Here is a 57671-nt window from a genome sequence, read left to right on the forward strand (position 1 = left end):
CGAGTTCGCCGAAGGCCTGCCGCTGCTGGCCGAGTCCTTCTCCCGCAACCCCGGCCAGTCCACCTTCTATCGCCTCGGCTTCTTTGTCGCCTACTACATGGATCGGCGCTATCGGGACGCGCTGGACGAGGCCCTGAAGATCGACCTGCCGGACAACCGGTTCACCCAGATCGCCCGCGCGGCCGCCTACGCCCAGCTCGGCCGGAGCGACGACGCCGCCGCCGCGATCAGACTGCTGCTCAAGGCCGACCCGGACTACGGCGACCGCGTCGTCGCCGACCTGCAGGCCCGCAACGTCGCGCCCGACATCATCCGCGCCCTCGTCGACGGCCTCCGCAAAGCCGGACTCCACATACCTAAGGCGGGTACCTAACGGACATTCACAGCGCTGCGCCAACCATCCTGCTCGTGTGTTCACCGCCGCGATCGGGTGCTTTTCGATCCGAATCCCGGTCATTTTCGATCTGCTAACGCAACAGTAAATTACCGGTGGATACCTGTCGCGGCACCACGGCTGGCCGCCCTAATCGCTAAAATTGAAAAGTGTGGCTCGACTGGCCGTCGATAGCGATCGGCGACGCTCGCAGCTCAGGCCTCGTTCGACCCGCACTGTCTGAACCAACTGCGCCCAGCAAAATCGCGCGTCCAACAGATATCGACTGCGCTTCAACGAAGGGATTCGACATGGTGAAGCATACAGGGAGTTTCGCCTCATTATTGGCGGTTGTGTCGCTGGGCTTTCTCGCAGCATGCGCCCAATCCCAGTCGGGGTCATCTTCGACGGCTCCGGCGCAACGTCCGGACGGCCTTGTCGAGATGCGGCAGGTCCAAGCCGCCTTCATCGGCAGCGGCAGCACCGGCGATGGCACCTTGACCTATCGCGGCGGCACTTATCCCTTCACGGTCAGCGGCCTCGGCGTGGGAGGCATCGGCGTCTCCACCGTCGATGCACGGGGGGAGGTCTATGATCTGCAGGCGCTGCGGGATTTTCCCGGCACCTATGTCCAGGGGCGCTATGGCTTCGCCGTCGGCGAAGCCAGCGGCGGCGACCTCTGGCTCAAGAACGGAAACGGCGTGGTCCTGCACCTGAAGGCGAAGCGGACCGGGTTGATGCTGAGCCTGGGCGGCGATGCGGTCGTCATCACCATGCAGCGCTAGCACTCAGTGCTTGGCGGCGGACAGAAGAGAGAGCGAGCGGGATGGGTCGCCACGAAATGGGGAGGTGCCGAGATGGAGAGCACCAGGGAGGAATATTCTCGAGGCATGTTTGATGTCGGCCTGATCGCCGCGGAGGCCGGAGCAGCTGACCCGGCGAGAACGGCGGTGTTCTGTCGCGAGACAACGGCGCATGTGGGAACCGAGGCACGGCCGACCGGACCGGCCATGTCGAAGATTCCGAGTGGCCTGGCCGACCTCGGCACCGTGGTCTCGCTCGCGCGCGGCACAGCCGCCTTTCATGAGGGTGATCCCGCTTCGCACTGGTACCAGGTGGTTTCCGGAACCGGTTGCACCAGCAAGTTTCTCTCCGATGGGCGCCGACAGATCGGCCGCTTTCTGCATGCCGAGGATTTCTTCGGCTTGGAGGCGGTCGAGGCCTATGGGTTCGGCGCAGAAGCCCTGACCGATATGGTCGTCATTCGCTATCCGAGGCGCTGCACCGAAGCCCTTGCCCGGGCCGATGGCGCCGTCGACCGCTGTTTCCACGAAATCGCCTATCGATCCCTCGCCATCGCCTATGACCGTCTTGTGACCCTCGGCCGCAAGACCGCGAGCGAGCGTGTCGCCACCTTCCTGCTGGAGTTGGCCGACGCGGCCCCGGACGGAAGAGCGGTCAGCGTGGAAATGTCTCGGGTCGACATCGCCGACTATCTGGGCCTCACCCTCGGGACCATCAGCCGAACCCTTGCCGATCTCAAGCAGGCCGGCCTCATCGACATGGCCGGACCCCGCCATCTCATCCTGCTGGACCGATCGCGCCTCGGGAAGTTGGCCGAAGGCGATGAACCGGCCACCCGGATCGAACGAGCCCACATGCCGATGGAATCCTCGCTTCGCTGCGCACTGCATCTTTGACCATCACAAGTGGAGCGGCCACGCCTCAGCGATCGCGATGCGCGGTCAGGAAGCGGCGGCCCTCGGCGAGGATCGCGTCGACCCCGGGCGACCGGTGCGGCCGGTGTTCCAGTTCCTCGACCAGTGTCCGGATGTCTTCCATGAAGGGATTGTGCCAACGGAGATGGCGGTGCAGTTCCAGCGCGAGAATTTCGGTGTGGGTCAGGGCATAGCCCTTGCGCTCATCCACGGCGGCCCCAGCCGGCATCCGTCGGCCGGCCTCCTCCACCCTTCATCGCGGCAGGACGATAGCCCCGGCCCGATGTGCCAGTCCCGCGCCAGCCTGCCGAGAACCGGTTCCGCGGGACCGAAGGCATGTCACAGTCCATCCCGCTGCTGCTCGAATGCGGCCGCTGCCTCTTCCGCCGAATGAAAGAACATGCCGGCGCCGATCCGGTCGGCGAGGCCGGATCGCTCCATCGTCGCACGCGGCAAGCGGTGCAGATCCGCGACCGCGAAGGAGATGCCGCGCCGCCTCAGCTCGCCGTAGACATCCTCCAGCGCCTCGATCGCGCTGCTGTCGAGGTGATTCATCGCACTTCCATCCAGGACGAACCAGTCGCCGGCCTGAGCGCCATCCGCAAGCTCCAGCATCCGTCCCTTCACATAGTCGGCGTTGAAAAACACGAGCGGGCCTTGGAGCAGATAGACGAGAAGCCCCGGAACAGGCTCGGCATCGGCGTGATGATGCAGCTTGTACAACTCCGATTTGCCCGGGCGCCGCCCGAGCACGGCGTCGCGAGGCCGGGAGCCGAGCCAGAGCAGATGGACGAGGCTGGCACCGACCGCCAAGGCGGTGCCCTGCAGCACGCCGAAGACAACGACACCCACCAGGGCCGTGATGGCGAGACAGAACTCGACGCGACTGATACGCCACAGCAGGGCGAATCGCGGCGCGTCGACGAGATCCACGGCCGCCGATGCCAGGACCGCCCCCAGGGCCGCGACCGGCAGATAGGCCAGGATCCCCCCGGCGAACAGGGTGATCACGATCAGCGCGGCGGCGGCGAGCAGCCCTGCGACCTGCGTCTTCCCGCCGACGATGTAGTTTACGGCCGTGCGGGAATCCGAGCTGGTGATCGGGAAAGCGCCGAACAGGCCGGATGCGATGTTCGCGGCGCCGAACCCGAAAAGTTCGCGGTTAGCGTCGACGGGAACATGGTATCGGGCGCCGAAGCTCCGTGCCGTAATGATGCCGGCGCCGAAGCTCACCAGTAGAACGCTGAAGGATGCGAGCAGCAGGTCCCCCGGCTCCACGTCTTGCGGAACCGGAAGGGCCAAGGTCGGCACTGCCCCCGAGATCCCACCTACCATGCGGACGCCATGGCGCTGGAGGTCGAACACGACACCCAGGCCGATGCCGATCACGACGGCCAGGAGCGGCGCCGGGAAACGGGGCGCCAGCCGTCGCAGTACCCGGAGCAACACGAGGAGGCCGAGCCCGACCACCGTCGTGATGACATGCAGGCCACCGATCTCGGACAGGGCTTCGACAATCGGCCGGATCAGCCCCTTGGCCTCGATGGCGAGGCCGGAGAGCCTACCGATCTGCCCGATGATCAGGTCGACGGCGATGCCGGCCAGAAAGCCCGTGAGCACCGGCCGCGAGAGGAAATCGGCGATGAAGCCGAGGCGCGCTGTGCCCGCCAGGACGCAAAACACGCCGGTGATGACGGCCAGCGCCGCCACCACCGCAACCCGCTGATCCGGCGCCGTGACGCCGAGATAGAGCAGCGCGCTGGCGAGCACGAGGCAGGTCGCGCTGTCGGGCCCGACCATCAGCTGCCGCGACGAGCCGAAGATCGCATAAGCGATCGTCGGGAAGATCGCTGCGTAGAGGCCGACCTCGGGCGGTACGCCGACGATCGCGGGATAGGCGATCGCGGTCGGCAGCGCCACGGCGGCCACCGACAGGCCGGCCAGCAGATCCGATTGAAGCCATTCGGGCCGATAGCCGCGCAGCTGTTGCAGGATCGGCGGGATCCATCCGAGGGGCTCTCCTCTCCCCGCGTGAGCAGCGGCGCGCCTCGCCATCAGACGGCACCGCCGGTATTGCGGCATCGCGCCTCCGGCTCAAGCAAGCTTCGAGCAAGGGTTACGCCTGACATGGCAATTCCGATTCACCGATCAAGGATCGTGACGATGGGGGTTACGGCCCGTCATTGCCCTACGCCGACTTCGGAACCGTGACCTTGCTCTATCGCAAATTATGACTTTGTTCTTGAAGACATCGATGTCCGACAGGGAGGTCTACGCAGCTGGGCCGTCGAACACATCCGGCACCAGTTTCCGCGGCGTGCTGTCCTCGACATAGTCCTTCGGCCGCTTCTGGCGCTTGCCGAGGTCCGGAGTGTCGAAGCCCAGATGCTCATAGGGGATCGAACCCAACATGTGCGTGATGCAGTTGACGTGCGCCCGCTTCTTGTCGTTCGACGGCACGATCCACCAAGGCGCATGCGGCGTGTCGGTCATCCGCAGCATCTCGTCATAGGCGCGCGTGTAGTCCCACCATCGCCGGTACGATTCGAGGTCCATCGGGCTCAGCTTCCAGTGACGGACAGGGTCGTCGATGCGACGCTGGAAGCGCCGCTCCTGCTCGTCCTCGCTGACGGTGAGGAAATACTTGAGAAGAATGATGCCCTGCTGGACGAACACCGCCTCGGCCCTTGGCACCATCTGCAGGAACCGCTCCGCCTGGGCCTCCGAGCAGAAGCCCATCACGCGCTCGACTCCGGCGCGGTTGTACCAGCTGCGGTCGAAGATCACGACCTCGCCGGCCGCCGGGAAGTGTGGGATGTAGCGCTGAATATAGATCTGGGACTTCTCCCGCTCCGTGGGTGCAGGCAGGGCCACCACCCGGAAGACGCGTGGACTGACGCGCTCGGTGATCCGTTTGATCATTCCACCCTTGCCCGCCGCGTCGCGCCCTTCGAAGACGATGACGATGCGCGCCCCGGTCTCGCGCACCCAGGTTTGGAGATGCGACAGCTCGATCTGCAGCCGGGCCATCTCCTTCTCGTAGTACTTGTTGCGGGCGGCCTTGTCGCCGTCGTGAGCTTTTCTGTTGTGGTTCATCCGATCCTCCCGGTAATCCGACCGGTGCCGTTCCCAGGGTCTCCTACTCCGCCGCGGCCTGGTATCGCTGCGGCGCGGCATCGATCGCCGCCAGCAGTTGGCTTCTCAGATCGTCCCGCTGCTGCGATCCCTCGGCGGCGTAGTTGAGGTTCTTGAACATCCCGGTGAGCCGGATGAAGAAGTCGCGCGCCGCTGCCTTGTCGGCAAAGTCGAAGTCGCGCCTAGCCACCAGCAGCACGATGTCGAAGGTCTCCTGCTGCCGCTTGAGCGGCGCGGAGGCGTCGACATCGTCGAACGCGTCCTGCTGCAGATAGACCATGTCGAGGAACAGGGCCTTCTGCTGGGTCACGAAGTCGTCGATCGAGACGCCCTCCTCGCCCGTGACCTGCATCATGCGGGCGATCTCGTCGCCGCGGCGCAGCAGCCTCACCATCTCCTCGACCCGGCCGGTCCAGCCGGCGTCGATATGGTCCCGATACCAATCCCCCAGCTGCGGGTGGTAGCGCGACCAGGACAGCAGCGGATCGACCGCCGGGTAGAAGCGCTTGTAGGCCCGGTCGTAGGACAGCCCGAGGAAGGTCTTGACCGTCCCCAGCGTCGCCTGGGTCACCGGCTCCTCGAAGTTCCCGCCGGCGGGCGAGACGGTGCCGATCATCGTCAGGCTGCCGAGCGAACCGTCCGCCAGCCGGATGACGCCGGCGCGCTCGTAGATGCCCTTGATCGCGGAGTCGAGATAGGCCGGGAAGGCCTCCTCGCCCGGGATCTCCTCCAGGCGTCCGGACGTCTCCCGCATCGCCTGGGCCCAGCGCGAGGTGGAATCGGCGATGAGCAGGACGTCGTAGCCCATCTGCCGGTAGTACTCGCCCAGCGTGATGCCCGTGTAGATCGAGGCTTCGCGCGCAGCCACCGGCATGGAGGAGGTGTTGCAGATGATCACGGTCCGCTCCATCAGCGTGCCCTGGCCGGACGGGTCGGGCTGGCTGGGGAACTCGGTGATCGTCTCGACCACCTCGCCGGCCCGCTCGCCGCAGGCGACGACGATGACGATGTCGACCGCCGAGAAGCGGGAGATCAGCGACTGCAGCACCGTCTTTCCGGCGCCGAAGGGACCCGGGATGCAGCCCATGCCGCCGCGGGCGATCGGGAAGAACGTGTCGATCAGCCGGATCGTCGTGATCAGCGGTTCGGACGGGTATAGCCGCTCGGCCTGGCCGAGCGCGACGAGCGCCTCGGGGATGGGCCGCCGGACCGGCCAGCGCTGGACCAGGGCGAGGTCGTGCGTCTGCCCCCGTTCGTCGCGGACCGTCGCGACGACCTCCTCGATCGTGAACGAACCCTCTCGAATGCGCTCGACCGTCACCTCGCCCGGCATGGCGAAGGGCACCATGATGCGGTGCTCGAACCGCCCCTCCGGCACGGTGCCGATCGCGTCGCCCGCCCTCAAGATGTCGCCGGCCTTGGCCTTCGGCGTGAAGGCCCATTTCCGCGCCGTGTCGAGTGGGTTGACGAGGACCCCGCGAGGCAGGAAGAAGCCGTGCTGCGAGGCGATCTCGGCCAGCGGGTTCTGCAGCCCGTCGAAGACACCGCTCAGCAGCCCCGGCCCGAGGGCGGCGGACAGCATCTCGCCGGTCTGGATGACCTTGTCGCCGATGCGGACCCCGCTCGTGCTCTCATAGACCTGGGCTTCGGCCGCGGGGCCGCGGACGCGCAGGACCTCGGCCTTGAGATATTCCCGCCGCCCCCCTTCCCGCTCCGGCCCGTGCGGAATGATGTAGATCACCTCGTTCTTCACCAGGGGCGTGTCGCCGGTCGGCGCGATCGTCACCAGGTCGTCCTGCACGGCGACGATCTCGGCCGTCGGCTCGGGAAGGTTTGACGGGCTGGTCATGGACGGGCCTCCTGGCTTGCGGCTCGATCGGCAGGCGGGACAGCGGTGCGGGGCGCCGTGCTCAGCGCCTCGTCCAGCAGCTTGCGCAGCCTCTCGGCCGCCTTGGCGGTGCTGTACAGGCTCCAGCGCTCGACGATGATCCAGCGCAGCACGTAGATGACCACCGCCTCGAAGTCGAAGTCGTGGCCGCTGGCCAGCCGGTCGATCTGGGTGAAGGCCTGGGTCAGGACCAGGCGCTCCAGCGCGATGTGGTTGCCCGACCGCAGATGCTGGTCGGCTTCGGCCACCCAGGGCATGAAACGCGAGAGGCCGAAGCCGGGATCGCTCCAGTTCTCCTGGATGCGGCGGCACCATCGGCCGACCCCCCAGGACGCGACGTCCCCGGGATCCGCCGTGCCGTCGCGCCGGCGCCGGAGCGCGGCGATGATGGTCCGGGTCTCCATCCGGCTCTGCACCAGGGCCTGCAGCGTCGGATGATCGCCGAGCTCGGCCGTGACGCTGCGGGCCAGTGCGATGATCTCGGCGTCGGTTTTGTACTGTCCGACCCCGGTCCAGGCGGTCACGCCGATCACCCGGTCCAGCAGCTTGCGATGGTCCGGGTGGAGCAGCTTCAGCCGCTCCTCCAGCCGGAACCTCGAGATCCCGGTGCCGTGCTCGGTGAAGATCCTGCCGATATGCGGCAGGCTCGACATCAGCGTGATGTATTGCAGCCGGTCGCTCATCGGTTCAGCGCGCCACCCCTTCCATCAGCGCCCGGAAGCGCGGCTGCAGATGCTTGCCCAGCAGGGTCGCGACCGCCTCCTCGGTGACGTCGATCGACAGGTCGCGGTCGACCAGCCTGACCCGGATGCCCTGCAGGCCCGGGGCGACAGAGAAGGTGACGCCCTTCCTGAGCACGCTGGCGGCGACGGCGACGACGAAATGGGTCAGGGTTCCTTCGCGCGCGTTTTCGGGCGATTGCTGCAGGTCCTCGAAGCTGACGACGCGATCGGGAAGCAGGATCTCCAGCCGGTCATCGGCGGTGACGCCCGCATCCTTCGTCGCCTTGGCGGCCATCGCCAGGATCAGGCGCTTCAGGAACTCCTCATCCATCAGCGTTTCGCCAAGCAGACGCTTGGTCTCCTCGCTGATCCGGTGCCCGAGCTCGTTCCTGAGCTTGAGGACCAGGTCGCGCGCCGCGACCTTCAGGGCATCCCGCCCGGCCGCCGTCTCGGCCGCGGCCTCCTGCCTCGCGCGATCCAGCGTCTCCCGCGCCCTGGCTTCGGCCTCGGCGACGAGCCTGTCGGCCTTGGCCTTGGCGAAGGCGACGATCTCTTCGGCCTGGACCTGCCCGGCGGTGACGCCCTCGGCCCGAAGCCGATCGATCAGTGCCTGCACCCCAGCCCCGGCCGGGGACACATCCGTCTGCGGTTTCGCCATGGTCTCCTCCTAGCCGGGAATGGCGCCGCTCAGCACGAGGGCGAAGACCAGCGCAAAGACCGAAAAGCCCTCCAGCACGGCGGCGGGCGTCAGCGAAATGCCGAAGACCTCCGGCTTCGCCTTGGACGCGTTGATGGCGGCGGCCACCGCCTCGCCCTGGCGGATGCCGGCGTAGAGCAGGGCCAGGCCGGACATGATGCCGATGCCGAAGATCCCAGCCGCCGCCTCCGCCGTCATCGGATCGCGCTGCAGCGAGAACATGATGACGATGCCGTAGATGACCTGGGACGACGGCATCAGCGACACGCCGATGTTGCGGCCATGGCCGCTCTCGGTGTCGAGCATGGCTCCGATGGCGGCGCTGCCGCCGAGGGCACAACCGATGCAGCTCCCGATCGCCCCGAGCGCCACCGGCGCGAAGAGGCCGAACCATCCAAGCGCCAGAACGATCTCAGTCACGGGTTTGTCTCCTGCGTTCGAAGGGGCGGAACGGCGAGCCCTCTTCCTTCAACCCCCAGTTGAAGAACTCGATCACGTTCAGCCGCAGCCCGTGGACGAAGCCGGCAATGAGGCCGAGGCCGATGTTGATGACGTGGCCGATCACCAGCACCACGAGGGCGATGAGCACGCCGATCCCGGGCGCCGCGTGGACCAGCTGGCCCGACAGCGTGTTGATCGTCTCGGCCAGCGAGGCGGCCGCGAGCCCCAGCGCGAACAGCCGCATGTAGCTGAGGACGTCGCTGAAGATGTTCGTCAGGCGGAACGTCGCGCCGAGCCCGTCGACAATGCGGAGGAGCAGGGTCTTGGCAGAGGTGACCGGCCGGTCGCTGGCGAAGATGCCGACGACCAGGATGCCGAGGACGATCAGGACGATGCCCATGGTCGCCAATGGAGGAATTGCCGAAGCGAAATAGGCCGTCAGCCCGCCGGTCGCGATCAGGCACCAGCCCAGCGGCTGGATGCGCGCGTTGCGCGTCTTCGCGTGCCGGGCGCTCATCAGATTGGCGATGACGATGTGCAGGCCGCCGATCGCCAGCGTGATCCGCATCATCGCGTCGACGTTCTTCAGATCCATCAGCTTGAGGCGGCCGAGCAGGCTGTCGGGCGGCGGCGCGACACCGAAATAGCTGCCGGTGATGACGCCGAAGAACGCCGTCGACGCCATCAGCCAATAGCCCATGACGAGCATGCGCCGGCCAGTCTCCGAGCCGGCGAAGCGTTTGCGCATCAGGTACAGAATGGCCAGCAGGACCAGCCCGTACCCCGCATCCGTCATGATCATGCCGAAGAAAATGATGAAGGAGACGTAGACGATCGCCGACGGGTCCCAGTCGCGATAGGAGGGCGTTTGGTAGAACTCGACGAGGCTCTCGCCGCCCGCCAGCCCCGGCCTGTTCGCCAGCAGGGTCGGGGGGCGCTCGCCGTCGAGCGGTTCCTCAACGGTCATCGCCAGCCCGAATTCCTCTGCGATGCGCTCGACCCGCGGAAGCCGATCGACCGGAACCCAGCCCTGCGCGACGAAGACGCGGTCGACGTCGTCGGTTTCCAGCGAGACGCGCTTCAGCGCCGCGAGGTCCTGGACCTGGGCCAGGTTTCGGTCGAGCACGACCCGCCACTTCGTCAGCTTCCGGCGCTCGGCCCAGAGCTCCTCGAGCTCGGCCTCGATCTCCTCGAGATGCCGATCGAGCGTGGACAGCGAATGGGCGCCGATGTGCGTGCGAGGCACGGGCATGGCATCCACCGGCGGCTCGCTGGGCGAGAGCAGCACCACATAGGCGTTGTGGCGATCGCGATGGACGATCTCGATGATCCGGTCGCCCGCCTCGATCAGCTTTTCCTTGGAGCGGGGCACGACATAGAACCACAGGCGATGGCCCCCCAGCTGGTCGAGATCCGGGAAGGAGAACTCTCCCCAGCTCTTCACATCCTCGATCCGCTTGAGCAGAGCCGTCTTCCGGTCCTCGGCATCGAGCAGCGCCTGCTTGTTGGCGTTGATCGCTTCGACGAGCGCCGCCATGTCGAGATCCTGGTCGGACAGCGCGGGCCGGCGCGGTGCAGGGCAATCCGTCAGCCAGCGAAGCGCAGCGACGGCATCGCGGCCGGTTCCGCTCGGGACCGCCTCCAGCTCCTTCTGTGCCGGCCGCAGCGGGATCAGATGCATCCCCCCGAAATCCTGCAGCCGCTGCAGGATCTTCTCCTTGTCCGCGGCGGCGCCGATGAGAGCGACTTTCCTGAGCGGCACGATCGTCATAGCTCGGCGACCCGCTGCTCGGCCGACCGGCTGGCGGTCTTGCGCTTGGAGATCTTGGCGCGGATGACGGCATCGCGTTCGGCGTCGGCCAGCGCCATCTTGATCTGGCGGATCGTCTCCTGCGCCTGCGGGATCAGCACCTTCTCGAACAGGTTCACGCGCCGTGAGATGACGATCTCGGCCTCGACCAGCCGTTCCGCCCGCTCTCGGGCGATATCGAGCTCTACGCTCATGCGGACCAGCTCCTGGAGGGCGGCCACGACCGCGTCGACCCAATGGGGGCGGCCGAGCCACGGATACGGCTCGAGCTCGATCCGAAGGTCATCGAGCCGAGGCAGCACGGTGCCTGACAGGTTCTGCTCGCCGACGACGACATCGCTCAGGCGGACGAGCCCCGAGATGGGCACGTAGTCGTTCGCCAGCATCGGGATGGCGTCGGCCGTCGCCTGGAACCGCGCCCGGAATTCCTTTTCCTGCCGGGCGAGACCGTCGCGGGCCCGGGCGCGCTCGGCCAGGATCTGCAGCCGCTTCAGCTCCAGCGACGGCAGGAACTGCCGGTACTCGGTGAGCCTGCGCGTCTCGCGGGCGAGCGTCGACTTGTTGAGGGCCGGCTTGGCCATCAGGCGGCCTCGGCTTCGGTCTTCGGCCCAGCCGAGGCCGGATAGTATTTGTCGATAAGGGCCTGCTTCATCAGCAGTTGCTCCGGCTCGAAGCATTCGGCGAGCGTCTGCCAGCAGAGATCGAGTGCCGCCTCGAGCGGCAGCGACACCTCGATGTCCATGATGCGCTTGCGGAACAGCTCGCCGAACTTCAGCAGCCGGTGGTCTTGATCGGACAGCTCGAACGCCATCGCCTGTTTCTGGGCGGCGTCGCGCGCGCCGGAATAGAGGCGGATCATGGTGTTCATGATCTGGCTGTGGTCCTCACGCGTGACCTTGCCGATCACATGCTGCTTGAGGCGGGACAGCGAGCCGAAGGGATCGATGACGCCGCTGTGCAGATAGAACTGGCCCTCGGTGATGTAGCCGGTGTTGTCGGGAACCGGATGGGTCAGGTCGTTGCCCGGCATCGTCGTCACTGCGAGGATGGTGACGGAACCCGAGCCCTTGAAGTCGCATGCCTTTTCGTAGCGGCGCGCCAGCTGCGAATAGAGATCGCCCGGATAGCCGCGATTGGCCGGCACCCGCTCCATGGCGATGCTGACCTCCTTCATCGCGTCGGCGAAGGCGGTCATGTCGGTGAGCAGCACCAGCACGCGCTTGCCCTCCTCCACCGCGAATTTCTCGGCGACGGCCAGGGTCAGGTCGGGAACCAGCAGCCGCTCGACCACTGGGTCCGAGGCCTGGTTGATGAACATAACCGTGCGCGGGAAGACGCCGGCATCCTCGAACCGCCGGCGGAAATAGGCATAGTCGTCGAAGATCAGGCCGAGCCCGCCGAAGACGACGACATCGGCATCGGCCTGGATGCCGATCCTAGCCAGCAACTGGTTGTACGGCTCGCCGGAGACCGAGAAGATCGGGATCTTCTGGCTTTCGACGAGGCTGTTGAAGACGTCGATCATCGGCACGTCGGTCCGGATCATCCGCGAGGCGAGCACCCGTTTCATCGGATTGGCGGACGGGCCGCCGATCGGCACCGTCGGATCGTTGGACAGCTCAGGCCCGCCGTCGATCGGCTTGCCCGCCCCGTCGAAGACACGCCCGAGGATGTTGTCCGAATAGGTCACGCGCATCGGCTCGCCGAGGAAGCGCACCGAAGCGTTGTTCGGCAGCCCCTTGGTGCCGGAATTGACCTGAAGCGAGATGACGTCCCGGTCGATGTTGATGACCTGCGCCACCGAGCGGAAGCCGCGGTCGCTGTCGACGACGGCGAGATCGTTCAGGCAGGGACGGCTCTCCTCGCCCGAGCCTCCGGACGTGACCTTGATGCGAATGATGTCGCCGACGATGTCGAATATTTTTGTATGAGACACGAGCATTTCGCTCTCCCGTCCGGGCGCAGGCCAGGATGAGCTGATTTCACTAGCACGGGACGCCGCCGCCATATTTGCGCTGGAGCAAATCGGCCGCTCCCGAATGGCGCTATAACCGGCCGCATCGTGACTGAGAGCTCGGTCATGGACATGCTCCGAACGAGTAGGATAGGCCACTCCGATGCCCGCTTCATCGGCTGCTTGACCGGTCGAGAAGGAGACCTGGATGACTAGTGCAAGAGCTGCCGCGGCTCTCCTGGTCGCGGTTTGGTTGGGCGCGTGCAATGACGAACAGACGTCGGAGACGGCCAAGCCCCCGCGCCCGGTGGCAGCGGTCCAGGTCGGATCGGTCGAATCCCTCGGGCAGCGCCAGTTCATCGGGCGCGCTCGCGCCGAGACGGATGCCGTGCTGTCTTTCCGCGTTCCTGGTCGCATACTCGATCTTCCGGTGAAGGTCGGGCAGGTGGTCGCGAGCGGCGAAACCGTCGCCAGGCTCGATGACGGTCCTTACAGGGCAGACGTGACGCGGCTCGAATCCGACCTCAATGCCGCGCTGGCCGAGTTCAGGGCCAAGGACGAGCAGTACAAGCGTGTCGTTCCGCTGGTCGAGAGCGGCACCTATTCCAAGGCTCGGCTGGATGCCTCGCAGGGCGAGCGCGACACTGCGGACGCGCGCGTGGAATCGGTCCGAGCGGCGCTGACGAAGGCCAATATCGACCTCGGCGACACGACGCTGACGGCGCCCTTCGACGGCCGCGTGGTGGCGGTCTATCCCAAAGCCTTCGAGGATGTCCGCGCCCAGCAGCAGATCATCCGGCTGCTTGATCTCCGCCGGATCGAGGTCGTCGTCGACATTCCCGAGACATTGATCGCGCTCGCCCCCCTCGTCGACACGGTGAGCGTGCGGTTCGATGCGTTTCACGACGTCGAGTTGACGGGCACGATCAGCGAAATCGGCGCCGAGGCCTCGCGGACGACGCGCACCTACCCGGTCACGGTCGTGATGGACCAGCCGGACAACGTCTCGATCCTGCCCGGGATGGCAGGGTCGGTCCGAGTGAAATCAGTGAAGGCGGGCGCGGCGAACAGCGTCTCGCGCGTCGTGCCGCCCGCTTCGCTCCGTCCGATCCAGCCGGGCAGTGACGCCATGGGCCTCTGGGTGATCGACCCCGCCACCAAGACGGTGTCGCTGCGGCCGGTGTCGGTCGGCCGGACGGTCAGGGGCGGCGTCGAGATCTCGGACGGGATCTCCGCCGGCGAGTGGGTCGTCATGGCCGGCGCCAACAGCCTCGTCGAGGGAGAGCAGGTGCGCCTGCCGGAAACGGAGCGCGCGCCATGAGCATCGCCTCCTCGGCCGTCGACAATCCGACGGTGACCTGGTTCGGGGCCGCTCTCATCCTTCTCGGCGGCATCGCCTCATATTTCGCCCTCGGCCAGCTCGAGGATCCCGAGTTCACGATCAAGACCGCGATCGTCTCGACCACCTATCCCGGGGCCAGTCCGGAGGAGGTCGAGCAGGAGGTCACCGACAAGATCGAGATCGAGCTGCAGAAGCTGAAGGAGCTCGATTCCCTGGAAAGCTATTCGCGGGCCGGATGGTCCCGGATCAAGGTCAACATCAAGGCCTCGTACAGCTCGGAGGAGCTCCCGGCGATCTGGGACAAGGTTCGGGCCCGGGCCAATGACGCCACGCGCGAGCTCCCTCCCGGCGCCGATGCGCCGGTCGTCATCGACGATTTCGGCGACGTGTTCGGCCTGCTGCTCGCCGTCACCAGCGACGGCTTCAGCCCGGGGGAACTCAAGGATTACGCCGAGGAGCTGAAGCGCGAGCTCAGCCTCGTTCCCGGCGTGGCCCGGGTCGACCTGTGGGGCGCGCAGGAGCGCCGGGTCTATCTCGATGTGCGTCAGAGCCAACTGGCGCAGCTCGGCATTTCCGAGCTCACCATCGCGCGCGACCTGCAGACGCAGAACGCCGTGGTCGATGGCGGCCGCGTCTTCGTCGGCGACAGCAAGATCCGGATCGCGCCCACCGGCACATTCCCGCAGGCCGAGGATATCGGCCAGCTGGTGCTGCAGCCGACCGCGCTCGATCTCATTCAATCGGCCAGCCGGCAGACCGAACGCAGCGCCGACGAGATCATTCGGCTCCGCGACGTCGGCGAGATCCGGGAGGGATACCAGGATCCGCCGCGCCAGCTCATGCGCTTCAACGGCCGGCCGGCGATCGGGATCGCCATCACCAACCGCCCGGGCGAGAACGTGGTGAAGGTCGGGCAGGCCGTGGACCGGCGGCTCGACGAACTCGTGCGCAACCTCCCGGTGGGCATCGAGATCGAGAAGGTCAACTGGCAGTCCGAGATCATCGCGCTGTCGGTGAAGGGCTTCTTCGTCAGCCTGCTGGAGGCCATCGTCATCGTGCTCGCCTGCCTGGCGATCCCGATGGGCTGGCGCATGGGCGTCATCATCGGCACGGCGCTGCTGCTGACGGTGATGGCGACCTTCCTGCTGATGGCGGTCTTCGGGATCGATCTCCAGCGCATGTCGCTCGGCGCGCTGGTCATCGCGCTCGGCATGATGGTCGACAACGCGATCGTGGTCGCCGACGGCTATGCGGTGCGCATCGATCGGGGCATGGAACCCCGCGCCGCGGCGATCGAGGCGGCCACCCAGCCGTCGATGCCGCTGCTCGGCGCGACGGTGATCGCGGTGATGGCGTTCTACCCGATCTTCGCCTCGGACGAGAGCGCGGGCGAGTACTGCGCCACCCTGTTCTCGGTCGTCGCCATCTCGCTGCTCGCCTCATGGATCCTGTCGGTCACCGTCACGCCGCTGCAATGCATGGCGATGCTGAAGCCGCAGACCGCCGGGGGGACCGATCCCTATGACAACCGGTTCTATCGCGGCTTCCGGGCGCTCCTGCGCGGCGCGATCCGCATCCGCTTCCTCACCATCGCGGCCGCTGTCGCGACGTTGGCGGCGGCGGGCGCCATGTACGGCAACGTCACCCAGCTGTTCTTCCCCGACGCGGCGATGACGAAGTTCATGATCGACTACTGGATGCCGGAAGGCACCCGGATCGAGCGGGTGTCCGAGGATCTCGCCGAGATAGAGGACCGGCTGCGGCAGGATCCGCGCGTGACCGAGGTGGCGAGCTTCATCGGCAGCGGGCCGCCGCGCTTCTACCTTCCCGTCGAGCCGGAGCCCGAGAACTCCGCTTATGGCCAGATCGTCGTCAACGTCCGTGACCAGGGCGAGATCGACGGGCTGATCGCCGGGCTTCAGCCCTGGCTGGCGGATCGCTTCCCCGAGGCCCTGACGCCGCTGCGCAAGTTCACCGTCGGACCGGGCGACACCTGGAAATTCGAGCTGCGCATCAGCGGCCCCGGTGACGCCGACACCGCCACCCTTCGCACCCTCGGCGACCAAGTGCTGGATATCCTGCGGGCCAGCCCCTATGCCGGGCTGAGCCAGACCGACTGGCGCCAGACGGTGCTGGAGATCCGGCCCGAATACAACGCCGCCCGCGCCAGCTGGGCCGGCATCATCCGCGACGACGTCGCCCGCACCACCCGCCGCACCTATGACGGCCTGCCGATCGGGCTGTACCGGGACGGCGACGAGATCATCCCGATCGTGATGCGCAATATCGAGGCGGAGCGCACCCGGCCCGAAGATATCGATGTGGTGGGCGTGCGCGGCATGGCCAGCACCTCGGCCGTGCCGCTGGCGCAGGTGGTGAGCGGCGTCGATCTCGCCCCGCAGCAGTCGGTGATCGCGCGCTACGACCGCCGCCGCACTCTCACGGTCCAGGCCATTCCCGCGCTCGGAGTCACCTTCCCGACGCTGTACGAGAATGTGGCGCCCAAGCTCGAGGCGCTCGCCTTGCCGCCGGGCTACAGCATCGAGTGGGGCGGCGAGCAGGAGAACAGCACCAAGAGCCAGGCCTCGCTCATCCCCGGCGTGATCCCCGCGCTTGCGGTCACCGCCTTCATTATGGTGGCGCTGTTCAACGCCCTGCGACCGCCGCTGGTGATCGCGCTGACCATCCCGTTCGCCCTGGCCGGAGTGGTCTTCGGCCTGCTGATCACCGGCGTGCCGTTCGGGTTCGTTGCGCTGCTGGCGGCGATGAGCCTCGCCGGCATGATGATCAAGAACGGGCTGGTTCTGCTCGATGAGATCGAGACGGGCATCGCCCGCGGGTTGGATCGCTACACGGCCACCGTCGAAGCCGCGGTCTCGCGCCTGCGGCCCGTGCTCCTCGCCGCGGGGACCACGGTCCTCGGAGTGATCCCCCTCCTCTCCGACGTCTTCTGGATCGGCCTGTCGGTCACCATCATGGCGGGGCTGAGCTACGGCACCGTTCTCACCATGATCCTGCTCCCGGTCCTCTACGCCACGCTCTACCGCCTCCACCCGGCCGAGCCGAAGGCCACCGATCAGGCCCCTTCCCCGCAACCGCCGAGCCCGGCTGCGGGCGGCATGGCGACCGCGGCTGCAGGCTCGGAGAGCCGAGGCACCACGTGAGGCTGCCTCTGCCGGTCCGATCGACGGGAACAGGGCCTCCCGCAGCGTTCAGGACGGCCAAGCGACTGCTCGCCGTCCTCGTCTGCTCGGGGTGGTATGCCGGCCTTCCGGCCCTCGCGGCAGCGAACGACACGCCGGCCACGGCCGAACCGCAGCCGGCGGTGCGGCAATTCCTCGATCTGCTGGCGGATCCCGCCGTGCGCGACTGGCTCGCGCAGCAAGGCGTCGCCGGCAGGTCCGCGACGGCGGGATCTCCTGCCCCAACCGATACGCCCGCAGCGGCCTCGCCCTCTCACGATCTCTCGACACGCCTGGAGGCGATCCGCCGCCACGTGGCAGGACTGGTCGCGGCGCTGCCCACCCTACCCGCCGAATTCCGACGCGCGGGGGCCACGCTGTATCGCGAGCTGCAGGAGCGAGGCCCGCTACGAGTCATGGTGCTGGCGCTCGGCTTCGCCGCGCTGGGCTTCGGCTTCGAATGGCTGTTCCGGCGGGCGACGGCCGGCCTGCGCGCCTGGACCAACGCGGTGAAAATCGGGACAGTCGGTGCGCGCCTGCGCCTGATCGGGGCGCGTTTCGGCTACGACCTGGGGTCGTTGGCGATCTTCTCGCTGGGCAGCATCGGCGCCTTCCTCGCGCTCGAATGGCCGGTCCTGCTGCGGGAGATCGTGCTGGGCTATCTCGTCGCCTTCGTCGCCCTGCGCTTCGCGCTCCTCATCAGCCGCACCCTGCTCGCGCCGGGCGGCTCCGAATTTCCGGTAGCGGAGCGCTTCCGGATCGTGCCGATGGACAACGACGCGGCGCGGTTCTGGCACATGAGGCTCGGGATCTTCGCCGGCTGGTTCGCCTTCGGCTGGACCACGGTCCAGCTGCTCGACGCGCTTGGCCTCGCCATGCAGGCCCGCCAGATCGTCGCCTATGTGCTCGGTCTCGGCCTGCTGGCGCTCGGCATCGAGATCGCCTGGAACCGGCCACGCGCAGCCGCCGGCGGAGGGCCGCAACCGTCGCGCCGCGTAGGGTCTGTCGGCGCCTGGCTCCTTTCGGCCTATTTCATCGCGCTATGGCTGTTCTGGGTTATCGGCGCCGTCGGGTTGTTCTGGATCGGCGTCGTGCTGGTCGGCCTGCCGGCGGCGATCCGCCTCACCCAGCGATCCGTGGGCCACATCCTCCGCCCGGCCGATGAGGCTAGCGCGGAGGCCGGCCGCGGCGTCTTAGCGATCGGGCTCGAACGGACGGTGCGGGCCGCCTTGATCATCGGCGCCGCGCTGCTGCTCGCCCGTGGCCTGCATGTCGATCTCAGCGCCCTCACAGCCGGCGACAGCCCGCTCACCCGGCTGATCCGCGGCGCGATCAACGCCGTGATCATCATCCTGCTGGCCGATGTTGCCTGGCATGTCCTGCGGACGGTGATCGACCGGACCATCGCGGCGCCGGCCGCCGGCAAGCCGGACAGCGAGGCCGGCCGCCGGCAGGCACGGCTCAGGACGCTGCTGCCGATCCTGCGGAACGTCATCTTCATCGTCCTGCTGGTCATGGTCGTGCTGATGGCCCTGTCGTCGCTTGGCGTCGAGATCGGGCCGCTGATCGCCGGCGCCGGCGTCGTCGGTGTCGCCATCGGCTTCGGGGCCCAGACCATCGTCAAGGACATCATCAGCGGCATGTTCTTCCTGCTCGACGATGCCTTCCGGGTCGGCGAATACGTCCAGAGCGGCCAGTACAAGGGCACCGTCGAATCCTTCAGCCTGCGCTCGGTCAAGCTGCGGCACCACCGCGGGCCGCTGTTCACCGTGCCCTTCGGCGAGCTTGGGGCGATCCAGAACATGAGCCGGGACTGGGTGATCGACAAGCTGGGCGTCGGCGTCACCTACGACACCGATCTCGACCAGGTGAAGAAGCTGGTGAAGCAGATCGGCCGCCAGCTGGCCGAGGACGCCGAGATGGGGCCGAACATCCTCGAGACGCTGAAGATGCAGGGGGTCGAGCAGTTCGGCGATTTCGCGATCCAGATCCGCCTCAAGATCATGACCAAGCCGGGCGAGCAGTTCGTGATCCGGCGGCGGGCCTATGCGCTGATCAAGAAGGCCTTCGACGAGAACGGCATCAAATTCGCGTTCCCGACCGTGCAGGTCGCCGGCGGCGAGGCTTCGGCCGCCGCCGCGCAGCAGGGGCTGGAGCTCATCCATCCACCGGCGGCGACGGCGTAGGTTCGAGGGCATCGCGAAAATGCGCCAGATCAAAACTGCCGCCGCGGATCGGCGGTAACGTTGCGAATGCGGTTGTGCCGAGGTCGCCATGTCCCGCGCGCCGAACATTTCGAGGTCTGACGCTTCTTTGCACCGCGATCGGCTGAGACAGCTGCGGCTCACGATCGCCGGCATCCTCGCCTTGGCCGCAGCCCAGTTCGTCGGCCTGGCCCCAGTGGCCGCGCAGACGGTGACGCCGACCACCGTGGCCGGCACCGCGCAGACGTCGGACCTGCGGGTCCTGGTCGCCCGCATCGCGCTCTATCCCGACGACGTGCTGTCGCTGGTGCTGCCGGCCTCGACCGCGACGCTCGACGTGGTCGAGGCCGTCCGGTTCCTCGAGAAGCGGGAGAAGGACGCCTCCCTGACCCCGGACCCGAGCTGGGATCCGTCCGTCATCGCCCTCCTGAACTATCCGGAGGCCCTGCGGCTGATGGATTCCGATCTCGACTGGACGACGCAGCTCGGCCAGGCGGTGACCGACAATCTGGAGCACGTGCTCGACGCCATCCAGGCGATCCGATCCGAGGCGATGAAGGCCGGGTATCTGGCCTCCAACGAGCAGGTCTCGGTGGTGCAGACGGCGGCCACGACGGCAACCGCGGGCAGTGCCCAGCTCGTCACCATCAGCAGCACCGATCCCGACGTCGCCTACGTCCCGGCCTACGATCCGGGCGTCGTCGTGGACCAGAGCTACGCAACGGCGGCCCCCATCACCTACCCGGAGCCCTATCTCAACTATCAGTACCCGGCAGCCCCCTTCTTCACCGGGGTCCTGTTCGGCACGGCGATCGGCTATGGCCTCGACTGGGACGACGACGACATCGACGTCGATTTCGATGATGTCGACTGGGACGACATAGACTGGGACGATGTCGACTGGGACAAGGTCGACCGGCTCCGCTCCGACATCAATGTCGACGGCAACCTCAACTACAACAAATTCGTCAACAACGGCATCCTCAAGAACACCGACCGGGCGGCGCTGCAGTCCCGCATCGATACGAACCGGCAGAATTTTCGGGCCGCGCATGACCGGGTGGGCGACAGCGGGCAGCGGCGCTGGCAGCCGGACGCTGGCTCCGCCGGCCGGCTGCGGCAGAGCGCCGACCAGCCCCGCCGGCAGGCCCGGGGCTTGGCGCCGACGCAGCGGGCCGCGGCGGAGGGGCTGCGCCAGCGGCAGGGCGCCGGTGCGGCCGGGACGCAGCGACAGCGCGTTGGCGACAGTTCGCCCCGTCGGGGGAGCACCTTCGGCGGGGTGCAGCCGAGGCGCGAAACGGGCCGGGCCTCGACCCGCGGCCGCGAAAGCCTCGACCTGCCGCGCCGCCAGTCCGTCGGCTCGCCCGGCCGCCCGACCCAGCGCCAGATGACACAGCGGCCACGCCAGCAATCCCCGGCCGTCCAGCAGCGCAGCGGCGGCTCCCGCCCCTTCGGCGGGGTGTCGAGCGCCAGCCGCACCCGCGTCGAATCGGCTCGCGGCCATCGTGGCGGGGGTGGTCGCGGCATGGGTGGTCGTGGCGGTGGCGGCCGCCGCCGCTGAACCCGCAGCAGAGAGCACATGTCATGGCGACATCGATCAAGCATCCCTCGAAGCTCCGCCTCGGCCATGCCGCGCTGCTGGCCATGCTGATGGCGGTCGCACCGACACAGGCGCAGGAGGGTGACGGACCGGAACGCTTCGATACGCCCGAAGCGGCCAATGCGGCGCTGGTCCAGGCGCTGGAGGCGAAGGACGTCAACGGGCTGCTGCGCATCCTCGGTACGCGCTATCGCGACGACCTCCTGCCGGACGATGCCGCCGATGCCGCGGAAGGGCTGGAGGAGGTGGCCGCGGCGGCCAAGGCCGGGGTGAAGCTGGAGGGCGAGGGCGATCAGCGGACCATCGAAATGGGGACCGCGGGCTGGACCTTCCCGATCCAGATCGTCCGCGAGGCGGATGGCTGGCGCTTCGACACCGAGGACGGGCTGGACGAGATCCTGGCCCGCCGCATCGGCGGCAACGAGCTGAACGCGATCGAGGTGATGCGCGCCTACGGGCCGGCGCAGATGGCCTATGCCTCGAAGGACCGTGACGGCGACGGCGTGCTGGAATACGCGCAGAAGTTGGTCAGCTCGCCGGGCCGGCAGGACGGGCTCTACTGGCCGGACGCAACCGACGCCGATCCCAGCCCGTTCGGACCGCTGGTGGCCGAGGACAGGCGCTATTTCGAGACCCGAGAGCCCGGCGATCCCTATCACGGCTACTACTTCCGGATCCTGACCCGGCAGGAGGACGGCGTGCCGGGTGGCCGCTACGACTACATCATCAACGGCAACATGATCGCCGGTTTCGCCATGATTGCGGTGCCGGCCGACTATGGCGACACCGGCCGGACGAGCTTCCTGGTCAGCCATCACGGCCAGATCCTGGAAAAGGACCTGGGCGACCGCACCGAGGTCTTGGCCGCAGCCATCCAATCCTTTGCCGTCGATGACAGCTGGGACGAGCTGACGCCCTAGAACGGATCAGCACGCGATCGGGCCGCAGGATGAGCCAGCGCTCCGAGTTTGATGCACAGATCGCAGATGCCAGTGCCCCGCACCGGCTGATGGAATGCCATGAATGCGGGCTGCGACACGCCGTGCCGGTGCTGCCGGACGGCACAGCGGCCCGCTGCGTGCGCTGCGGCGCCACTCTGCACCGGTTCCGCGCCAGCTCGCTGGACCACGCCTTCGCCTGGACCTGCGCCGGGCTGGTGCTGCTGCTGATGGCCAACCACCTGCCCTTCATCTCGCTGGAGATCTCCGGCCGGGTGCAGACCGCCAGCCTCCTGACCGGCATCTTCGCCCTCTATCACCAGGGGCTGTGGGAGCTGGCGGCGGTGGTGGCGCTGACCATGTTCGTCGCCCCCGCCCTGCGGCTCGGCACGCTGGCCCTGGTGCTGGGCGGCCTGCGCCTCAGGCGGCCGCCGCGCTGGCTGCCGCGGCTCTATCGCTGGGCCGACCTGCTCGGCCCCTGGGCGATGGTCGAGGTCTACATGCTCGGCGTCTTCGTCGCCTATGTGAAGCTGGTCGACCTCGCCACGGTCGTGGTCGGGCCCGGCCTCTATTCGGTCGGCGGGCTCATGCTGGCGATCATCGCCGCCGGCACCAGCCTCGACAGCGAGACGGTGTGGCGGGAGTTCGAGCGCCGCGGCCTGGTGCCGGCGCCGCCGCCGATCGATCCGCGCCAGCCGACATGCCTGTGCCATGGCTGCGGCCTGGTCTCCAACCTGCCGCCCGGCGGCCATGGTGACTGCCCGCGCTGCGGCGCTGCGCTGCATCGCCGGCGGCCGGAGAGCCTGAACCGCACCTGGGCGCTGGTGGTGACCGCGATCATTCTCTACATCCCGGCCAACCTGTTCCCGGTGATGACCGTGATCTCGCTGGGCAGCGGGACCCCGGACACGATCATGAGCGGGGTGATCGAGCTAGTCGACGCCGGGATGTGGCCGCTGGCGCTGCTGGTGTTCTTCGCTTCCTTCACCGTGCCGGTGCTGAAGCTGGCCGGGCTGATCTACCTCCTGATCTCGACCGAGCGCGGTGCGACACGGCAGCTGCGCAACCGCACCGTGATCTACCGCATCGTCGAGGCGGTCGGCCGCTGGTCGATGATCGACATCTTCATGCTCTCGATCCTGGTGGCGCTGGTCCAACTCGGCGCGTTGGCGACGATCGAGCCCGGGATCGGAGCCGTGTCCTTCGCGGCGGTGGTGATCACCACCATGATCGCGGCGATGACCTTCGATCCGCGCCTGATGTGGGACGCGGCGGGAGAGAACCCATGACCGAGGTCCAAGCCTTTCGCGACACGACCGTGCCGTTGCCGCCTCCGGCGCCTGCGCCGCGCATTGATCGCCGCCGGCGGTTCTCGCCGATCTGGTTGGTGCCGATCGTGGCGGCGCTGGTCGGGGTCTATCTCGCCTGGATCACCTTCTCCGAGAAGGGGCCGACCATCACCATCAGCTTCCAGACCGCGGACGGGCTCGAAGCCGGCAAGACCCTGATCAAGCACAAGGAGGTGGTGTTCGGCACGGTCAGGACCATCACCCTGACCGAGGATCTGAGCCATGTCGAGGTCACCGCCGAGATGACACGCGAGGCGGCGCCGCATCTGCGCGAAGGCACCCGCTTCTGGGTGGTGCGGCCACGGCTCTCCATCACCGGCAGCGTATCCGGCCTGGGGACGATCCTCTCGGGCGCCTATATCGAGCTGGACCCCGGCCCGGGCGCCAGCGAACGGCACTTCACCGGGCTGGAGGAGCCGCCGGTGGTGCGGGCGGGCGTGCCGGGCACGTCCTATGTGCTGAAGGCCAACCGGATCGGCTCGATCGGGCCCGGCTCACCGGTTTTCTTCCGCGACGTCCAGGTCGGCGAGGTCACGGGCTTCGATTCCTCCGACCTCGAAGCCGGCGTTACCATCCATGCCTTTGTGCGGGCGCCCTACGACCGATATGTCCATGATGGTACCCGGTTCTGGAACGCTTCCGGGATCTCGATCGACACCGGCACGCAAGGCTTCAAGATCCAGCTGGAATCGCTCGCGGCCGTGCTGGCCGGCGGCATCGCCTTCGACACCCCGGCCACCGCCCGCGCCGGCGAGCCGGCGAAGATGGACACCGTCTTCACCCTGTACCAGGACGCGACCGCCAGCCAAGAGTCGGACTATACCATCCGCCTGCCCTACCTCGTGTATTTCGACGGATCGGTCCGGGGGCTCGAGCCCGGCGCCCCGGTGGAATGGCGCGGTATCAAGGTCGGCCAGGTGCTTGATATCCGGCTCGAATACGACGTCGCGACCGACGCTCTGCGCATCCCGGTGGTGATCGAGCTGGAGCCGCAGCGGATAACATTGATCGGCATGAAGCAGGGCTTCGGCAGCGGCGAGTACATGCCCGAGCTGGTTCGCCGTGGATTGCGGGCGCAGCTCCGTACGGCCAGCCTCCTGACCGGCCAACTGATGGTCTCGCTCGACTTCATGCCGGACGCGCCAGCGGCGACCCTGGGCACGGGTGACCGCTATCCGGTGCTCCCCAGCGTGCCGGGCGAGTTCGCCGCCGCGGTGAAGTCGATCAACGGCATTCTCGAGAAGGTCTCCGCCCTGCCGCTCGACCAGGTGGTGCAGCAGGCGGATGCGACGCTCAAGTCTTTCGAAACCCTGGCTTCCTCGCCGGAGATCACGGAGTCGCTGCGCTCGCTCGCCGGCGCCCTGTCCTCGGCTCAGCGGCTGCTGGGCCAGGCCAACAGCGATCTCGGCCCGGTGATGCAGAAGCTGCCGGCGGTGCTGGACACGGCGCAGCAGGCGGTGCGGCGGCTCAGCGGCACGCTCGGCTCGATCAACCAGGGCTATGGCGCGGACTCGACCTTCAAGCGCGACCTGACCCGGCTGATGAGCCAGGTCGACGACACGCTGCGATCGGTCCGCGTGCTCACCGACTATCTCGAACAGCATCCCGAGGCGCTGATTCGGGGCAAGACCGGGGGGCTGCTCGATTGATCCTTTGCGCTATGTCAAAATCCTCACCATTCGTCTCGCCTACACTTCGACAGGAGCGGACCGACAATCCCATCGATGGAGGGACGAATGCGCAGGCTCGCCGTCTTCACCGCTGTCACGACCACGCTGATGGCCGCGACATCCGCCCTGGCCCAGCAGGGGACCGGCTTCTACGTTGGCGCCAGTGCCGGCATCAACCTTCTCCAGGATAACAACCTCAACATCGACAACTACGATGTCGGCCCGGCGGGCAACATCTATGGCGGCTATGATTGGGGCAGCCTGCGCGCCGACTTCGAGGCGAGCATCCGGGAGAACAGCCACGACGGCGACAACCATCAGACGACCATCGGCCTGATGGTGAACGGCTATTACGATTTCGAGTTCGGCTCGCCCTTCGTGCCCTATATCGGCGGCGGCATCGGGCTGGGCATCATCAGCGCCGACTTCCGCGGCAGTGGCGACAGGTTCTTCCAGTCGACCCAGACGGCCTTCGCCTATCAGGGCATCGCCGGCGTCGGGTACAACTTCAGCCCGGCCTTGGCAGCCACTCTCGAATACCGCTATCTCGGCACCACCGGGCCGACCTTCAAGGACAAGGGAGAGCGCATCACTTCCGACAGCAACAACAACCACAGCTTCCTGCTCGGCGTGCGCTACACCTTCGTTCCCCCGCCACCGCCGCCGCCCGAGGTCACGCAGGTCACCCAGGCCCGCAGCTACCTCGTGTTCTTCGATTTCGACAGCTCGCAGCTGACGCCGGAAGCCAGGCAGATCGTAGCCTCGGCCGCTACGGACGCGCTTCAGGGCATGACCACGCAGATCAATGTCACCGGGCACACCGATCGCTCGGGTTCGGATCGGTACAACCAGGCCCTGTCGGTCCGGCGTGGTGAGGCCGTACGCCGCGAACTCGTGGCCGACGGCGTGGCTGACAGCCTGATCACCGTCCGCGGCGTCGGCGAGGCCGACCCGCTGGTGCCGACGGCCGACGGCGTCCGCGAGCCGCAGAACCGCCGGGTCGAGATCGTTCTGAACTGAGACGGAAGCGAGGCCGCCGCGACAGGGGGGATCCGCGCGGAGGGTGATTCCGACACGCTCGCCTTCAACCGCTAGCGGTAGCCGGCCGGCTGGTGGACGACCTCCCCGGCTGTTCGCCCTGCCCAACCCGCTAGCCGAGGTCGGGCGGGGCGGAGAGCCGAGGAAAAATCCAATACCGCTGTCGATCGCCCTGGCGAACCCAACCGGCCATCCCTCTACGCCGAGGTCACCGGTCGCATCGTGAATGAACTGACGGGAGAGCCGTGCACCTTCGGGCTTGCTCCGCAACGCTGGTTCGGGGCGCCGCGACTCGCCTTGCTGCGACGGCGGCGAAGTCGGAACTCAGCCGTGCTTGGAACACCGCTCACACTGGTTGCGGGTGATTTGGACCAAGTGATTGATTTTGCTGAGCTCGCCATCGGAGCTCCAAAGCAAAAACCCAGCAACTCGTTGCGAGTGCTGGGGTTTTTGGGGTCGGAATTGGTTGCGGGGACACGCAACGAAGTACGACCAAAGACGCCGGCGCACGCGCATCGCCCCTCCTAGCCCAGCGCACAGTCGAGTTACAGACGAATCGACACGCCCGATCCGGCGGTGGCCCGGCTCGATCCTCTGCCGGCGAGCTGAGGTGCCCAGGCATCAGGTATCGCAACGGCGACAACGCTCGGCGGCTCCGTCGTCAAGCTTGGAACAGCACCGTCATCGACGGGTCCAGAGCGAGTCAAGCTCCAAGCCTGCCGCCCTTCCCTGTCGCCTCAGGTCCTTTCGGGAAAGTCGAGCGGACGAGCTCCCATGCCACTTCAAGGTGGCGCTTCATGGCTTGTTCGGCCGCATCCGGATCCCTGCCGACGATCGCGTCGAAAATGGCTGCGTGACCGGCGAAGTTCAGCCGATCCACGTCAGTGGCCCGCGGCATCTGACACCAATGCCGCATCAGCCATTCCACATAGGCCTTGTGCAGTACCGGATAGATAGGATTGCGGGGGATCCGGTACAGCACCGCATGGAAGGCGACATCGGTCTCATAGAAGGTCTCGCTGTCGCCGATCGCCGCGCGGTTCCGTTCGAGAGCCGCTCCCAACTCTTCAATATCCTGCTTTCTCGCGTCCCGAGCGGCGACACGGGCGAGTGCGCCTTCGATGAAGATGCGCGTCTCGAACAGGTTGCGCACGCCCGCTTCGTCACCAAGCAGATGCCTGACGAACTGGCCAATCGTGTCGAGGGCGCGATCATAGTCCGGCTTCCGAACGACCGGGCGGAAGCCGGGGCGGGTGTGCAGCAGGCCGCGGTTGGCAAGGCTCGCGATCGCTTCACGCACCACGGTCCGGCTAACCCCATAACGCTGCATCAGGTCGCGCTCGGGCGGAAGGCGGTCGCCCTCCTCGAATTCGCCGGCTGCTATCAGCGCGGCGAGTTGCTCGGCGAGCGTATCCGAAGCGCGGCCGAGACGCCCACGCACCACCTCCGGTCCGGTCAGCACGCTGTTCACGAAAGACACTTTTTGAAGACCATCACTGTCTTGGTTTGGTCTGATCCAAATCCATGCTGATGTCAATTTGGTTCGACCAAATGGGACCGCGGAGCGATGAATTCTCTCAGGAAGGCACGCTAGCTTGACAATTTCCCTTCACTCGGGCTTGCTTTGGTTCATCCAAACAGGAGCAGTCGGTCGGATTGCCCTGAAACAATGAACCGGTACCGTCTGCTCGGCGGCTCGACCTGCCGATGGCGTGATTCCGGCGGCCTCGGAGACGGCGTGCGGACATCCCGCCGCCACAAGGGAGGAAACGAGATGAAAAGACGAATTTTCCTGGCTCTCCTCGCCGGCGCGGCGCCGGTGGCGTTCGGTCTCGGCCCGGTGCTCGCGCAGGATCTGCCCAAGCTCGCGGCCAAGGAGAAATACAAGGTCGGCTTTGCCCAGACGGAGAGCAACAATCCCTGGCGGATTGCGCAGACAGAAAGCATGAAATCCGAGGCAGCGAAGCTCGGCCATCAACTCGTCTATACGGATGCCGCCGGGTCGGCCGCCAAGCAGGTCGCGGACGTGAACAGCATGATCGCGCAGGGCGTCGACCTGATCTTCCTCGCGCCGCGCGAGGAGAAGCCTCTGATCCCGGCGGTAATGGCCGCCAAGCGGGCGGGCATCCCGGTCATCCTCCTTGACCGCAGCGTCGATCCGTCTCTGGCTCAGCCCGGCCGCGACTACCTCACCTTCATCGGCTCGGATTTCGTCGAGGAAGGACGTCGCGCTGCCGAGGCGCTGGACAAGGCGACGAACGGCCAGGCCCAGATCATCCAGCTCGAGGGAACCGTCGGTTCCTCTCCGGCCAACGACCGGCGGAAGGGCTTCGAGGACTACATCAAGGACCGGCCGGGCATGAAGATCATCGCCTCGCAATCCGGCGACTTCGCGCGCGACAAGGGCCGCCAGGTGGCGGAGACGCTGCTGCAGGCCCATCCGGATGCGACTGCCATCTACGCGCATAATGACGAGATGGCGATCGGCGCGATCGCAGCGCTCGAAGCCGCCGGCAAGACGCCGGGCAAGGACGTGCTGATCGTGTCGGTCGACGGCACGCGCGACGCGCTGCAGGCGATCATCGACGGCAAGATGCTGGCGACGGTCGAATGCAACCCGAAATTCGGGCCGAAGGCCTTCGAGGTCATGATGCGCTATGCCAAGGGCGAGGCCATCCCGCCGAAAGTGATCAACGAGGACCGCTTCTTCGACAAGACGAACGCCGCTCAGTTCATCGCGGAAGCATACTGACCTCAGCAAGAAGGGACCGACGCTGGCTCGTAGATGGCGACAGTCCCACGGGCCGGCGAGTGGCCAGAAGGCGGCAGATCGAGATGACGATGCCCCCGACCGAGCAGTCCGCTGTCTCAGCAGAGCCGTTGCTCGCCATGCGCGGCATCGACAAGCGTTTCGCCGGCATCGCCGCGCTGACCGGCGCCTCGCTCGAGGTCGGCCGGGGCGAGGTGCACGCCCTGATCGGACAGAACGGCGCCGGAAAGTCGACACTGATCAAGGTGCTCACCGGCTATTACAGGCGGGACGATGGCGAGATCCTGTTCGAGGGAGCGCCGGTCGATTTCGCTTCGCCCCAGGCCGCTCAGGCAGCCGGGATCAGCACCATCTATCAGGAGATCAATCTCGTCCCGTATCGCTCCGTGACCGAGAACATCTGCCTCGGCCGCGAGCAGCGGCGCTTCGGCCTGCTCGATTGGCCCGCGATGTACCGGGAGGCGGAGGCGCTGCTGGCACGCTTCAAGGTCGATGTCGACGTGCGCCGCCCTTTGATGTCCTGCAACACCGCCACACAGCAGATGGTCGCGATCGCTCGCGCCATCGGCTTCGACGCCCGCCTCGTCGTCATGGACGAGCCGACCTCGTCGCTCGACGACCAGGAGGTCGCGACCCTGTTCGAGGTCATCCGCCAACTGAAACGCGAGAACGTGTCCGTGATCTTCGTCAGCCACAAGCTGGACGAGCTCTATGCGGTCTGCGACCGGGTGACGGTGATGCGCGACGGCCAGACAGTGCGGACCGGACCGCTCTGCGACCTGAGCCGGCTGGCCCTCGTCACCACCATGTTGGGGCGCGAGATGGCCGAGGTGGCGCGCGAGGGCGCGACCGCCTTCGGCGCCGACACCGCGGCCGGGAAGGCAGGGGAGCGCCTGCTCACCGTCGAGCATCTGGCGGTGGGCCGGCGCGTCCGCGACGTGAGCTTCGACGTTCGCGCCGGGGAGATCGTGGGTCTCGCCGGCCTCCTCGGCTCCGGCCGGTCCGAAACGGCGCGGGTCGTCTTCGGCGTGGATCATGCCGATGCGGGCACGGTCACCGTCTCCGGGGCCGAGGGGCCAGTCGGAGAGCCGGCCGACGCGATCCGCGCCGGCATGGGCTTCTGCCCGGAGGACCGCAAGCTCGACGGCATCGTGCCGGCGATGTCCGTGCGCGAAAACCTCACCCTCGCCCTGATGCCGCATCTGTCGAGGGGCGGCGTTCTCGACGAGGCGCGCCAGCGCGAGATCGTGGACCGCTTCATCCGGCGGCTCGGGATCAAATGCGCGAGCCCCGAGCAGCCCATCCGCGAGCTCTCCGGCGGCAACCAGCAGAAGGTGCTGCTCGCCCGCTGGCTGTGCATGAATCCGAAGCTCCTGATCCTGGACGAGCCGACACGCGGCATCGATGTGGGCGCAAAGGCCGAGATCCAGGCCCTGATCCGCGAGCTCGCCGACGAGGGGCTCGGAGTGCTCATGATCTCGTCCGAGCTCGAGGAGGTGATCGAGGGGCCGGACCGCGCCTTCGTGCTGCGCGAAGGTCGGACCATCGCCGAGTTTGCCCATGGCGAGCTGTCGGAGCCGGCCGTGATGGCCGCCATGGCGCACGGACCGGCTGCGGAGGGCACGCCGTGAGCGAGGCCGCCGCCAGCACGAATCCGCCGGCGCGGCGCCTTGACCTCGCGGCGCTGCTGGCGCGCCACGGCGCCCTGATCGCCCTGCTCCTGCTCGTACTCGTCAACCTGGCGATCACGCCGAATTTCGCGACCTGGCAGACACTGAACGTCAACCTCACCCAGGTCTGCGCCATCGTCATCGTCGGCGTAGGCATGACGCTGGTCATCGCCACGGGCGGCATCGATCTTTCGGTCGGCTCGCTGATGGCCATCGCCGGCGCGCTGGCGCCGCTGATCTTCATGGGCAAGCTGGTTGCCCTGCCCCATCCCGTGGCGATCGCCCTCGCCTTCCTGGTCCCAGTCCTCGTCGCCGGCGCCTTCGGCTGGTTCAACGGCTGGCTGATCACCCGCTTCCGCATCCAGCCGATCATCGCCACCCTCGTCCTGTTCATCGCCGGCCGCGGCATCGCGCAGGTCATGACGAACGGCAACCTGCAGGTGTTCAAGGCGCCGGACTTCCAGTTCATCGGCCTCGGCCGCGTGTTCGGCATCCCATTCCAGGCAGTCCTGATGCTCGTCCTCGTCGTCGCCGCGGCCTGGGCCCTGCGGCGGACGGTGTTCGGCCGCGAGATCCTCGCCGTCGGCGGCAATGAGCGGGCCGCGCGGCTGGCCGGCATTCCCGCAGGGCGGGTGAAGCGGCGGGTCTACGCCATCAGCGGGCTCTGCGCCGGCGTCGCCGGCCTCATCGTCATCGCCATCAATTCGGCGAGTGACGCCAACCTGGTCGGCCTCGGCATGGAGCTCGACGCCATCGCCGCGGTCGCGGTCGGCGGCACGCTGCTGACCGGCGGGCGGGCGACGGTGCTGGGCACCCTGGTCGGAGCCCTGATCATCCAGCTCGTCCGCTACACCCTCCTCGCCAACGGCGTGCCGGACGCGGCGGCGCTCCTGGTCAAGGCAGGCCTGATCGTGCTGGCCGTCTGGCTGCAGAGGCAGAGAAGCAATGGCTGAGCTTGCCGTCCGCCGCCCGGCCCGGCGCTCGATCGTGCCGGCCGTCGGCCGTTACGGCGTGGTTCTCGCCCTCCTGGCGCTCATCCTGTTCGGCGCTTGGCGGTACGAGAGCTTCCTCGGCGCCTACAACGTGCTCACGGTGCTGCGCTACAACGCGATGTTCGCGCTCGTGGCGCTCGGCATGTGCTTCGTCGTCATGACCGGCGGCATCGACCTTTCGGTCGGCTCGACCGCGGCGCTCGGCAGCGTCGTGGCGGCGCTTCTGTCGCCCTATGGCCTCATGCCGGGCCTCCTGGGCGGGATCGGCGCCGGGCTCGCGGTCGGGCTGATCAATGCCTTGGTCATCACAGGGCTCAACATCCTGCCCTTCATCGCGACGCTCGCCACAATGCTCGGCGCAAGCGGGGCGGCGCTGCTGCTCGCCGGCAATCAGTCGGTGTCCGTGTCCTACGACACCAGCTTCATCGAGCTCGGCCAGGGCGACCTCTTCGGCTTCCCCATCCCGGCCTGGATCGCCCTCCTGGCCTATGCCGCCGGCACGGTCATCCTCAACTTCACCGCCCATGGCCGCTACGTGCTGGCCGTCGGCGGTGCCGAGGACGCGACGCGGCTGATGGGCCTGCCGGTACGGCGGGTGAAGCTGCTCGTCTATGCCGCGAGCGGGGCGCTCGCGGGGCTCGCCGGGGTCATCCTCGCGGCCCAGTTCGGCGCGGGCCAGCCGATCGAAGGCGTCGGCTGGGAGCTCTTCGCCATCGCCTCGGTGGTGGTGGGCGGGACGCTGCTGACGGGCGGCGTCGGCTCGGTCGGGGCGACGCTCGCGGGCGTGCTGCTGCTCGGCCTGATCTTCAACATCCTGAACTTCGAGAACGGCCTCGGCTGGATCAGCCTGTCCGCCTATTGGCAGTCGGTGATCCGGGGCGCGTTCCTGCTTCTCGTCGTCGTCATCCAGTCGCGCCTCGTCGCGCGAGGAGACGACGCGCTCTGACCCTCCTGCAGCAGGTAAGGACAACGCCATGGCCAAGCTCGCAGCGATCGAGCCCGGCTTCTACCGCATCCCGCTTCCGATGGTCCTCACCGACAGCACGCATGGCGAGATGCGCGCCTTCGAGCTCAACATCGTGCGCCTCCGCGACGCCGACGGAGCCGAAGGGGTCGGCTACACCTACACCGTGGGGCGGAACGGGGCCGCGATCGACGCCATCCTCGTGCGCGAAATGCCGGAGATCTTCTCGGGCGAGGAGGCAGACGACATCGAGCGGCTCTGGCAGAAAGCCTGGTGGGCGCTGCACTACGGCGGCCGCGGCGGGCCAACCGTCCTCGCCATCTCCGCCGTCGACATGGCGCTGTGGGACCTCAAGGCAAGGCGCGCCGGCCTGCCTCTCTGGAACCTGCTCGGCGGGTTCGATCCGAAGGTGCCGTGCTATGCCGGCGGCATTGATCTCGACCTGCCCCTCGACGACCTGCTGCGCCAGACCGACGACAATCTCGCCAAGGGCTTCCGCGCCATCAAGATGAAGGTCGGCCGCGAGCGCCTTGGCGACGACGTGGCGCGGGTGAAGGCGATGCGCGGGCATCTGGGGGACGAGTTCCCCTTGATGGTCGACGCCAACATGAAATGGACCGTGGACCAGGCGATCCGCGCCGCCCGGGCCCTGCAGCCCTATGACCTCACCTGGATCGAGGAGCCGACGATCCCGGACGATCCGGCCGGCCATGCCCGAATCGTGCGCGAAGGCGGTGTGCCCATCGCCGCAGGCGAGAATCTCCGCACTCTGTGGGAGTTCAAGCAATATATCGCTTCGGGCGCCGTGACCTATCCCGAGCCGGACGTGACCAACTGCGGCGGCATCACGCCCTTCATGAAGATCGCCCGGCTGGCCGAGGCCTTCAATCTTCCTGTCACGACGCATGGGGCGCACGACGTGACCGTACATCTGCTCGCCGCCTGCCCGAACCGCAGCTTCCTGGAAGCGCACGGCTTCGGGCTCGACCGCTATATCGCCGAGCCTTTGCGGATCGAGGAGGGCGTCGCCATCGCGCCGGACCGGCCGGGGCACGGGATCGAGTTCGACTGGGCGGGGCTGGACAGGCTCAGGGCCTGACCGACGGATGACAGAGCGTTTCGACTACATCGTCGTAGGGGGCGGCTCTTCCGGCTGCGTCGCCGCCGCCCGCCTCGTCCGGGAGGCCGGCGCCCGCGTGCTGCTGCTCGAGGCCGGCCATTCCCATCGGCATCCGCTGCTGGACATGCCGCCGGGCATCTTCAAGATGATCAACGGCAGCAAGTTCATGCGCTACCACCGCACGGTGCCACAGGACCATCTGAACGGCCGGGTCCATGACATCCCCCAGGCGAATGTGCTCGGGGGAGGCTCGTCGGTAAACGCCCAGGTTTATATGCGCGGCCGGCCCTCGGATTACGACGAGTGGCACGAGCTCCTGCGCGGCGACAACAGCTATCCAGGCTGGGCCTGGACGGATGTGCTGCCTCATTTCCGGGGCATGGAGGGCAACAACCGGCTCTATGATGAGCGGCACGGGGTGGACGGGCCGCTGCTGGTGTCGGACCCGGGCCACATCAACGACTTCTCGCGCTGGTTCGTGCAGAGCGTCCAAGCGCTCGGCGAACCCTTCAACCACGATTTCAACGGGCCCACCCAGCGAGGCGTCGGCTTCTATCAGTTCATGAACCGGCGCGGGAAGCGCAGCAGCGCGGCCTACGCATTCATCGCTCCGCTGGACGGCAACCCCAGGCTGACGGTCCGGCTGAACGCGCGGGTCCGCCGCATCGACATTGCGGCGGGCCGGGCCGTCGGGGTGACGTATCGGGACGCGGGCGGCCAAGAGCAGACGGTCTTCGCGGAGGCTGAGGTGATCGTCGCCGCCGGCGCGCTCGTCACGCCACAGCTGCTGATGCTGTCGGGCATCGGGCCGGCCGATCAGCTGCGGGGACACGGGATCGATTGCGTCATCGACCTGCCTGGGGTCGGCGAGAACCTGATCGACCACCCGGAGGTGCCGATCGTCGCCATGGCCAACGGGCCCCATGGCTACTACCGGCAGGGCGTCGGCTGGCGAATGCTGCTGAACGGCCTGCAATTCAAGCTGTTCGGCACCGGGCCGATCACGTCGGCGGGGGTGGAGGCCGGCGCCTTCGTGAACCCGAGCGACCCGGCGGCCGAGCCCACCATCCAGGCCTTCTGCGTGCCGATCGTCTATGTCGACCGGGACACGCTCGGCCTGGTCGAGGACACCTACGGGCTCACCGTCACCACCGTCGTGGTGAAGCCGCGGTCCCGCGGCTTCGTGAGGCTCGCCTCGGCGAACCCGGACGACATGCCTCTCGTCTCCCCCAACCTGCTGCAGGATCCAGCCGACGCCCGCGCCATGATCGACGGGCAGCGCTTCTTCCTGCGTGCGTTCGAGACGCGGCCGCTGTCGGACCACATCGAGCGGGTGGCCATTCCCGATCCCAAGGATCTCAGCGACAAGGCCATCATGGACCACTGCCGGCGGTTCGTGAAAACGAACTACCATCCGAGCGGGACCTGCCGGATGGGCCCGACCGGAGACCGGCTGGCGGTTCTCGATCCGCGGCTGCGCGTCCGCGGCGTCGAGGGCCTCCGCGTCTGCGATCTCTCGGCGATGCCGAACATCAATGCCGGCAACACCAACGCACCGGCGCTGATGATGGGAAGCCGATGCGCCGAATTCATCATAGGCCGCGCGCCAGGCGTACCAGAACGGACTGACCAGTCGGCCCCCGTACCGGGTCCAGAGGCCGCCGGCCCGACGATTTGATTTCGACGGACAAGCAGCCCTGCTGGCCGGCCCCGAGAGAATGCTCGCGCGACCAGTGCCAAGAAGGCAAAGCACGAAGGTCCGGCGGCTTTCGCCTGCGGGGGCTCAAATCAAACCTCGATCTCTATCGAGTTATAACAAAGTTGGTTGCGGGGCCCGCCACCAACTACGCTCACGCACGCTTGTGGCCGATCGAGCTGCCTCTGATGCACTTTTCCTATCGTCGGCCCCTAAGCAAGGCCGCCGACACCAGCGTCTATCAGGCCAGCACCATCCCGCCATCGACGACGATCGACTGGCCGGTGCCTCCTGGTTATCACGACCGGGTCACCTGTCTCCGCATTATTCAGACCAGAGCGCCGCTGGCGCGCGGACGCAAGCCGGCCGCCTTCGTCGTGCTCCTGGAATATCTCGGGGGACGGCCCGATCTCCTCAGGGGTCCTCGCGTCGTGCGGGCTTTTCGAGGAATCCGACCCGGCGGTCGACCCGACGATCCGATCGCGGATCGTCAATCGGATACCGCCGGCACCTTCATGCTCGAGGCCGGCGAAGTCTGATCAACGCTTCGTCGAAAGAGGGTGTATGAAGCGGTCTTGGTGTTCCGAGTGGATGCCGAGGTGCGAGCGGATGCGATGCCGGGCCGAGAGGTGGTTTGACGCGCGGGTCGCAGGAGGACGAGGACTCGTGGCAAGCAAAGGGATAACCCTGAAGGACGTCGCCGCCGCGGCGAACGTATCGCGTGCGACGGCCGCACGAGCGCTGAACAGCTACGGCTATGTCGACGATCAGACCGCGCTCCGCGTCCTCGAGGCCGCCGACAAGCTGGGCTATCGTGCCAACCGCGTCGCCCAGGCGTTGCGCAGCGGACAGCTGCCGATCGTCGGCTTCGTGGCCGGCGATATCCAGAATCCCTTCTTCGCGCGCATTGCCCATGACCTCGAGGCGGAGCTGCGCAAGCAGCGCCACAACCTCCTCATCGCCAGCAGCGAGGAGAATCCGGATCAGGAGAAGGAGCTTCTCGAAAGCCTGCACGCCCTGAGCCTCCGCGGCTTCTTCATTGCCCCCACCTCGGCGGCCGACAACCAGCACATCGTCGACCTCGCCCGCGAAGGGACCCCGATCGTCCTGATCGATCGCGTGGTCCAGGACGTGCGGTGCGACAGCGTCGTGGTCGACAACGAGGGCGGCGCCCGCGAAGCCGTCGACTACCTCGTCGCCAACGGGCATCGCCGCATCGGGCTGCTGCGGGACGATTCCCGCATCTTCACCGCGCAGGAGCGACTGGCCGGATACCGGAATTCCCTGCAGTCGCACGGCATCGACCTCGACGACTCTCTGATCGGCGTGTCGCGCTCTACCGTCGAGCATGCGATCGAGGCCACCATCCGCCTGTTCAGCCGGCGGAGCCGTCCGACCGCGCTGTTCACCGTGGACAGCCTCATGACGCAGGGCGCGCTGCTGGCCCTTCGCTCGATGGGCCTGTCGATCCCGCACGACGTGTCGCTGGTCGGCTTCGACGACTTCAACCTCGCCACCTTCACCGACCCGCAGATCACGGTCGTCGCACAGCCGATCGCCGAGATCGGGCCGCTTGCCGCCAGGCTACTGCTCGACCGGCTCGCCGGCAGGACAGTCGCGCCGCGACACAATCGCTTCCCGACGCGCCTTATCATCCGTGGCTCGGTGTCTTCCCCACGGAAGCGCTGAAGCGTCACCGGCTTGACCGGGCACGTACAAAGGGGGTTGTCAGCTTCCGAGATCCATGACTAACTCCACCGTGTGAGATCGATCTCATATCGTTCGTCCCGCTGTGAGATCGATCTCAGGACAAGATCGGATGGCGTCCCGACCCCGGAAGCTCCGGATCGGACGCTTCGCGCAGAGAGACGAGAAGGATCAGATGTTCAACTTCGACAAGGACCGCTTCGTCAGGATTCAGAGCGGCGCGGTCGCCATCGCCGGCGAGGCGCGGACGCTCCTCCGCCGGCTGCTTTCGGACGGGGTTGAGCGGCTCTATTTCATGGGCACCGGCGGGGTGCAGCTGCTGACCCTGCCCGCCATCGACCTGGCGCAGCGCCATTCCAACTTTCCGGTGTCCGCCGGGTATCCCGCCCAGGTCGTGCTCGATCCGCCGGCCGGGCTCGATCGCAAGGCGCTGGTGGTCATCCCGTCGCTGTCCGGCACCACGAAGGAAAGCGTCCAGCTCCTGTCCTTCCTGAAGCGGCGCGGCGTCCGTACCCTGTCCCTGACGGGTCATGCGGACACGCCGCTGGCGCAGGAGGCCGACCACACCTTCACGAATTTCGCGGAGGACGACACCTCCTCGGAATCCTTCTATTTGCAGACACTGCTGATCGTCCTGGCGCTGCTGGCCGAGCGCGGCGAATACGACGATTTCGACGGCGCCGCGGCGGAGTTGCAGCGCCTGCCCCGACTGCTGGTCGACGCGAAGGCAGCCTTCGAGGAGACGGCGGCCGGACTGGCCGCGACGATCAAGGACGAGACCTACCACATCTTCACCGGCGCCGGGTCGGTCTGGCCGGAAGCGCATTACTACGGGATGTGCATCCTGGAAGAAATGCAGTGGATCCGGACCCGGCCGGTACATGCGGCGGATTTCTTCCACGGCACGCTGGAGCTGGTCGAGCCCGGCGTCAGCGTCTTCGTGTTCAAGGGCGAGGACGCCCATCGCCCGCTGTCGGACCGGGTCGAGGCCTTCGCCCGGCGCTACACCGATCGCGTCCGGGTCCTCGACGCCGCTTCGGTCGATCTGCCGGGCATTTCCCCCCGGGTGCGCAGCCTGATCTCCCCGGTCCTGCTCGCGACCCTGCTCGAGCGCCTGAGCGCGCATCTGGAGGTGCTGCGGGACCATCCGCTGACGACGCGCCGCTACTACAAGCGCGTCGAATACTGACCAGTCAATCAGGGAGGCTCACAATGAAATATCCGCTGCACGCCGCCGCTGGGGCGCTGACCGCCGTATCCGCGCTGGCCCTGTCCGCCGGACAGGGATTCGCCGCCGGGAAGGAGGTGGTGGCCGACCCGGCTGCGAAGGTCGAATACAGCGGCACGCTGTCCGTCCTGACGAAGTTCGGGCTGCAGCAGCTGTCGCCGTATTTCATCAACCTGGCCAAGGAGTACGAGAGGCTCCATCCGGGCGTGACGGTCGAGCTGATCCAGGAGAGCGATGACAGCATCAAGGGCAAGACCAAGACGCTGGTGGCGTCGAACTCGCTTCCCGACATCTATTTCTCCTGGACCGGCAGCTGGGGCGGAAACTTCGTTCGCGGCCGGCGCGCCGTCGATCTCTCGGAGGTCATCGGCCCGGACACCGACTGGGGCAAGACCTTCGCCCCAGCGGCCATCAAGTCCTTCCAATACAATGGCAAGTACTACGGCATCCCGCTTTATCTCGATGCCAAGTTCATGGGCTACAACAAGCTGGTCTTCGCCAGGCTCGGCCTGGGCGTGCCCGCCAGCTTCGAGCAGCTGCTCGCGAGCTGCGACGCCATCCGCCAGTCCGGGATGACACCGATCTCGCTGGGCAACAAGGAGGCCTGGCCGGGGGTCCACTATGTGGGGCAGCTGCTCGCCTACAACGTGCCTCAGGCGACGCTGGAGCAGGACTTCGACCCGAGCACGGCGAAATACACCGACCCAGGCTATGTCGAGGCGCTGAAGCAGTTCGAGCAGCTGGCGGAACGCTGCACCGACAGGGCCGCGGTGAACGGCACCTCCTACGCCTCGGCCCTCCAGGCCTTCAGCAACGCCAAGTCGGCCATGTATTATCAGGAGATCATCGAGTTCGATCAGAGCGCGACGCCCGATTCCGCGCTGAAGGTCTCGGATTTCGGCTTCTTCCAGCTGCCGGTCCCCGCAGGCGCCAAGGGCGATCCAAAGGCGATCGAAGGCGCGCCGGAAGGCTACATGATCAACGCGGCGTCTAAGAACGTCCCGCTGGCGATCGACTTCATGAAGTTCGTGACCTCCCCGGAGAACGGCCGGATCCTCTCCGCGCCTCCCTATGGCCAGCCCAGCGCGACGATCGGCGGGGCGTCGGAAGGGACCATGAGCCCGGCGGTGGTCGAGGGCATGAAGCAGATCAACGCGGCGTCCTATCTGATGCCCTGGCTCGATACCGCCAACACCCCGCGCGTCGCCGCGGCCTGGCTGTCCAGCCTGCAGGCCCTCGCCGGCGGCACGATGACCCCAGACCAGGTCATGGACGCGGTGCGGCAGGCCGCTTCGGCGGGCCAATGACGCCGATGACGGCCGCAGGCCCGGACCGGATCGGAAGCGGCGCCGCCATCCGCGGCGCCGCGGGACGGCGGATGCCGCGGCACGGGCTGCGCGCCCGCCTGCGCGACCTCCTGTCGTTCCGCTGGGCGGCGGCCGCCCTGATCTTCATCGGCTGGTTCGTCTACTACCCGATCGTCGACAACTTCGTCGTCAGCACGACCGAAGAGGACATCTTCACCGGCGAGGTCACCCATGTCGGCCTGGCGAATTACGGCCGGCTGCTGCACGACCCGGTCGTCTGGACCTCGCTCTGGAACAACCTGCTCTACGCGGTGATCTCGGTCGTCTTCCAGGTCTTCGGCGCCTTCCTGCTGGCGGCGATCATCGAGGGCCTGAGGGAGGAACGCTGGCGCCGCTTCTGGCGGGCGATCTACTTCGTGCCCTCGGCGATCTCGATCACGGTGACCGGGCTGCTGTTCTACTTCATCTACCAGCCCGACATCGGACTGCTGGACGCGGCGCTGACCCATCTCGGCCTCGACCAGCTGGCCCGGCCCTGGCTGGGCGACGAGGGCACCGCGATCTACGCGATCATCGCCATGAGCCAGTGGCAGGGCTTCGGCTATTCGACGCTGCTGTTCGCCATTGCGATCCAGAAGATCCCGCGGGAGCTGTACGACGCCGCCATCATCGACGGCGCCGGGCCGCTGCGCCGCCTGTGGAACGTCACTTTCCCGCTGACCCGGGAGATGACCGGCCTGATGGTGATCGTGACCGTCACCGGGGCTTTCCAGGTCTTCAACGAAGTGATGGTCATGACCGCCGGCGGGCCCAACAACAGCAGCCAGGTCCTCGGCACCTGGCTGTATCAGCAGGGCTTCATCGAGAACAATTTCGGCTACGGCGCCGCGATCGCCGCCGTCATCTTCCTGGTGACGCTGGTGACCGGCGCCGCCCAGCTCTGGTACACGCGGCGCCGGAGGGTCCAGCTGTGACGATGGCGGCAACCCTCCCGCGCCGGCGCGAAGCGAATGTCTGGGCCGTCATCGGCAGGACCTTCCTGGTCGCCTTCCTGATCTGCCTCGGCGTGGTCGTGATCTATCCGCTGCTGTGGATGGCGCTGAACGGCTTCAAGAACAACGCCCAGATCTTCGGCGACCCGTTCGCCCTGCCGGATGGCTGGTCCTGGGAGAACTACGTCCAGGCCTGGAATCAGGGGGTGCGCGACTACGTCACCACCAGCGTCCTGGTGACCGTCGCCTCCGCCGTCTGCACCGTGCTGGTCAGCGCCTGGACGGCCTTCGGGCTGACCCGCACCCGAATGCCGGCGAAGCCCCTGGTCGTCGGCTTCGTCCTGGGCGGGCTGATGCTCAGCCCCACCGTCGCCGTCATCCCGCTGGTCCGGATGATGCAGGCGCTCGGCCTCCACAACACCGAATGGGCGCTGATCATCCTCTACACCGCATTCCGGATCCCGTTCACCACCTTCCTGATCCGCGCCTACATGCTGGACCTGCCGGGCGACCTGGACGAGGCGGCGACGATGGACGGCGCGAGCGAGGGGCAGAGATTCTGGCGCATCGCCCTGCCCCTGTGCCGGCCGATCATCGTGTCCTGCGTGATCCTGCACGTCCTGTTCGCCTGGAACGAGTACCTGTTCGCGATGATCTTCACGAGCGGGGCCGACGTGCAGACCCTGCCCGTCGGCCTGACCTCGATCATGGCGAAGCACGGGACCAATTACGCCGAAGTCTTCGCCGCGATGACGATCTCGGCCCTGCCGATCGTGATCGTCTTCTTCGCCGCCCAGCGCTACTTCATCCGTGGCCTGGCCGAAGGCATCGGCAAGTAGACATCCTCGAAGGGAGCCTTCATGCCGCAGCTCGCCCGCAGTCAGCTGATCGGAGCCAATTTCTGTTTTCAGCACTATCCTTTCGACAAGATGGCGGAGGCGATCCGGGGCTTCGGGTTGCGGGAGATCGAGCTGTGGGGCGCCGCGCCGCATCTCGACCTCTTCCATGCCACCGACGCCCGGGTCGCCTCGGTCCGCCGGACCCTGGCCGATAACGGCCTGTCCGTCTGGTGCTTCACGCCGGAGCAGGTCGTCTATCCGATCAACATCGCCTCGGGCGACGACGAGCTGCGGGAGGACAGCGTCCAGCGCTTCTGCCGCGCCGCCGACATCTGTACCGAGCTGGGCGCGCGCTATCTGTTCCTGACCTCGGGACGGGGCTACGAGACCGAGCCGCCGCAGCAGGCCTGGGCTCGCGCCGTCGACTCGCTCGGCCGGATCGCCGAGCATGCGCGCCGCAACGGCGTCCGCTGCCTGCTCGAGCCGCTGCAGCGCTTCGAGACGAACATCCTGACCAACGCGGCCGATCTGCGCCGCATGCTGGACGAGCTGGGCGCGGACAACATGGATGTGGTGCTGGACATCGTCGCCATGGCGACCGCGGAGGATACGGTGGCCGGCTATGTCGAGCTGTTCGGCTCCCGGCTGGCCCATGTCCAGCTGGTCGACGGCACGCCGGGCGGGCATCTGGTGTGGGGCGACGGCTCCCTGCCGCTCGGCCGCTACGTCGAGGAGCTGGCCGCATCGGGATATGCCGGCAAGCTCACCTTCGAGCCGTTCGGCACCGGGACCTACGCCCTCGACCCGATCCAGGCCTGGACGCGCTGCCTCGCCGCGATCGAGCCCTATCTGAGCCGCACCGAGACACGAGCGTGACCGGAATGTCTTCACCGAAGCTGGTCGCAGTCGGCGACAACTGTCTCGATGTCTATCTCACGCGCGGGGTGCTGACCGCCGGCGGCAATGCCCTGAACGTCGCCGCCCAGTGGCGGCGGGGCGGTTGGCCGGCGCGGTATTTCGGCGTCGTCGGCCTGGATACAGAGGGCGAGATCCTCCTCGACGAGATCGAGACGGCCGGACTGTCGCGAGACGATGTCGAGCGCCGCCCCGGCGACACCGCCGTCACCTTGCTGCGCGACGAGGCCGGCGACCGGCAGTTCCTGCTCGAATCCCTGGGCGTCGGCGAGAACTACATGCCGGCGGCCGAGCACTATCGGGTCATCGCAGCCGCGGACTGGGTCCATCTCGGAACCAACGCCAATCCGGATCTGGTCCGGCGCCTGGTGGCGGACCGCGTCCCCTTCAGCGTCGACGTTTCGACGAAGCATCAGGCCTTCCCGCTCGAAGGCGTCCCCCTGCTGTTCGCCTCGGGGCCCGACGGAGAGGAGCCGGTGGCGCCGCTGACGACTGCCCTCCGCGCCGCCGGCGCGCGGCTGGCGGTGCTGACCTGCGGCCGCCGCGGCGCCTTCTTCGACGACGGCGCCACCCTCCGGCACGCCCCGGCCATACCGGTCGATGTGGCCGACACATGCGGCGCCGGGGACAGCTTCATCGCCTCGTTCCTGGCGTCGTTCCGCTTCGGCGGCCTCGATGCGGCCGAAGCGCTGCGGGCAGCGGCGGCGGCTGCAGCCGAGACATGCCTGCATGTCGGCGGGTTTCCGCAACAGCCGAGGCCGATCCCGGACTGGCTGCTCGCCAAATATGCCGAGTTCGTCACCCCGGCGGAGGGACGCTGACGATGGCGACGATCCGCCTGCGGCAGCCGGCCGTCGCCGCGCCGTCCGACCGGTCGTTCTGGCTGCAGGACATCGGCGCCGACGCGGCGACCGCGGCGCTAGAAGGCACCGAGCACGCCGATGTCGCGATCGTCGGCGGCGGCTATGCCGGCCTGTGGACGGCGTTGCGGATCCGCGAGCTCGCCCCCGAGACGCGCGTGACCGTCCTCGAGGCCGATCTGTGCGGGTCGGGCGCCTCGGGGCGCAATGGCGGCCAGGTCCACTCCTGGTTCGCTGAGCTGGACCGGATCAGCGCCGTCGTCGGCGTCGAGGAGGCGCGCCAGCTCTGCGCCGACACCGTCGATGCGATCGCGGAGCTGGAGCAGTTGCAGCGCAAGGGCGTGATCGACATGGATCTGCGGCTCGACGGCTGGCTGTGGACCGCCAGCTCGATCGCGCAGGAAGGCGCCTGGGAACGGGCGGTGGCGATGACAGAGGCCGCCGGCACCGACCGGTTCAGGCCGCTGACGGCGGAGGAGATCGAGCGGCGCACCGGCTCGTCGGCCTCCTATGCCGGCGTCGTCGAGCCCAACGCCGGGACGGTTCATCCGGCCAAGCTGGCGGTCGGGCTGCGCAACCTGGCGATCTCACGCGGCGTGGTCGTGCATGAGCGCAGCCCGGTCATCGACATCGCGCCGGGGAGGACATGCACGGTGCGCACCTCCCGCGGCGCGGTGCAGGCGGAGAAGGTCGTGCTGGCGGCGAATGCCTGGTTGTCGGCGCTGCCCGAGCTGCGCCGTCATCTCTACGTCGTCTGCAGCCAGGTCATCGCCACGGCCGAGGCGCCCGGGCTGCTGGACCGCATCGGCTGGCGCGACGGGGCGTCGATCTGCGATTCGCAGCGCAACGTCCTCTACTACCAGCGCACTCCGAGAGGCCGGGTCATCTTCGGCCGGGGCAGCGGCGAGGTCGCCTTCCGGGGAGACTTCGGAGCCAGCTTCAACCGCAGCCCCCAGCACGGGCGCGACAATCTGCGGGAACTGCATCGGGTCTATCCCGCGCTGCGCGGCGTGCCGGTCGAATACGACTGGGCCGGCCCGATCGACTGCGTGCCGGAGCATGTTCCGGTGTTCGACCATCTGCGCCGCCATCCCAATATCGTCTACGGGATGGGGTTCAACGGCACCGGCATCGCCCAGACGCCGGTCGGCGGCCGCATCCTTGCCAGCCTGGTGCTCGAGCGCAAGGACCGCTGGAGCGCCAGCGGGCTCATCGGCATCGAGCGGCGCCACAGGCTGCCGCCAGAGCCGTTCCGCCATCTGGGCGCCAAGCTGGTGCGGAGCGCGATCCGGCGCATGAACGATGCGGAGATCCGCAATCAGAGGCCAGGCGCGCTCACCCGGCTGACGGCGCGCCTGATGCCGGGCGGCCGCGAAGAATAGAGAAGCCGAATAGAGGCGGAAGCCGCGGGACCGGCCGGCCCGCGAACGAAGCGGCGTGAGCCAGCACAGCGAGGCGGGTTGGGTTCGAAGGCCGATGCGCAAAGCTCATGTCAAGAACTTCACCCATCGAAAGCATTTCTCCTACCGGCGATAACGGTGCGGTCGTTGCAGAGATCATTCGGCAACGGGATCGCCTTCTCGCACCGGCGCGCTGGGTCCGCAGCGGTTGGCCCGGGCATTGTCGTGCTATATACCGGCGGCCGCCTCATCGGCGCTGTGAAAGCCGAGCGGCGCCTCCGACAGCGACACCGTCCGCAGAAGGCAGTTGCTTCGACTGCCCAGCTCTCGAGCGATTGGTTCACAGACCGATTCGGAGTCATAGTACTGGGCCGGCTGGGCACGCGCTCCGGGCTCCCTATGCCGGGACGGAGGTGGACATGTCGACCATCCGAGCCGACGACGCGCCACTGCGCCGGGCTGTTCAATATCTGCGCATGTCCACCGAACATCAGCGATACTCGATCGAGCATCAGACGGCCGCGATCGCCGAGTTCGCGGAGATCCATGGATACGAAATCGTCGGCACCTATGCGGATCCGGGGCGAAGCGGCCTCACGATCAATGGACGCACCGCGCTTCAGCAACTGCTGTCGGACGTATTGAAGTCCAATCCGATCTTCGACACCATCTTGGTCTACGATGTCAGCCGATGGGGCCGCTTCCAAGATCCCGACCAGTCGGCGCACTATGAATTCATCTGCCGCCAGGCCGGGATAGACATCATCTATTGCGTCGAGCAGTTCGGCCGCGCCAACACGATTGCGAACAATCTTCTCAAGCACCTCAAGCGGATCATGGCAGCGGAATACAGCCGGGACATATCCGCAAAGGTGTGCCGCGCCCATCTCAGGCTCGCAGAGAAGGGATACTGGCAAGGCGGTGTCGTGCCCTACGGCTTCCGCCGGCTCCTGGTGGACGAGAGCGGCGCGCCCAGGATGGTTCTGGAACATGGACAGCGAAAGGCTCTTGCCGCCGACCGAGTGGTTGTCGTCAACGGCCCTCCACAAGAGATCGACATTATTCGACGAATCTTCCGATGGTATGTCAATGAAGGCCTCAGTCTATATAAAATCGCAGAGCGGCTAAAATCAAAAGGCATTTCCGGGAATTTCGGCAGAGCGTTCCTGATTGGGCAAATCCGTACCGTCCTTCGCAGCGAACTATGCGTCGGATATTATGTATACAATCGAACAACACAGAGACTCAAGACCGATAAAAGGAAAAATGAAAAGGAATATTGGATTCGAGCTCCCGCCCTCACTCCGATCATCGAAAAGAGTATGTTCCAGAAGGCTCAGCGACTCCTCTCAGACCCTAAGCGAATGGGAATTCCAGAACGCGATCTTCTGAATAATTTGCGCAGATTGTTGAGAGAATATGGCGAGGTGAATTTCTGCATCATTCGGAAGGATAAGAATTCTCACGCGCCCGGGACATTCGTAAAGCGGTTCGGAAGCCTCACCGAGGCTTTGAAACGTATCGGATACACGCAGCCAAAGAGAGGCGCCAAAGACCCTGACGGCAACCTTTGGACAAACGATGGGCTCCTCCAGGCGCTGCGACACGTGCATGCGCGCGAAGGGTATATCTCGCACAAGCTGATCAATCGCTGCCGTGAGCTCCCATCCGTCTCGGTCTTCCAAAGACGCTTCGGGTCCGTCCGGCGCGCCGCGGAGCTTGCCGGCCTGCCAAGGATCCCGGATCAGGCGATCTCCTACATCGCTTGGCGAAAGACCAGAGAAGCCAAGGGAATTCGCCTGAAAAGCGCCTTCTCGGCCGTGGACATTCTGGAGCCAGGGCCGCTCTTTTCCAACGAGTACATAATCGAGGGACTGCGGCGCATTCGGTCTGTACACGGGTACATCTCATTTGCCCTGATTGACAACGATCCCCAGATGCCATCTGCAGCGCTCGTGCAACACCGCTTCGGCTCGCTGCTCCACGCCTACGCGCTTGCAGGTTGGGAGGTGGACCGCCAGCAGCTGCTGGTCGAGAGAGGGCGCCGCCAGCGACGCTCGAACACGCCGGAAGCTCACGGCTCTGGGATATAGGCGCAGCCAGGCTGCCTGATGCTGCCTGCCAAGATCAGGAGCACATATTGCGGCTGAGGCGGTCGTGGCCTTCAATCTACCGAACGTCGGCTGAATCATGTTCCTGCCGCTCGTTTCTTCGCCACCGGGATCCTGATTCATGTATTCGCTGCAGAATTTCATGTCTTGAGCAGCCGCTTCGCTTTACAATTTATCACGGAGAAGCGCTGCTCGAACATACTCAAAAAAAGATCACCTACCTTATCCAGACCAGAAACTCGCTCCCGGATCTGCCCTAGCCGCCGCCTTGTCTGAATATCTTCCTTCTGAGCCGGGACACATGGCCGACTTCACTATTCCCTATCGCGCGCCGCTCACCTTCCCCTTGGACACTCAGCGCGAAGCTGGTCCAAGGCATACCGCAATCCCGGGCGAAGCGAACAAGCATCGACCCGACCAGCGCCGCTTCGGCCACGGCTGCCGCCCGCCCTGCTCCTCCGCCGCGTTGCGGTATTCGGCATCCGGTACCCGCCCCTGCCGCCTGCGGGCCGCGCTGCGATCGATCTGCCGGGGTTGTTGTTCCGCTCCCCGCGGGTCGGTCCAGCCTTGCCGGTCTCCCGAACGAAAAGCCCGCCCGGGGTGGGGGCCGCTTGGACGAAAGCGCTGCCGCTCGGCTGCGGCAGGCGATAGGATCAGCACGATGTCGAAGGGGGGATGACCATGCTGGCACGGCTCGGGCGCATCGCGCTTCTCACCTGGCTGACCGCATGTGCCGGTGAGCGGGCGCCCCCTCCCCCGCCGAAGGCCCAGCAGCCAAGCGTTCTGGACCGTGCGGTGGAGCCCGTCGTGAAGCAGCTCGGCGGACGGATCGGGCCGCAGGGCGGCATCCTCATCCCCACCCAGCCGAAACCGTGAGGGCTCACGTCGCATCCTGCCGGGCGGTCCCCGCGTAGAAGATGGCCTCGACCACTTGTGGCCCGAGATGGCCGAACGTCGCCGCCCCCCAGCGCGCCGCTTCGGCCGCGCCGAGCAGTACCCCCACGCGCCGCTCATGATCCCACACCCGATCACGCAGGGCAGTTCGAAGGAGCGGCGGGGAGGCTGAAAGGCTTGCCGGTCGCGGCGCATTGGGCGTGGCGCATGAGCACGTAGACACCGGCCGACAGCATCGGCCCTATGAGGGACGGGCAGGAGCGACACCGTCCCCGGCTGGAGGCGGCGGATCGGCCATGGCCGATCTCCCACACGAAGACGTCAGCGCGGCGGACTGGCCGACAGCATGGCGGCGATCGGACAGCGTTCGCGGAGTGCCTGGAGAGCCTTGTTCGTGTCTCGATGAGCTTATTTGCCCGCCGAATTGCGGGTCCTCTCGCGCGATGCCGCGCTGATTGCTGCCCTGATGGTCCTGCTGCGCGGCTCCATCGTCGGATGGAAGGCCGGAGGCCGGCGTCTCGACCTGGGCCAGGACGCCATGCGGGCCCATTCCGCTGGCGATTCGGCCACTTCTAGGCGTCAAACAAGCGCGCGAGAGCTGACCTACCGCTATCGAGCTTTTGACTTGCTTTCGCCCAAATCCTGACGTTCATGTCGCTGGTATTTTAGACATCTGAGCCCAAACATTTGACATACAAGGATATTATGTACGACCAGTCGCTCAACCTGGGTGGCGAACTTGGTGGAGACGCGACCACAGACGCCCTGAGCCTGATCGCGACCCTTGTGCTGGTCGTCCTGGCGGTGGCCATCTTCTACATCTTCCGCTATGCACGTGGCAGGGAGGACGATCACTAGCCTCCGCGCACGCCAGGGACCCGATGTCGTTCAGCCTGATCAATCAGCGCAAGCTCACGCCGGTCAATGTCCTGCTGGCCGCTTGCGCCGCATGGGGCATCTTCTATGTCGTTGCCCCGATCGAGGTCTACAGGGCCCAGAGCGACTATCCCTATCTGATCCTCGGCGCATGCCTGATCGGCCTGCTGCTCGGCCTCGTCGTGTTCGAGCCCCGGCGCGCTGATCGGGCAATGCCGCCTCCGGAGGATCTGCGCCGCACCTTGCGCCAGATCTACGAGATCGCGTTCATGCTCGGCACGATAGGCATTGCCCTGCGGATCGCCGACTGGGTCTTCCTCCGCGGCCTGTCCATCGATACCGAGTTCATGGAGAATCGAGAGAAGATCGAGACCGCCGGTTCCAACGCCTTCGCCATGGCGTCGACCGTTCTGGTCCCCTTCTCTCTCATCCCTTACATGATGCATGCCGTTGCCAAGAGAAACGGCACACAAGTCGGTCGAGCTTGGCAGGCAATCGGCCTGGCGGCGCTGTGGCCCCTCCTCACGATCGTGATCGGATCCCGGTCCAGCATGTTCATGAGCCTCGGGATGCTCATCATCTCCAGGTTGATCATCTTCCCGCGTACATCTCGGAAGATTGTCGCGTTCTGCGCCCTGCTCGTTGTCGGCCTGATCTACGCTGGCGGCCTGATCTTTATCGAGCGCTTGACGCAGATTGGGCTCGATGTCGAGTCCGTCATCAGGTTGTCGGCTTTCACACACCTCGCTCCCGTCACGCAAACCTACTTTTCGATCACCTCGAAGCTGTCCGACTGGGGACGCGACACCGTGTTCATCGCGACCACCTTCGTTCAGTACTACGTGCACGGGGTTCCTGAATTCGCCTATCTGGTCGAGCACTATGCCAAGGGCGACGAGGCGGGGGCCTACACCTTCAGCATCTTCCCTCGCCTGGCAGCCGCGCTATGGGGAGTCCCATACGACGGCAACGCGTCGATGTTCCTGATGCCTCGCGTTGGCATCTACACCACGATATTCGGGCCCTTCTACATCGACTTTGGACCGTTCACGCCGCTCTTCTGCTTTGCATTCGGCGCCCTGGTGTCCTGGACCAGGCGTCAGGTGCTGCGAGGCAATATTGCCGCCTTGCCCCTCTACATCTGCTTTCTCATGCAGATCGCCGCAGCCGTCGTGATGAACGCGATCCAGAGCGCCTACGGGATCTTCTTCAATCTGGCGTTCATAGGCTTTTGGATCGCGATGGCGGCCCTTCGATCCAGGCCCGCCAAGCGACCTCCCTTGCTCGCGCAAGCCAGGCCATGACGGCAAAGGCAACGCCGGGCCGCCTCGCCTATGTCGACTCTCTGCGAGGCATCGCGGCGTTGCTCGTGGTGCTGATGCACAATGTTCAGCCCGTCGCCACGGCACCGGTCCGAACTCTGATCTTCGATGTCATCGACCTCGGCAAGGTCGGCGTCATAATGTTCTTTGCCATCAGCGGGTTCGTCATCCCTTTCAGCTTCCCGAACGGCGCCGCTCCGATTCGACGTTTCGCGATCTCTCGCCTCTTCCGCTTGTATCCAGCCTACTGGTTCTCGATCGCGGCGTACCTCGCCCTGATCCTCATCGCCGCCGCGCCCTTCCCCCCGGCGGCCGACATCCTGGCCAACCTCACCATGGCCCAGACGGCGATGGGGCAGCCGAACCTGATCGGCGTCTATTGGACCCTGTTCATCGAATTGATCTTCTACATGCTGTGCGCGCTCGCGTTCGCAGCCGGGCTGCTGCGCAAGGCCCGGTTCACGCTCGTGGCGTGTATCACCTGCCTCGGGGTTGCCGCCCTGTTCGCGGTGGCCCGATTCCACCTGGAGCGGAAGGTCCCGGTGGCGTTGCCGCTTTCCCTCTCCGTCATGTTCTGGGGCACCTTGTGGCGCGAGGCGATCGTGAATGGGTCGGAGAAGCACCGCCGGTTCGCCATCTGGACGCTCCTGCTCTACATCGCCTTCATCCCGCCCATCAGTCTCCTCGCCTACAACATCGATCTGGGCCTCGAAGAGAACTGGGTCCGGTACATGAGCTCGTACCTGGTCGCTCTGGCCATCTTCGTGGCGTTGACCACCGCGGTCCGGATTTCCAGCCGCTTGCCGGTCTGGCTCGGGGCGATCAGCTATTCGCTCTACCTCTTTCACGTCCATGCGCGGGATGCGGTCCGGATGGCCCTCGCGTCCATCGGAGCCGAGTTGCCGGTCTGGACCGCCGTTCTCCTGTCCGTCGCAGTCGCCGTCGCCGCCGCCTGGGTCATCTACACATTGGTCGAGCGACCGATGATCATGCTCGGGCGCAGGGTTGCCGACGCCGTCGCTATCAGAGAACAGCGCCGGATGCGCGCGCAGGCGATCGAAGGCGAATTCGGCACCTAGGCGTCGGGTTGACAGGGGCCAGCCGCCGGAACAGGGTGCTCGCGAGTTCAAGGGATCATTGCGATGACGACCGATTTGATCGCGGCCGACGGCTCCACGACAACGCACCGTCGATCGCTTCGACGCGCTATTCGAAACTGGCTTTGGCCCATCATCGGGGACTTTCCCCGGGAACTCTTGCGCACCAAGCTCGCGCGCTTTGCGGTCGCTGGTGCGCGCTATGCGTGGTACGTGCTGCTTCTGCGAAGGCTGCGCACCACCGGCGGTGACGGCGTTGCCAAGACCACCGTCGCTCACAATGTCCGCGGCATGCTCGACCTCCACGTCGAGCGATCGAGTCGCCTGATCGACCCCGTGGCCGCATGGGCCGCGGCCCGGCGCATCAGCCTGACCGACCTGACGATTCTGACCATCGGCCCCAGGACCGAGGGCGAGATCCTCAACCTCGTCTCCCGCGGCTTTCGGCGCCGCAACATCACTGCGCTTGACCTGATCTCCTATTCACCGTGGGTACAGATCGGCGACATGCACTCGATGCCATACCAGGACGCGAGCTTCGACGTCGTCCTCGCGGGCTGGGTGATCAGCTACAGTGACGACAAGCAGCGCGCTGCTGACGAGATCGCGCGGGTCGCAAAGCCTGGCGCCGTCATTGCCATCGGCATCGAATGGGGCCGGAAGAGCCCGGAGCAAGTCGCCGCCGAGCACACCGGTTACATCGTGGGCAGCGCGAAGCGCCTTCCCACCGCGCGCGCCATTCTCGACCTGTTCGGCGATCGGGTCGACCGCGTCTATATGCAGGTGGACGACCAGGACGTCGCAGCCGAGGAGACTGGCGATCTCCTGGTCGTCTTCCGGCTGAAGCAGCCGTCCTAGAGCGCGTCTGGCCGCGCGATCACGCCTTCTTCACGCTCGCACTCACCCGCCCGCCGCCTGTCGTGCCTTGGATGCCGCCGCCTCATAGGCGCTCGGCGAGCCGGCGAAGAGATCCGGGCTGCGCGGCCCAGAGCCACTGGCGGTCGGCTCCCGGGAAGTGCCGACTGCGGCCCGGCTTTCCTTCCGGGCTCTGGCGAAGGCCCGATCGCTCGCGAGAAAGCTCTCCAACATGTAGGGAACGAGGTCGGACACGGACGCCGGATGGCGGTAGGTCTCGCGATAGAGTTCGGCATAGGCTTGAAGGGCCCGGGCCAGATCCGGGCTCGCCTGGAAGGAGATTTTGGCTGGCGTGCGGTCCGGCAGCCGGCCGAGCTTGAGATTCGGCATTGGACCCTCCTTTATTCCTGATAGGGCTCGAGCACGAGGTCCTTGTGGACGATGACGCGGAGCGGCCAGCCGGGCCGCACCTTGAGCGTCGGCTGGATGTCGAGCGCCCGTTCCGTGATCCGCTGCCCGGCCTGGTTCATGCTCTGCTGCGTCGATTGCCGGAGCGCCCGGACGAGGTCGTCCTCGTCGTCGCCGAAGGTGAGTTCGGTGCCGACGCCGAGCAGCGTCGACAGCACGACGCCTTTGGCGAGTTCCCAGCCATGGACATCGACCTCGTCCGCAAGCCCGGCGTACCCAGCCGTGTCCGTCGCCGGGAGGTTGTCGAGGACGATCGAGCTGCCGTTCGGCATGATGATGCGCTGCCAGACGACGAGCGCCCGCGTCTGACCGTAGGCGATGGCGCTGTCGTAGCGGCCGATGAGCCGCGCGCCCTGCGGGCTGATGTAGCTGCGGTTGACCTCGGCCCGGAACGCCAATTCCTCCTGGGTTAGTGACCTATCTCCGCGAATGCGCCGGAGGTTCCGGGCCACCGCCTGCCGCATGTCTTCCATGCGGGGAGAAGAAGCCGCGGCCCGGCCCCTGTCAGTCTGGTATACCCGACAAAATTGCAGCAGGAAAGCTCATGATTGTAGACATCGAGCTCCATGGGCCTCGCCGTCCGGCCCCGGGAGGCCGCCGAATCGGAGCGAGCCGCGGTCCGGAAGGAATGGGTCCTCCGGGACGGGCAGGAGACCGATCCCGGGTCGCCTCTCGAAGGACGGCCGACGACGATCAGCGTCGCTGATCTTGCCGGAACCGGGCCGGGGCTTCACAGGTCCCGCGACCGGCCCACACGCCGCGGTCCGCCCGCTCGGCCTCTTCCTGCGCCGGCAGATAGGCGTCCCGGCTGTACCGGGGCAGAGCCCAGGCCCATCCCGACCTCACCATCGCCTCGCCGACGCTCCTCGATCCGGCCCAGCACTCCGCGACATCCCGTCCGTATCGGTCCGTGTCCCGCGTCCGGCACCGGAGCTCGCCCTCGGCGAGGATCGAGCGCAGCTGCTCGGTCGCCTCCTCGCCGATCCGCCGCTCGACTCCGCCGATCCGGCAGGTCTGCCGCCGCTCCGGGGCGTCGATGCCCCACATCCGGATCCGCGCGCCGTCGACGCGGATGGTGTCGCCGTCGATCACCTGCACGGCCGCAAGCGCGGGCGACGCCGCCAGGAGCACCAGCACAAAGGCAAATCTCATTCCAGAGCGTCCGATTTCCGAGATCCGGGAAGTTCCGCCAGCTAGCTCCACATCGCGCGGAGCTTCGCGCCGACATCGACGCGCGTCCGGGCGGTGCGCGCGCCGGCACCGGGCGCCGCGGTCGCGTTCGACCATGTCGTGGCCTCGAAATACCGGGGCAGCGCGTTCGGAATCAACCGCGTCCGCGGGGCGTAGACATGGCGGCCCCGGCCTTCGTCTGCCCATGGGTGTAGAAGCGATACGGAAGACCAGATGGAGGTCGTCCTTGGCCCGCGTCATGGCGACGTAGAGCAGCGTGCGCTCCTCCTCGATCTCCTCGGTCGTGCCGGCGCCGAGGTCGGAGGGGATGCAGCCGTCGACGGCATTGAGGATATGGACCGACCGCCGCTCCTGCCCCTTGGCGCCGTGGATGGTGGACAAGATGAGGTAGTCGTCATCGTGCAGAGGCGGCCCGGACAGGTTGCCCGTTGCTTCCGGCGGGTCGAGGGTGAGATCCGCCAGGAAGTCCGACCGGCTCGCGCTGCCGGCGGCGCTCTGCACAAGCTGGACCAGGTCGGCCATGCGGGTCTCGGCATCTTCGTGCCACCGCCAGAGGCGGGGCGCGTACCAGCGCTGCACCGCCTCGATCTCGGCCGGCCAGCGAATCCCGCGCCTGCGCAGACCAGCCATCAGCACGACGAGGTCGGGCCAAGCCTGGGCCGCCGGCGGCTTCGCGTCCACGAGCGCGTCCAATGGCGCCGCGGCCTCCACCATCCGGCCAAGGGCCTGCCCCGCATGGACCGGGCCGATCCCGGGCAGCAGCTGCAGCACCGGGAAGCCGGCGAGGCGGTCGCGGGATTCTCGGCCCAGCGAAAAACCGACGGCACGCCCTTGCTGAGGAGATCGAGTCGGGAATGGCGTCGCCCGACGACGATCAGATCGACAGCTTCGATACGTAGCTGTAGCAGCTTGAGATGATCCGGGCTCGGTCAGGAATGGAGATGACTTCGAGCGGCTGCATTTAGTGAAAATGCGATGGAACCCTGGCTTGGTGGAGCAGCGTTTTCCTGAGGTGACCACGCTGACCCCAACCGCATTCTCGGGCAGGATGCCCGGAATTGACGTGCCGCTCTCGCTCGAGCCGATGGAGGCGGAATCCGTCAGCGAGCTGCCGGAGGGGCGGCGCTGGCAGTATGAGCCGAAATGGGACGGCTTCCGCTGCATCGCCTTCAAGGATGGCGGGCGTGTCGAGCTCCAGTCGCGCAATCAGAAGCCGCTCGGCCGATATTTCCCCGAGCTGGTCGAGGCCCTGGGCGACCTCCCGGTGGACCGCTTCGTGCTGGATGGCGAGATCCTGGCCTTTGTCAACGGCGAGCCGACCTTCGAGGCCCTCCAGCTTCGGCTTCACCCCGCCGCCAGCCGGGTGGCGAAGCTCGCGGCCGAGCAGCCCGCCACCTTCATGGCATTTGACCTGCTGGCCACGGACGATGGCAAGTCGGTCATCTCCCGCCCGCTGCGTGAGCGACGCGCTCTCCTCGAGGCTCGCGCTTCCTTCATGACCATGTCGGCATCGGCGACGTGCTCGAGGTCACGCCGCCGGCGGGCGAGTTCTTCCTGCCCGACTCCCGCAGCGGCCGGTGGTGCTGCTGTCCGGCGGCGTCGGCCTCACGCCCATGGTCAGCATGATCGAGACGATCGCCGCAGATCATCCCGGACTCGAAGCGCACTACATCCACGGAACGATGAACAGCGCCACGCATGCGATGGATGACCATGTCAGGTCGCTGGCGCAGCGGCATGGCCGGATTGCGATCGCGAACTTCTACAGCGATCCTCAGCAGAGCGACGCGCCCGGCGAAACGCACGACGTCACGGGCTTCATCACGACGGACTGGCTGCGCGCCAACACGCCGCTTTACTCCGCTGACATCTTCCTCTGCGGCCCGAGGCCATTCCTGCGGAACCTGGTCAGCGACCTGGCGGGGGTCGGGGTATCGCCGGATTGCATACACTTCGAGCTCTTTGGGCCGACGGACGAGTTGCTGTCAGCCTGACAGTCAGGCCCCTGGCAGGGACTGCGCCTCACACAGGCGCCTTGGCGGTCTGTGTGAGGCGCGATGCCTTTGAGAATGGCCATACTGTCAAGCGCCACCCGAGATAGTCCGCTGCCCAGCTTTCATCGTGCCAACATCCGCGAGGAATGACCCAAAGGCAAAGGTTCGGTTTCGGCGCCAGCTGGGTATCGGGCGACACGTAAAACTGGACCCCTTTCGCCTTGAGGAACTGGACCCTCCTCCAGCGCGAGGAGGTCCTGATGGACGAGGATATGGTGAGGTTCCGTCCCGACCACGTTGTGGATCGGGGGGAGCAGATGAGGGAGCCGGACGAGGTCGCGGCGATGCTCCGGCTCAAGGCCCTGGGCTGGGGTGTTCGGCGGATTGCGCGGGAGCTTGGCTGCAGCCACATGACCGTGCGGCGGTACCTCGCTGCGGGCGGCTGGACGGCATACCAGAAGCCGGAGCGGCCCAGGATGCTGGACGGGCTTGAGGGCTGGCTCGCCGAGCGGTTCCGCCAGCACCGGGGCAACGCCGACGTGGTGCGCCAGGAACTGGCGCGCGAGCACGGCCTCGTCGTCAGCCTGCGGACGGTGGAGCGCGCGGTGGCGCCGCTGCGTCGTTCCCTGCAGGCCGAGGCCCGGGCGACGATCCGGTTCGAGACGCCGCCCGGGCGCCAGTTGCAGATCGACTTCGGCGAGACGCGGGTGGTGATCGGGGGCGAGGCGACGCGGCTCTACCTGTTCGTGGCGACGCTGGGTTACTCGCGACGCTGCTACGTGCAGGTCTTTCGGCACGAGCGGCAGTCGGCCTGGTTCGACGGGGTCGAAGGGGCTTTCACCCACTTCGGCGGGATCCCGCAGGAGGTCCTGCTCGACAACGCCCGCGCGCTGGTAGACCACCATGACGTCGCCACGCGCGAGGTTCGGTTCAACGCGCGGTTCCAGGCCTTCGCCCGATATTGGGGGTTCAGGCCGCGCGCCTGCGCGCCGTATCGGGCCCGCACCAAGGGCAAGGACGAGCGCGGCGTCGGCTATGTGAAGCGCAACGCCATTGCCGGCCACAGCTTCGCCAGCTGGGCCGCATTGGAGGCGCAGCTGGTCTGGTGGATGCGCGAGATCGCCGACCTGCGCATCCACGGCACGACGGGCGAGCCGCCGCTCCAGCGGTTCCGGCACGAGGAGGCCTCAGCACTGCGCCCGCTCGATGGCCGGCCGCCCTTCCGTCAGGTGCGGGATCTGACGCGCAAGGTGCAGTCGGACTGCTGCATCGAGGTGGACACCAACGCCTACAGCGTGCCCTGGCGGCTGATCGGCGAGACGGTGCGCGCGGTGATCGCCGGCGGCCGGATCAGCATCCGGCACGGCGGCCAGGAGGTGGCGGTCCATCCCGAGTGCGCCGGTCGCCATCAGCGGCTGATTGAGCCCGCGCACTTCAACGGCATGTCGCCGGTCTTGAGCCTCCTGCGCTTCACCGCGCCGCCGCATGAGGCGCCGCAGCCGGCGGCGCTGCTGCGGCCGCTTGCGGAGTACGAGCAACTGGTCGGGGGAGGCTGGTGATGGTCGACCACGATGAGCTCCTCGACATGCTCACGCGGCTGAAGCTGACCGCCATCCGCGACCAGCTCGACAGCCTCTTGGATGAGGCCGCCCGGCGCGAGCTGACGCTGCGCGAAGCGGTCGCCTTCCTCTGCGAGCGCGAGATCGCCCGCAAGGACGAGCGCCGGGTCGAGATGACCAGCAAGATCGCCCACTTCCCGACGGTGCGCGATCTCGGCGGCTTCGACTTCAGCGCCCAGCCGTCGATCGATCCCGGCCAGATCCGCGATCTCGCCGCGTGCCGCTGGATCGCGCATGGCGACGCCGTGCTGCTCTTGGGGCCGCCCGGCGTCGGCAAGACCCATCTGGCGATCGCGCTCGGACGCGAAGCCATCCGGGCGGGCTACTCGGTCCTGTTCGTCGCCGCCACCGCGCTGGTCGCGGCACTCGCCAAGGCACACGCAGACGGTCGGCTCGAAGAGCGCCTGGCCTTCTATGCCAAGCCCAAGCTGCTGATCATCGACGAGCTCGGCTATCTGCCCTTCGAGCCCAACGCCGCGCACCTGTTCTTCCAGCTCGTCTCTCGCCGCTACGAGCGCGGCAGCCTGCTGATCACCTCGAACCGCTCCGTCGGCGAATGGGGCGAGGTCTTCGGCGACCCGGTCGTGGCCACAGCCATCCTCGACCGGCTGCTGCACCACAGCCACGTCCTGACGATCCGCGGCGACAGCTACCGGCTGCGCGAGAAACGCCGCGCCGGCCTGATCAAGCCCGAAACCCTCAAACCGGAGACCGTCGCATGAC

At 66.9% G+C, this 57671-nt stretch carries 51 protein-coding genes; 37 read left to right on the forward strand and 14 right to left on the reverse strand.

All coding sequences use genetic code 11. From position 1 onward, the window contains the following. The 3 genes from G537_RS44305 to G537_RS38975 all read left to right on the forward strand — a co-directional run. Positions 1-373 (forward strand): hypothetical protein (locus G537_RS44305; RefSeq protein ID WP_034852445.1); only part of this gene is annotated, 373 nt, incomplete at its 5' end. A gap of 311 nt (positions 374-684) precedes the next feature. After that, positions 685-1158: a hypothetical protein gene (locus G537_RS0120490; RefSeq protein WP_064742182.1), complete on the forward strand. Its 474-nt coding sequence runs from the start codon at positions 685-687 to the stop codon at positions 1156-1158. A 72-nt stretch (positions 1159-1230) separates the two neighbouring features. Beyond that, complete coding sequence (locus G537_RS38975) at positions 1231-2073, forward strand: helix-turn-helix domain-containing protein (RefSeq protein ID WP_081688937.1); 843 nt, start codon at positions 1231-1233, stop codon at positions 2071-2073. 25 nt (positions 2074-2098) lie between these two features. Here the strand turns inward: G537_RS38975 and G537_RS0120500 are convergent, their stop codons facing one another. The 10 genes from G537_RS0120500 to G537_RS0120545 all read right to left on the reverse strand — a co-directional run bounded on the left by G537_RS0120500 (position 2099) and on the right by G537_RS0120545 (position 13098). Continuing rightward, complete coding sequence (locus tag G537_RS0120500; RefSeq protein WP_026871712.1) at positions 2099-2320, reverse strand: hypothetical protein; 222 nt, start codon at positions 2318-2320, stop codon at positions 2099-2101. A 110-nt stretch (positions 2321-2430) separates the two neighbouring features. Continuing rightward, complete coding sequence (locus G537_RS0120505; RefSeq protein ID WP_051248732.1) at positions 2431-4146, reverse strand: SulP family inorganic anion transporter; 1716 nt, start codon at positions 4144-4146, stop codon at positions 2431-2433. A gap of 216 nt (positions 4147-4362) precedes the next feature. Beyond that, positions 4363-5187, reverse strand: a complete 825-nt coding sequence (gene ppk2, locus G537_RS0120510; protein ID WP_026871714.1) for a polyphosphate kinase 2 — start codon at positions 5185-5187, stop codon at positions 4363-4365. A gap of 43 nt (positions 5188-5230) precedes the next feature. After that, positions 5231-7075, reverse strand: a complete 1845-nt coding sequence (locus G537_RS0120515) for a V-type ATP synthase subunit A (RefSeq protein WP_026871715.1) — start codon at positions 7073-7075, stop codon at positions 5231-5233. Further along, the gene (locus G537_RS38980) at positions 7072-7797 is read right to left on the reverse strand and encodes a hypothetical protein (RefSeq protein ID WP_051248734.1); all 726 of its coding nucleotides are present in this window, start codon (positions 7795-7797) and stop codon (positions 7072-7074) included. Before G537_RS38980 ends, G537_RS0120515 begins: the two co-directional genes overlap by 4 nt. A gap of 4 nt (positions 7798-7801) precedes the next feature. Next, positions 7802-8494 (reverse strand): ATP synthase subunit E, encoded by a 693-nt coding sequence (locus G537_RS0120525; protein WP_026871716.1) that lies wholly within the window; start codon positions 8492-8494, stop codon positions 7802-7804. A 9-nt stretch (positions 8495-8503) separates the two neighbouring features. After that, positions 8504-8953, reverse strand: a complete 450-nt coding sequence (locus G537_RS0120530) for an ATP synthase subunit C (protein WP_026871717.1) — start codon at positions 8951-8953, stop codon at positions 8504-8506. Continuing rightward, the gene (locus tag G537_RS0120535) at positions 8946-10736 is read right to left on the reverse strand and encodes a V-type ATP synthase subunit I (protein WP_211230444.1); all 1791 of its coding nucleotides are present in this window, start codon (positions 10734-10736) and stop codon (positions 8946-8948) included. Before G537_RS0120535 ends, G537_RS0120530 begins: the two co-directional genes overlap by 8 nt. Positions 10737-10741: 5 nt before the next feature. Continuing rightward, entirely contained in the window at positions 10742-11365 is a 624-nt protein-coding gene (locus tag G537_RS0120540; RefSeq protein ID WP_026871719.1) for a V-type ATP synthase subunit D, read from the reverse strand. Further along, positions 11365-13098 (reverse strand): V-type ATP synthase subunit B, encoded by a 1734-nt coding sequence (locus tag G537_RS0120545; RefSeq protein WP_245579063.1) that lies wholly within the window; start codon positions 13096-13098, stop codon positions 11365-11367. Before G537_RS0120545 ends, G537_RS0120540 begins: the two co-directional genes overlap by 1 nt. Here G537_RS0120545 and G537_RS0120550 point away from each other — a divergent pair. From G537_RS0120550 to G537_RS0120585, 8 genes are all read left to right on the forward strand, one after another. Continuing rightward, a complete protein-coding gene (locus G537_RS0120550) occupies positions 13046-14059 on the forward strand; it encodes an efflux RND transporter periplasmic adaptor subunit (RefSeq protein WP_026871721.1) in 1014 nt (337 codons plus the stop codon). The two genes, G537_RS0120545 and G537_RS0120550, sit on opposite strands and share 53 nt — an antisense overlap. After that, positions 14056-17244, forward strand: a complete 3189-nt coding sequence (locus G537_RS38985; protein WP_064742183.1) for an efflux RND transporter permease subunit — start codon at positions 14056-14058, stop codon at positions 17242-17244. The genes G537_RS0120550 and G537_RS38985 overlap by 4 nt, the downstream gene beginning before the upstream one ends. A gap of 332 nt (positions 17245-17576) precedes the next feature. Next, positions 17577-19448, forward strand: coding sequence for a mechanosensitive ion channel family protein (locus G537_RS38990; protein ID WP_155888692.1), 1872 nt, complete (start codon positions 17577-17579; stop codon positions 19446-19448). A 181-nt stretch (positions 19449-19629) separates the two neighbouring features. Then, entirely contained in the window at positions 19630-21027 is a 1398-nt protein-coding gene (locus G537_RS42220; protein ID WP_162146131.1) for a DUF3300 domain-containing protein, read from the forward strand. A 23-nt stretch (positions 21028-21050) separates the two neighbouring features. Beyond that, complete coding sequence (locus G537_RS0120570) at positions 21051-21986, forward strand: DUF2950 family protein (protein ID WP_026871722.1); 936 nt, start codon at positions 21051-21053, stop codon at positions 21984-21986. Between the two features lie 29 nt (positions 21987-22015). After that, positions 22016-23293 carry a paraquat-inducible protein A gene (locus G537_RS39000; RefSeq protein ID WP_051248742.1) on the forward strand — a complete coding sequence of 426 codons (1278 nt, stop codon included), beginning with the start codon at positions 22016-22018 and terminating at the stop codon, positions 23291-23293. Beyond that, on the forward strand, positions 23290-25002 hold the full coding sequence (locus tag G537_RS0120580) for a PqiB family protein (RefSeq protein WP_026871723.1): 1713 nt from the start codon (positions 23290-23292) through the stop codon (positions 25000-25002). The genes G537_RS39000 and G537_RS0120580 overlap by 4 nt, the downstream gene beginning before the upstream one ends. Positions 25003-25089: 87 nt before the next feature. After that, on the forward strand, positions 25090-26043 hold the full coding sequence (locus tag G537_RS0120585; protein ID WP_051248744.1) for an OmpA family protein: 954 nt from the start codon (positions 25090-25092) through the stop codon (positions 26041-26043). Positions 26044-26764: 721 nt separating this feature from the next. Here the strand turns inward: G537_RS0120585 and G537_RS0120590 are convergent. Then, entirely contained in the window at positions 26765-27532 is a 768-nt protein-coding gene (locus G537_RS0120590) for an FCD domain-containing protein (RefSeq protein ID WP_211230446.1), read from the reverse strand. A 303-nt stretch (positions 27533-27835) separates the two neighbouring features. On the opposite strand from G537_RS0120590, the gene G537_RS0120595 reads away from it, so the two are divergent. From G537_RS0120595 to G537_RS0120695, 22 genes are all read left to right on the forward strand, one after another. Then, positions 27836-28813 carry an ABC transporter substrate-binding protein gene (locus G537_RS0120595; protein WP_026871726.1) on the forward strand — a complete coding sequence of 326 codons (978 nt, stop codon included), beginning with the start codon at positions 27836-27838 and terminating at the stop codon, positions 28811-28813. A gap of 89 nt (positions 28814-28902) precedes the next feature. After that, positions 28903-30462: a sugar ABC transporter ATP-binding protein gene (locus tag G537_RS0120600; protein WP_026871727.1), complete on the forward strand. Its 1560-nt coding sequence runs from the start codon at positions 28903-28905 to the stop codon at positions 30460-30462. Continuing rightward, positions 30459-31454 (forward strand): ABC transporter permease, encoded by a 996-nt coding sequence (locus G537_RS0120605; RefSeq protein ID WP_026871728.1) that lies wholly within the window; start codon positions 30459-30461, stop codon positions 31452-31454. Before G537_RS0120600 ends, G537_RS0120605 begins: the two co-directional genes overlap by 4 nt. Beyond that, complete coding sequence (locus G537_RS0120610; RefSeq protein ID WP_026871729.1) at positions 31447-32439, forward strand: ABC transporter permease; 993 nt, start codon at positions 31447-31449, stop codon at positions 32437-32439. Before G537_RS0120605 ends, G537_RS0120610 begins: the two co-directional genes overlap by 8 nt. 28 nt (positions 32440-32467) lie before the next feature. Further along, complete coding sequence (locus G537_RS0120615; RefSeq protein ID WP_026871730.1) at positions 32468-33556, forward strand: mandelate racemase/muconate lactonizing enzyme family protein; 1089 nt, start codon at positions 32468-32470, stop codon at positions 33554-33556. Positions 33557-33563: 7 nt separating this feature from the next. After that, the gene (locus G537_RS39005) at positions 33564-35255 is read left to right on the forward strand and encodes a GMC family oxidoreductase (protein ID WP_034852452.1); all 1692 of its coding nucleotides are present in this window, start codon (positions 33564-33566) and stop codon (positions 35253-35255) included. 206 nt (positions 35256-35461) lie between these two features. Then, positions 35462-35812 carry a hypothetical protein gene (locus tag G537_RS43795; protein ID WP_155888693.1) on the forward strand — a complete coding sequence of 117 codons (351 nt, stop codon included), beginning with the start codon at positions 35462-35464 and terminating at the stop codon, positions 35810-35812. Positions 35813-35939: 127 nt separating this feature from the next. Next, complete coding sequence (locus G537_RS0120625) at positions 35940-36962, forward strand: LacI family DNA-binding transcriptional regulator (RefSeq protein ID WP_026871731.1); 1023 nt, start codon at positions 35940-35942, stop codon at positions 36960-36962. Between the two features lie 193 nt (positions 36963-37155). Beyond that, positions 37156-38169, forward strand: a complete 1014-nt coding sequence (locus G537_RS0120630; RefSeq protein WP_026871732.1) for an SIS domain-containing protein — start codon at positions 37156-37158, stop codon at positions 38167-38169. Between the two features lie 23 nt (positions 38170-38192). Beyond that, positions 38193-39515 carry an ABC transporter substrate-binding protein gene (locus tag G537_RS0120635; protein WP_026871733.1) on the forward strand — a complete coding sequence of 441 codons (1323 nt, stop codon included), beginning with the start codon at positions 38193-38195 and terminating at the stop codon, positions 39513-39515. 5 nt (positions 39516-39520) lie between these two features. Further along, positions 39521-40489, forward strand: a complete 969-nt coding sequence (locus G537_RS0120640) for a carbohydrate ABC transporter permease (protein ID WP_034852485.1) — start codon at positions 39521-39523, stop codon at positions 40487-40489. A 2-nt stretch (positions 40490-40491) separates the two neighbouring features. Further along, positions 40492-41346, forward strand: coding sequence for a carbohydrate ABC transporter permease (locus G537_RS0120645; protein WP_051248746.1), 855 nt, complete (start codon positions 40492-40494; stop codon positions 41344-41346). A 21-nt stretch (positions 41347-41367) separates the two neighbouring features. Continuing rightward, a complete protein-coding gene (locus G537_RS0120650; protein ID WP_026871736.1) occupies positions 41368-42222 on the forward strand; it encodes a sugar phosphate isomerase/epimerase family protein in 855 nt (284 codons plus the stop codon). 5 nt (positions 42223-42227) lie between these two features. After that, positions 42228-43082 (forward strand): PfkB family carbohydrate kinase, encoded by an 855-nt coding sequence (locus tag G537_RS0120655; protein WP_026871737.1) that lies wholly within the window; start codon positions 42228-42230, stop codon positions 43080-43082. Between the two features lie 2 nt (positions 43083-43084). Beyond that, positions 43085-44503, forward strand: coding sequence for an NAD(P)/FAD-dependent oxidoreductase (locus tag G537_RS0120660; protein ID WP_026871738.1), 1419 nt, complete (start codon positions 43085-43087; stop codon positions 44501-44503). Between the two features lie 437 nt (positions 44504-44940). Beyond that, positions 44941-46614: a recombinase family protein gene (locus tag G537_RS43010; RefSeq protein ID WP_162146132.1), complete on the forward strand. Its 1674-nt coding sequence runs from the start codon at positions 44941-44943 to the stop codon at positions 46612-46614. A 693-nt stretch (positions 46615-47307) separates the two neighbouring features. Then, the gene (locus tag G537_RS0120670; protein WP_026871740.1) at positions 47308-47508 is read left to right on the forward strand and encodes a hypothetical protein; all 201 of its coding nucleotides are present in this window, start codon (positions 47308-47310) and stop codon (positions 47506-47508) included. Between the two features lie 430 nt (positions 47509-47938). Beyond that, on the forward strand, positions 47939-48172 hold the full coding sequence (locus G537_RS43800) for a hypothetical protein (RefSeq protein ID WP_155888694.1): 234 nt from the start codon (positions 47939-47941) through the stop codon (positions 48170-48172). Between the two features lie 59 nt (positions 48173-48231). Further along, the gene (locus G537_RS43805) at positions 48232-48384 is read left to right on the forward strand and encodes a hypothetical protein (RefSeq protein ID WP_155888695.1); all 153 of its coding nucleotides are present in this window, start codon (positions 48232-48234) and stop codon (positions 48382-48384) included. Positions 48385-48407: 23 nt separating this feature from the next. Beyond that, complete coding sequence (locus tag G537_RS44310) at positions 48408-49706, forward strand: oligosaccharide repeat unit polymerase (RefSeq protein WP_026871741.1); 1299 nt, start codon at positions 48408-48410, stop codon at positions 49704-49706. Continuing rightward, the gene (locus G537_RS39015; protein ID WP_051248748.1) at positions 49703-50803 is read left to right on the forward strand and encodes an acyltransferase family protein; all 1101 of its coding nucleotides are present in this window, start codon (positions 49703-49705) and stop codon (positions 50801-50803) included. The genes G537_RS44310 and G537_RS39015 overlap by 4 nt, the downstream gene beginning before the upstream one ends. Before the next feature lie 63 nt (positions 50804-50866). Further along, positions 50867-51679, forward strand: coding sequence for a class I SAM-dependent methyltransferase (locus G537_RS0120695; RefSeq protein WP_026871742.1), 813 nt, complete (start codon positions 50867-50869; stop codon positions 51677-51679). 42 nt (positions 51680-51721) lie between these two features. On the opposite strand, the gene G537_RS43810 is transcribed toward G537_RS0120695, so the two are convergent. The 3 genes from G537_RS43810 to G537_RS44700 all read right to left on the reverse strand — a co-directional run bounded on the left by G537_RS43810 (position 51722) and on the right by G537_RS44700 (position 54106). Beyond that, on the reverse strand, positions 51722-52066 hold the full coding sequence (locus G537_RS43810; protein WP_064742184.1) for a DUF2274 domain-containing protein: 345 nt from the start codon (positions 52064-52066) through the stop codon (positions 51722-51724). 11 nt (positions 52067-52077) lie between these two features. Next, entirely contained in the window at positions 52078-52608 is a 531-nt protein-coding gene (locus G537_RS0120705) for a TrbI/VirB10 family protein (protein ID WP_245579064.1), read from the reverse strand. Positions 52609-52837: 229 nt separating this feature from the next. Continuing rightward, the gene (locus G537_RS44700) at positions 52838-54106 is read right to left on the reverse strand and encodes a thermonuclease family protein (RefSeq protein ID WP_026871744.1); all 1269 of its coding nucleotides are present in this window, start codon (positions 54104-54106) and stop codon (positions 52838-52840) included. A gap of 241 nt (positions 54107-54347) precedes the next feature. Here G537_RS44700 and G537_RS43030 point away from each other — a divergent pair, with 241 nt between their 5' ends. From G537_RS43030 to istB, 4 genes are all read left to right on the forward strand, one after another. Next, entirely contained in the window at positions 54348-55046 is a 699-nt protein-coding gene (locus tag G537_RS43030; protein ID WP_245579065.1) for an ATP-dependent DNA ligase, read from the forward strand. Further along, positions 54958-55329 carry an NO-inducible flavohemoprotein gene (locus G537_RS39035; protein WP_245579066.1) on the forward strand — a complete coding sequence of 124 codons (372 nt, stop codon included), beginning with the start codon at positions 54958-54960 and terminating at the stop codon, positions 55327-55329. The genes G537_RS43030 and G537_RS39035 overlap by 89 nt, the downstream gene beginning before the upstream one ends. Before the next feature lie 260 nt (positions 55330-55589). Further along, positions 55590-56888: an IS21 family transposase gene (gene istA, locus G537_RS0120720; protein WP_051248750.1), complete on the forward strand. Its 1299-nt coding sequence runs from the start codon at positions 55590-55592 to the stop codon at positions 56886-56888. Then, the gene (istB, locus tag G537_RS0120725; protein ID WP_026871747.1) at positions 56888-57670 is read left to right on the forward strand and encodes an IS21-like element helper ATPase IstB; all 783 of its coding nucleotides are present in this window, start codon (positions 56888-56890) and stop codon (positions 57668-57670) included. Before istA ends, istB begins: the two co-directional genes overlap by 1 nt. Position 57671 lies beyond the last annotated feature (1 nt).

Source organism: Inquilinus limosus DSM 16000 (assembly GCF_000423185.1).
GTDB classification, from domain to species: Bacteria; Pseudomonadota; Alphaproteobacteria; order DSM-16000; family Inquilinaceae; genus Inquilinus; species Inquilinus limosus.

What these genes read in the sequence shown, in the direction of transcription:
- G537_RS0120545 (WP_245579063.1), bottom strand. Translation starts at nt 13,098, where the DNA reads ATGAACTGGCGCTGCCCGAGGGATTCGACCGATCCGACCTGGACCGCT.
- ppk2 (WP_026871714.1), bottom strand. Translation starts at nt 5,187, where the DNA reads ATGAACCACAACAGAAAAGCTCACGACGGCGACAAGGCCGCCCGCAAC.
- G537_RS39005 (WP_034852452.1), top strand. Translation starts at nt 33,564, where the DNA reads ATGACAGAGCGTTTCGACTACATCGTCGTAGGGGGCGGCTCTTCCGGC.
- istB (WP_026871747.1), top strand. Translation starts at nt 56,888, where the DNA reads ATGGTCGACCACGATGAGCTCCTCGACATGCTCACGCGGCTGAAGCTG.
- G537_RS0120660 (WP_026871738.1), top strand. Translation starts at nt 43,085, where the DNA reads ATGGCGACGATCCGCCTGCGGCAGCCGGCCGTCGCCGCGCCGTCCGAC.
- G537_RS0120640 (WP_034852485.1), top strand. Translation starts at nt 39,521, where the DNA reads ATGACGGCCGCAGGCCCGGACCGGATCGGAAGCGGCGCCGCCATCCGC.
- G537_RS0120490 (WP_064742182.1), top strand. Translation starts at nt 685, where the DNA reads ATGGTGAAGCATACAGGGAGTTTCGCCTCATTATTGGCGGTTGTGTCG.
- G537_RS0120610 (WP_026871729.1), top strand. Translation starts at nt 31,447, where the DNA reads ATGGCTGAGCTTGCCGTCCGCCGCCCGGCCCGGCGCTCGATCGTGCCG.
- G537_RS43810 (WP_064742184.1), bottom strand. Translation starts at nt 52,066, where the DNA reads ATGCCGAATCTCAAGCTCGGCCGGCTGCCGGACCGCACGCCAGCCAAA.
- G537_RS0120595 (WP_026871726.1), top strand. Translation starts at nt 27,836, where the DNA reads ATGAAAAGACGAATTTTCCTGGCTCTCCTCGCCGGCGCGGCGCCGGTG.
- G537_RS38980 (WP_051248734.1), bottom strand. Translation starts at nt 7,797, where the DNA reads ATGAGCGACCGGCTGCAATACATCACGCTGATGTCGAGCCTGCCGCAT.
- G537_RS0120650 (WP_026871736.1), top strand. Translation starts at nt 41,368, where the DNA reads ATGCCGCAGCTCGCCCGCAGTCAGCTGATCGGAGCCAATTTCTGTTTT.
- G537_RS0120705 (WP_245579064.1), bottom strand. Translation starts at nt 52,608, where the DNA reads ATGCGGCAGGCGGTGGCCCGGAACCTCCGGCGCATTCGCGGAGATAGG.
- G537_RS0120505 (WP_051248732.1), bottom strand. Translation starts at nt 4,146, where the DNA reads ATGGCGAGGCGCGCCGCTGCTCACGCGGGGAGAGGAGAGCCCCTCGGA.
- G537_RS39015 (WP_051248748.1), top strand. Translation starts at nt 49,703, where the DNA reads ATGACGGCAAAGGCAACGCCGGGCCGCCTCGCCTATGTCGACTCTCTG.
- G537_RS0120695 (WP_026871742.1), top strand. Translation starts at nt 50,867, where the DNA reads ATGACGACCGATTTGATCGCGGCCGACGGCTCCACGACAACGCACCGT.
- G537_RS0120670 (WP_026871740.1), top strand. Translation starts at nt 47,308, where the DNA reads ATGACCATGCTGGCACGGCTCGGGCGCATCGCGCTTCTCACCTGGCTG.
- G537_RS0120635 (WP_026871733.1), top strand. Translation starts at nt 38,193, where the DNA reads ATGAAATATCCGCTGCACGCCGCCGCTGGGGCGCTGACCGCCGTATCC.
- istA (WP_051248750.1), top strand. Translation starts at nt 55,590, where the DNA reads ATGGACGAGGATATGGTGAGGTTCCGTCCCGACCACGTTGTGGATCGG.
- G537_RS0120615 (WP_026871730.1), top strand. Translation starts at nt 32,468, where the DNA reads ATGGCCAAGCTCGCAGCGATCGAGCCCGGCTTCTACCGCATCCCGCTT.
- G537_RS38975 (WP_081688937.1), top strand. Translation starts at nt 1,231, where the DNA reads ATGGAGAGCACCAGGGAGGAATATTCTCGAGGCATGTTTGATGTCGGC.
- G537_RS38985 (WP_064742183.1), top strand. Translation starts at nt 14,056, where the DNA reads ATGAGCATCGCCTCCTCGGCCGTCGACAATCCGACGGTGACCTGGTTC.
- G537_RS39000 (WP_051248742.1), top strand. Translation starts at nt 22,016, where the DNA reads ATGAGCCAGCGCTCCGAGTTTGATGCACAGATCGCAGATGCCAGTGCC.
- G537_RS43795 (WP_155888693.1), top strand. Translation starts at nt 35,462, where the DNA reads ATGCACTTTTCCTATCGTCGGCCCCTAAGCAAGGCCGCCGACACCAGC.
- G537_RS0120540 (WP_026871719.1), bottom strand. Translation starts at nt 11,365, where the DNA reads ATGGCCAAGCCGGCCCTCAACAAGTCGACGCTCGCCCGCGAGACGCGC.
- G537_RS43805 (WP_155888695.1), top strand. Translation starts at nt 48,232, where the DNA reads ATGTACGACCAGTCGCTCAACCTGGGTGGCGAACTTGGTGGAGACGCG.
- G537_RS0120525 (WP_026871716.1), bottom strand. Translation starts at nt 8,494, where the DNA reads ATGGCGAAACCGCAGACGGATGTGTCCCCGGCCGGGGCTGGGGTGCAG.
- G537_RS0120655 (WP_026871737.1), top strand. Translation starts at nt 42,228, where the DNA reads ATGTCTTCACCGAAGCTGGTCGCAGTCGGCGACAACTGTCTCGATGTC.
- G537_RS0120600 (WP_026871727.1), top strand. Translation starts at nt 28,903, where the DNA reads ATGCCCCCGACCGAGCAGTCCGCTGTCTCAGCAGAGCCGTTGCTCGCC.
- G537_RS0120500 (WP_026871712.1), bottom strand. Translation starts at nt 2,320, where the DNA reads ATGCCGGCTGGGGCCGCCGTGGATGAGCGCAAGGGCTATGCCCTGACC.
- G537_RS0120630 (WP_026871732.1), top strand. Translation starts at nt 37,156, where the DNA reads ATGTTCAACTTCGACAAGGACCGCTTCGTCAGGATTCAGAGCGGCGCG.
- G537_RS0120645 (WP_051248746.1), top strand. Translation starts at nt 40,492, where the DNA reads ATGGCGGCAACCCTCCCGCGCCGGCGCGAAGCGAATGTCTGGGCCGTC.
- G537_RS0120580 (WP_026871723.1), top strand. Translation starts at nt 23,290, where the DNA reads ATGACCGAGGTCCAAGCCTTTCGCGACACGACCGTGCCGTTGCCGCCT.
- G537_RS0120570 (WP_026871722.1), top strand. Translation starts at nt 21,051, where the DNA reads ATGGCGACATCGATCAAGCATCCCTCGAAGCTCCGCCTCGGCCATGCC.
- G537_RS43010 (WP_162146132.1), top strand. Translation starts at nt 44,941, where the DNA reads ATGTCGACCATCCGAGCCGACGACGCGCCACTGCGCCGGGCTGTTCAA.
- G537_RS44310 (WP_026871741.1), top strand. Translation starts at nt 48,408, where the DNA reads ATGTCGTTCAGCCTGATCAATCAGCGCAAGCTCACGCCGGTCAATGTC.
- G537_RS0120585 (WP_051248744.1), top strand. Translation starts at nt 25,090, where the DNA reads ATGCGCAGGCTCGCCGTCTTCACCGCTGTCACGACCACGCTGATGGCC.
- G537_RS0120515 (WP_026871715.1), bottom strand. Translation starts at nt 7,075, where the DNA reads ATGACCAGCCCGTCAAACCTTCCCGAGCCGACGGCCGAGATCGTCGCC.
- G537_RS39035 (WP_245579066.1), top strand. Translation starts at nt 54,958, where the DNA reads ATGATCGAGACGATCGCCGCAGATCATCCCGGACTCGAAGCGCACTAC.